Origin of the sequence: Mucilaginibacter sp. L196 (genome assembly GCF_009765905.1) — a bacterium.
In the GTDB taxonomy this organism is placed as follows: domain Bacteria; phylum Bacteroidota; class Bacteroidia; order Sphingobacteriales; family Sphingobacteriaceae; genus Mucilaginibacter.
This window is the reverse complement of sequence record NZ_LMUO01000006.1, coordinates 1-44,174: the sequence shown is the minus strand read 5'-3', so window position 1 is coordinate 44,174 and position 44,174 is coordinate 1. Positions and strand designations below refer to the sequence as shown.

Genomic DNA, 44,174 nt, shown 5'->3' with positions numbered 1-44,174 from the left:
TATATACCACCCAAAGCAATAATAGCAGCAAGTACGGTTTTGTAGATAACAACCCGGTGATAGGCAATAATATTTACCGTTTGGCACAAAATAACATCAATGGTAATATCACCTATTCATCGTTAATAACTATCGGGTACAATAATGTAACTTCAAATGGTTACTTTAGCGTTTACCCCAATCCTTCAAAAGATATTATAAATGTGCTGATAAATTCAACCACAGCCACAAGTGCTAATTATACGGCTGATATTTACAACACTTCTGGTATATCGATGGATCATCGTATATTGAACACCTATAGCTGGACAGAAGATATCAGTAGTTATAAAGAGGGGGTTTATATCATTGTGTTAAAAAGTATTAATGGTGATGTATTGGCCAAAGCAAAATTTATAAAAGTTAAATAGTAAGATTATCATGTTTATTAAACCGCGATCAAAAGCCTATCATAAAATTGTAGTAAGTATTTTTATTTTACTATTGATTTTATTGCCAGCTATATTACTGGCACAAGGTCCGGGTGACCCGGGGGGCCCCGGTACACCATGTGATGTTAATAGTGGGATAATTGGAAGTAGCCAAACCTGCCCGCTGGATACCGGGGTATGGATACTGGTTGTTGTTGTTGCAATATTGGGAGCTATAAAATTATATGCTCGTAAAAATGAGCAAAATCAATACAGCTAGTAAATTTAATAATCACAACGGATGTGTAATAACTAGTACTAATAGTTGGACACAAAACACTTTTTATTACAAAATAATGTCTGTTTTTTACAACTAAAAATGATATTATTTGTATGTAAGACTGCCTACGGTTAAGATAATTAAATTAATTATTAATCCGTTAATTTAGTTAAGTTGCTGATTGTAAGGAAATTGTAATTTATTTATTGTCATATTTCGTGTAGGTTAATGTTTTTTACAAACAAAACGGCATCTTATTTGTTACAAATGTTACAAATAGATGCAGCGTATGGAAGATCTTATAATATTTCGAATCTTTTTAACATTCCCCCTGGTAGGGTTGTTTGTTCCTAAGGCCGGTATTATTTTCGCCGGGGCTAAAGGGTATATTTCAGTTTCAGATGTTATTATCGCGATAACATTATTAACGAGTGTCCTGATTTGTTCACTAGGAATAATGTATCATAAGCGTAAGTTGGTTGGAACTATGAAATCAGACAAAACTGTTATAGTTACATAATCAGCCTTTTAATATTTAACCTGCTTTCTGATTTTTAGCAGGATATTCTACTCTCAACTCATTTAACTCAATTTCGTACGCACGCATTCTGGCATGCAAAATATCAACTTCTGTACGCAACATCTGGATCTCGGTAATTAGTTTGGCTGAATCCGGTTTGTTTATCATTTTTTCTCCTGTGCCAAGTATAAGCCATTCAGGAGAGTATTTTAGCTGGAAGCACAGCTTACGAATAAGGTAATAACTCATTTCTTGTTTTCGGTTAATTACCTTGCTTATAAAGCCTTGATCAACCCCAATTGTGTTGGCTAAGCCAAGTTGGCCTCCATGTTCCTTAACAATTACTTTTAAACGTTTTATTACTGCCTCGTCAGTCATACCGGTTGCAATAATAAACAAAGTAGGTATAAAACAAAAATTACTTATTTAAAGATTATATGATGCTGATTAATTGTTTATTTGTTCAAAGTTCAGGTACTTAACTTGATTAACAGTCTGAATCATTTCGCTAAGCTTACTATTGTAAGCTTTTAAACTTAATTCGCCTGAATTATAGTCGCTGGTCAGCCTACTTAGTTGTGAAGTCAGCATTTGTCTTGCGCCTTCATTAATATTAATTCTGCCACTGTGCGCGCCATTGGCTATTAAGGCTATATTACCATATAGTTGTGTGTTTAACTCCTTTAATTTTTGCTCTGTAGCACGCATCAGGAATAAAGGCTCAATATTATGAGTGTCTTTTAAAACCTTTTTTATTTTACGATTTTGTTTTGTATCAAATTTAAGAATCAAAAATAAGGCTGTTGGTGCAAGGATCAGAAGTAATAAAATGCTTTCCATAACTTTTAATTAAAATAAATTTATATAAAAGAGAAAAATTAGGGTAGGGCTGTAATGTACCTTTTCGCTATAATTCTATTTGTATTTATACGATAGCGGATGTATGAGGTTTCGCCTATATTTCTTTTGTAGAAAACTACTTAAATAAAAAAAGCGGCACCGGGCCAGGAATGGTCGGAAGAAATTCCGACCATTTTTTATGTCTTAAAAAAGAGGCCGGGATCTCCACCGCATTGTACGACAATCAAAGCAATAGCCAAGTCTCTAACCTCCATAGCAAAACGCCTTTTGGGTGTTTTATAGCCCTGATTGTTTCCCTTTTTATAGATTAGTATCAGCATGCTGGTTATCAGTGTCATGTATAACATTACTTGTAAGCCGTTCTTGTTAAGAGAAACCAAATGACTCATGTTGAGTTCTTGTTTAAGGAATCGGAAGAAAACCTCAATATCCCAACGTCGGCGGTAGGCCTGAGCAATCTCTTTGGCGGACAGGTGGAATTCATTGGTTAACAGCCAGTATTCTTTTTCTTCTTCCACTTTGCTTTTTACAATAACCAAGCGAAAAGGCTGGTCTACCAATTCCTGCCTGTAGTGTTTGTTTCCACGTTTGTTAGCTATGGGCATGCCTGTATAAAGACGGACTGTGCAATCCCGGAGCAGGATGGATTCTCCCATATCCATGTCCTGATCTTTGACAATCAGCGATTCCAGCAATTCAAACTTCCTGTTCTCCTTTGAACGGCAGATGAAAGTCACTTGCCCCTCACTAAAAGACTTCATCGTCCTGGTGGATTGAAGGCCCCTGTCCAGTATGTAGATGTTCCGATGGCTGGTTTCTTTCTTTACATGCGCCATGACAGCCTCCGGCAATGCAATATCTTCGCTGGCATAACCCGGGTCGGTGAATACCCCTGCATGTCCGGGCAAGATGCCATCAAAGGCAATGCTGTATTTGACTGCTTTCTTCCCGCTTTGGTTATCTATGCCTTCGGTGAGTTTACCTGCGGCTTCACTGATCATTGTACTGTCTACACGGATCAGGTTATATTGCTTTCGTTCTCTTAAAGCATACGATCCGGCAAACTGCTCATAAATGCATTCGTAGATCTGCCTGAAATAGTCCGGATCAACCTTCGATAATCTTTCAGAAATGGAGCTTCTGCGTACTTTTTCATCTTCATCAAGGTTGAAAAGTATCTTGAATTCCGAATCATTGAACGTATCCTCAAGACTTCGCTGGCTTAGTCTGTCATTGTCTAAAATTCCATAGAGCAGTAAATAAAACAGCTTATTACCATGCAGGACCTTTGCATAATAATCGATACGGGTAGTAACAGCCAAATTTGCTATCAGTGCCTCGGGAATGAAGCCTAAGAGCTGTTTCGCGGTAATTTTATGATCTTTAAATATTGCCATATCTCATTGATTTACAGCATTTAATACACCTAAAATCAACGAGAAAAGTAAATTAAATATCTGATAATCAAATAGTTAAATAAAAGTAATCAATGGCGTTAAATAAAAAAGGTCGGAAGAATATTCTTCCGACCACGACTGGCACCGGGCCGCTTTTTTTATTTAAGTAAAATGCTATTTCAGCTTTTTAATAAGGAATACACTTTTTTCTGAAGAACGGAATTTTGTATTTCGCCTTTTTCATAGCTGTTTACCAACGAGGATATTTTTTTGTCTACCAACTCGGGCTCATTATCCTTTATAGTATCCCCGCGGGTATGCTTATACTCTAGCGCGGTAATTGTAAGCAAGTGTTTTAAATTATTTGTATGCAGATTAACAGTAACCCTATCGCGTTCGCGTTTGTAAAACTCCAATATAATTATTGCTGCAATAATTATAACAATTGTATATAATGATGTTAAGTCCATTTATATAAATTTTTAGGTGCGCAATTGGTTGTATACGCTATTGGTTATTATATACTAATAACGTAAATAAATTGTTAACGATTTTAAAAAAAGACAATTATTGTAATTTTTAATAAAAATTATTTACTTACGCTTGAAAAATAGAAAATCTATATTCTAAGCCATTCTTTTTTAACAACTATTAAAAAAGAAATTAGATATTCGAAGCTTAAATGCTCATTTAAGAGCTGATTTTTAATTGGTCAAATAAAAATGGCCATTTTATGTGAATTTTTGATGCGAAAGTTATTAACAACTAAACATTTTTCCTCAAGAAATTCGTGGCATCTAATTAAATTAATTTCTCATAGCAATAGAACCTTAAATTGGGCCTAAAGGATAGGTTTATCTCGCCTGCAAATTCATAACCTAATTTGGGGAAAAGTAGGCGGGTTGCTTTATTATTACTATTGGTATCTATCCTTAAAATTTTAATGCCACGGCTTTGCGCTACAACCTCGGCTTGCTTTAATAAAGCTTCTGCAATACCCTGCCGGCGGTGATTCACGCTAACTGCAAGGCGATGGGTAACAATAGCTGTTTCGGTAACATCCCAGCCAACCGCTGTATATTCTGCATCCTGATCGGTGGTTATAGCCGTTATGCCACCAATCTCGCCATCAACATCTGCAACCCATAGTTGGTTTAATGCAATATCATTCTCAAAAACTTTGCTATTAGGGTAGGTGTTATCCCATTGGAAGTTGCCTGATGCCTGCATAACCGGCACAACAGCTGCTACCAATTGCGTAATGGCAGGAATATCCCCAAGTGTTGCAAGGCGTATGGTCATGATCAGAAATTATTCTTCATCGTCATCAACCCGTTCAATTCCCTCCGCGGCATCAAAGTAGTTTAGTACGGTTTTAAAAATATCCTGGTCCTTACCATCAACCCAACGAAGTGATATAAATACCTGTTTCCCAAAATCAGAATCGAACTTCAGTTCGAAAACCAGCATGGCTGTGCTGCGGCCCGGTCTAAGGCCTATATCCTCAATATCTTTCCAGTCCAGTATAATGTTGCGTATGTAGTCTTTTACACCGTTCTCGTCCAGCTCGAGGGCTACCTCGCCTTTAAATGCAGGAATAAGCCTGGTTACGATCATCAACCCCAACAAAAACAATATAAACAGAACGAATACGCCAAAAATGCTCGCCCCTAATATATCATGCACCAAATAGTTGGTAACTGCTGTTCTTAGCAAGAATGACATCAATATAAGTAACACGGCTAAGCCGGCATATCCTGATTTTTTGCTGTAGGGAATTTGAATGACTTCTGGGGGCATAAGATTGTTTATGTATCAGCTAAATATAGTAATTCTAATTGAAGGGATGTTTCGTCCGTTAATATTAAAATTAGTGGTTGTGTTTCTTATGAATATCCTTCACTAAGCAAAGCTTTTTAATATCATCAATCTTCACTACAAATGGCGCATATTTTAAGCGATTGCCAATCATTTCAGTCGTATTATCCGAGTGAGCGATAACCTCGTCCGGATGATCACCGGCAAGGAGACGTTTGTACATGCGATAATCGCCCCATTCAATATAATAGACCTCGCCTGGTAATATTTTTTTATTGTGGATGATCTTTAACGCTACCCAACAGCCGTTCTCCAGGTAAGGATACATGCTGTGGCCCCAAACAGGTAATGCAAAGTCGCATTCTTCAATGCCCGGGAAATTCATTCTACCCACGCTTTGGGTATCGTTAATGTCGTTATAAACCTCAACGCCTGATGCTGTTGCTATAATTTCGTACATAGGTATGCCGGGTTCGGCTGGTTGTAATACAGTATTCTCTGTGGATTTCTGTGGTGTTAAATAATCTTTATAAATTTCTTTAAAAATTTTAAGTTTTTCAGGGTCGATGTTTTGGCGACTTTTAACAATCTCAGTTATAGAGCTTGTTGAGTTAAATCCCAACGCCTCGGCCAATTGTGTGTTGCCAGAAAATGCCTTTCCTCTAAGCTGGTTATACAAAATAATGAACTCCAAAGTCTCCGGGCGTACTCTTTTTATCTTATTGGGTTTTGATTGATCTTCCATAGCGATTAAAATAAGTTTTCAACAATTCTTTATTTAAACAAAGAAATATCTTTATATTTGTATTATTAAACAATGCTAAATTATACTTAATAAATAAATAATACAAATGATTTATAAAGAAATTAAAGAAAAAATACAAATAAAGTGCTCGTTGCTTTATTATTACGCCACGCACCCCGGATAATAGGTTTAAATAATACCAAACAAGAGAAAGATAAGACGAAGAAAGAATATAATACAACCTGAACCATGTACATAGCCTACTCCGCGCTGCAAACTGCCAGCCAGCATAACGCGCCTATCCAAACCGAATCACAAAATAAAGAATTATTATTGCGCTATCAGGCTTACCAAAGCATCTGCCAAAAATATCATCACGAAATAACTGCCATACAGCAGTATCTACCCGGATGGACACCAGCGTTTAAATAATTTTCGCGTATCAAGTAGCTAGTATCAAGTATCAAGATTTTTTTCTTGGGTGGGTTCTTATGCTATTTACTTGTTATCAGATACTAAAATTCAATCAAATCAACCGCAATAAGTACTAGCTACTTTATACTAAAACTAAACACATGATAAAGATCACACAAAAACTAAAAAACCACTTATGGTGGCTAATTATAACGGTCGACTATGACTACAGCCGCATCTCTATTGCTGACCATGAAATAAATGGCGACACTTTAACCCTTTGGTTAGAGGATAAGCATGACTTTAAAAACTCACTCGATGATTGTTTGCAGGTAGATCTCACCTTAAGACAATTCGCCAAAACAATTGCAGTGGAAAACCTGAACAGTTATGAAGGCACCAAAATGCACCCAACTAAAAAGTTTGTTTATAAAGATCGCATCGAAATAAATAAACCCATCAAGTGGTATCTTGAAGATGCCAGCCCAACCGAACAACAATGGGCACGAGAAGCCATATTAAAAGCGCTGCTTACCCAATTGGTAGAAACAGAGGTATACGATGGTAATCAGGACGATGTCCTTTTTGTTTAATCAAGTATGCCATTTGGCATACTTTGGCGTGTTGGAATTTGTAACTAAAAGAGGAGGGCGGAGGGGCAATTAAACAAAAAAGGCCGAAAGATAACTTCCGGCCCCTTAAAAGTGTTTTTAGTAAAGCTTATGCACCTGTTAAAGCGGCTGCACCACTCACAATTTCTGTAAGCTCTGTGGTGATAGCTGCCTGGCGAGCCCGGTTATATGAAAGTTTAAGGGCTTTCAATAAGTCTCCGGCATTCTCAGTAGCTTTATCCATAGCCGTCATACGTGCGCCATGCTCTGATGCATGTGAATCTAACACGGCTTTGTAAACCTGAATTTTAATATTCTTTGGTATCAGTTGCTCAACAATTTCTTCCTGAGATGGCTCTAAAATATAATCAACCTGTGTCGCGCTGGCATTAGCAGGTTTCTCTGTTTTAGGAACCGGCAATAACTGCTCAGCAACTAAAATCTGCATAGCAGCATTGCGAAACTGGTTATAAACCAACTCAACCCTATCATATTGGCCTTTTAAAAAGCCATCCATAATGCTTTCAGTTATTTTTGAAACATTAAGGAAGTTAAGGTCTAAATAAACATCGTTATTGTTGCCAATAACTTTGTAATTACGCTTTTGGTAAAATTCCTGGGCTTTTTTACCAATTGCAACTATTGATACATTACCGGCACGTAGCTGCTTGCTGTATTTTTCAGCAATAAGGTTATTAGCAGTTTTAATAGCATTCATGTTGAACGCGCCAGCTAAACCACGGTTTGAGTTAACCACAATTACAAGTACTTTGTTAGGCTCGCGTTCCTCCAAAAAAGGAGAACAGCCTTCTTCTAAACTTGCAGATAGGTTTGCCAGTAGTTCATTAAGCTTGGTTGCGTATGGGCGTAACGCTACTATGGCATTAGTGGCACGCTTTAACTTAGCAGCCGAAACCATTTTCATGGCCTTGGTGATCTGCTGCGTTGAGCTTACCGATGCTATCCTGTTTCTTACTTCTTTTAAATTAGCCATTCTTTTTTGAGTATCAAGTATTTAGTATCAAGTATCAGGATCTGACGCTATCTGCTATTTACCTTACTAATTCTTTTAATTATGAAGAAGCTGTATCAAGTAGTTTTTTGTCTTGCTACCTGATACTAGCTACTAAGTACTAATTAATATTTCCCTGCCAGTTCTTTAGCTACTGTTTCCAGTACGCTGGTAACAGAGTCATCAAGTTTACCTGCTTTTAGTGCAGCTAATACTTCTGGGTGACGCTCTTCTAACTGATCAGTATATTCTTTTTCAAATGTACGTATGTCTTTTACAGGCACGCTACGCATTAAATTCTTAGTTCCTAAGTAAATAACGGCAACCTGTTTTTCAACTGTTACAGGTGAAAATTGTCCTTGTTTAAGTATCTCAACGTTACGCGCACCTTTATCAAGTACGTTTTTGGTTGATGCATCAAGGTCAGATCCGAATTTTGAGAATGCCTCAAGCTCGCGGTATTGCGCCTGGTCAAGCTTTAAAGTACCTGCAACTTTCTTCATTGATTTGATCTGCGCGTTACCACCTACACGTGATACCGAAATACCTACGTTAATAGCCGGACGAACACCCGCGTTGAATAGGTTTGATTCCAGGAATATCTGGCCATCGGTGATCGAGATCACGTTGGTTGGGATATAAGCTGATACGTCGCCTGCTTGTGTTTCGATAATTGGCAATGCGGTTAATGAACCACCACCTTTTACAACTTCTTTTAATGATTCAGGTAAATCGTTCATTTCTGCAGCGATCGAATCATTTTGGTTGATTTTAGCGGCACGCTCTAATAAACGGCTGTGCAGGTAAAACACGTCACCAGGATAAGCCTCGCGGCCCGGTGGGCGACGTAATAACAATGATACCTCACGATAAGCAACCGCTTGTTTTGAAAGATCATCATAAACGATCAAAGCAGGGCGTCCGGTATCGCGGAAAAACTCACCGATAGCAGCACCTGCAAACGGCGCGAAGAACTGCATAGCAGCAGGGTCGGCGGCGGTTGCAGCAACCACTACTGTGTAAGCCATAGCGCCATTTTCTTCCAGAGTACGAACGATGTTCGCAACAGTCGAAGCTTTTTGGCCACAAGCTACATATATACAATAAACCGGTTTACCGGCTGCATAAAATTCTTTTTGGTTGATGATGGTATCAATACAAACCGCAGTTTTACCTGTCTGGCGGTCACCAATAACCAACTCACGTTGTCCGCGACCGATAGGGATCATCGCGTCAATCGCTTTAATACCTGTTTGTAAAGGCTCCGTTACCGGCTGACGGTAAATTACACCCGGAGCTTTACGCTCGATAGGCATTTCGTAAGTTTTACCTGTGATTGGTCCTTTACCGTCGATAGGCTCGCCTAATGTGGTAACAACACGGCCAAGCATGCCTTCGCCAACGTTAATTGAAGCGATTTTTTTGGTACGTGATACTGTGTCGCCTTCTTTTATGCTATCCGACTGACCTAGTAATACAACACCTACGTTGTCTTCTTCAAGGTTAAGCACAATGGCTTGCAGGCCATCAGCAAATTCAACTAACTCGCCTGATTGTACTTTAGTTAAGCCGTATACACGGGCAATACCGTCACCCACCTGGAGCACGGTACCTACTTCTTCTAATTCAGATTCTGACTTGAAGCCTGACAATTGCTGGCGCAATATTGCTGATACTTCATCTGGTCTTACCTCTACCATTTTTTAAATTTTATTTAGAGTTTTGATTTTTTACTTAATTAAACTGCAGCCTGCGAAAATTCTTTTTTCAACTTAGTTAAGCTGCTTGATATACTGGTATCAACCTGTATGTCGCCTACTGTTAAAATAAAGCCGCCAATTAATGCGGGGTCTACCTTAGCGGTAAGTTTAACAATTCCTTTGGTTGATGCTTCAATCTCAGCTACAATTGTTTTTTTGTTGGCTTCTGATAATTCAGCAGCCGAAACAACTGTTGCTTTGGTAATGTTATTGATAATATCATACTGGTTGATGAATTCCTGCGCTGCAGGATATAAAACTTCAGCACGGTTTTTATTTACCATCAGTTTAAAAAACGCGATGGTAACCGGGCTTACTTTGCCGCCAAAAATGGCATCAAGTATTTGAACCTTTTTATCATGATAAATGATAGGGTTCACCAAAACCGCGTTAAGCTCCGAATTTGCTTTTATAGTACGTACAAAGAATTCCATGTCAGCATTTACCGCTTCTAAGGATTTTTGTTCTACTGCAAGGTCAATAAGTGATTTGGCGTACCGTATTGCTACCGTTATTTCTGACATATTTTTTGAGTTGAAAGTTGAAGGTTGAAAGTTGAAAGTGAGGAGATGAACCTTAAACTTTTAACTTTCTACTTTTAACTTTTTACAATTTCACTTCTTTTAATAATTCTGTTACCAACGCATCTTGTTTGCTGGCATCTTCGAATTGTTTGCGCAATACTTTTTCGGCAATTTCTAATGAAAGCGAAGCTACCTGGTTTTTAACATCAGCAATAGCTAAAGCTTTTTGCATGTTAATTTCCAATCTTGCTTTTTCAATCATTTTAGCGCCTTCTTCCTGTGCAGCTTCTCTTGCATCACCAACAATCTTATCTTTAAGTTTGCGGGCTTCCTGCAAAATAATGTCACGCTCGGCGCGGGCATCTCTAAGTAAAGATTCATTCTCGCTGGTTAAGCGGGCCATTTCTTCCTTAGCAGCTTCTGCCTTCATTAAAGCGTTCTCAATAGATATTTCACGCTCGTTTATCGCGGCTAATATTGGTTTCCAGGCAAATTTGCCCAGTATGAACAAGAATATCAGGAATGATATGGTGGTCCAGAATACTAAACCTATTTCGGGTGTAACTAACTCCATAATGGATATATACTTATGTTAGATTTTATTTTTTAATAATTTCTTTTCAAAAAACATTTCCGGAGCCAATCGCTCCGGAATGTTTTTTTGATTTTTTTAGCCAATCATGGCAACAACCACCGCAAATAACGCAACACCTTCAACAAGGGCCGCAGCGATGATCATGTTTGTTTGGATTTTAGAAGCAGCTTCTGGCTGGCGGGCAATACCTTCAACGGCTTTACCACCAATTTGACCAATACCGATACCTGCACCGATAACAGCTAAACCTGCACCTAATGTTCCAATTTTACCTGTTACTCCTGCTACTGCTGCAGCTTGAGCCAGGGTTCCGATCATTCCAATCATTTGTTTAAATATTAATATATGTGTATGTAAAAAAATTAAATTTCATGCTGCTCACCGTGATGCTCCTGAACAGCCATCCCGATAAACAAGGCAGTTAACATGGTGAAAATGTATGCCTGTAAAAATGCAACCAGTAACTCAATAGTATCCATAAATACTACGAATACAACCGATGCAGGCGATACAGCCAATGAGTTAAAAATAAATATTAGTGATATTAAGCTTAGTACGATAATGTGTCCCGCGGTAATGTTCGCGAACAAACGTATCATCAATGCGAAGGGCTTTGAAATAATACCGATCAACTCCACAGGAACCATGATGATGTATAACCAAAGTGGGATTTCAGGGGTGAAGATGTGTTTCCAGTAATATTTGTTACCGCTAAAGTTTATTACCAATAACACGATAAACGATAATGATAAAGTTACCGCTATATTACCTGTGAGGTTAAAACCTCCCGGGAAAATTGGTATTAAGCCCAGTAAGTTATTTATCAATATAAAAAAGAATAGGGTAAGCAGTAAGGTCATGTATTTGCTATGCTTAACACCAATGTTGGGGATAGCAACATCGTCACGCACAAATACTACCAGCGGTTCCATAAATGATTGTAAGCCTTTTGGCGCTTTGCCAACACGTTTCTTATATGATGAGGATACGCTTCCGAAAATAATAAATAATATTATCATACCTAACCACATACTCGCAACATTGCGGGTGATCGAGAAATCATATACTTTTTTAGTAGCGTCGACATTACCGGTTTCATCGGCTATTTTAATTTTATCCTTTACCAGAACATAATCATTTTTGCCGTGATAAACTTCGTCTTCATGTAAATTTGAAGAGCTGAATATTTCAATTCCTTTATCTGTATATAGTATTACAGGCAACGGTATTGCGAAGGGTTTAACCAGCGGAAGGCTAACATGCCATGAGTGCGCGTCGCCAATATGTTCGAAAATTGCAACCTTAGGATCGTAGGGTTTATTACCATCCGAAGCAGCCTTTTCCTGCGAAAATGCCATGACCGGAATTGCCCACAATGCTATAAAAAGAGCACAAATACGTGAAAGCTTTAAAATTTTTGAGTTCAGAATCAACCTTTTTTCCATTTAAAATGAACTTTTTTACCTTGAATTTTGGTTGCGCAAGTTACGCAACAAACCGTAAATTTCAAAGACCATATTCAAGAAATATAAATACATGAAATCTACCACGAAAACTATCTTTTCAGGCTTGGTTTCTTTTATGAAAATGAGCACAAAAACCAGGCAGGCTAAAAGCTTAAAAGTGGTAGCTCCTAAAAATGCCTGCGCATACATTTCACTGTTTTTTTGTTGAACGATAAGCACCGCTAAAACGGTGATAAGGGTTAGCGCCGATACAAAAACAAAGATGCCCCAAAAGTCGGGTATTAACCAATATCCGTTATCAACGTATGTTAAAATAATCGGGGGCACTGCCAGCAGGGCGCTAAATATTATAAATTGCAGTAATACTTTATATAATTTCAATTTTTAAGGGATTTAAATACGGTATAAAAAGAAATAAATACGCCAATAAGTGAAAGCATAGCTGTAACCCATTGCGTTTGGTGATTTTCGGCCTTGTCAATACGGTAGCCAATATAAGTAAACGCACCTATAATAGCGATCATTTGGAAGGCAAGCCCGGTGAATTTCAAATAGTTATTAGGCCCGGTGGAATCTTCGGGTTCAATTTTAGGCTCATTTTTTGGCATCTGCAAATTTATTAAACCTATTGCATACTATTTAGTATTTTAGCAAAGCTTTTTATAAACGAATATACTTTGAGGCGAGTTTTTAAACCTTCTTTATCAAAACCAATTAAATTTTTGCTTTTGATCCTGTTTATTATCGGGATATTTTTTGTGGGTTGCTCTACAGAAAAACATACCGGTTTTAACCGTACTATGCAAAACTTAACTGCGCATTATAATATCCTTTTTGATGCCAATTTAATATTGGATCAAAAGCAGGCCGATTATGATCTGACGTTTGTTGACTCCTACAACGAGATACTGAATGTTTACCAGGACACTACTACCGGCCCCAAATCATACACATTGGATAAGAACCTGCAAAGCGCGGTAGATAAAGCCAACAAGATTATCGGTTATAAAGATCAGAGCCATTATATAGGCGATGCGTACCTGGTGTTAGGTAAAGCCAATTTTTTAGGAGGACAATACTTTAATGCCGGCGAATATTTTAACTATGTAACTGAAGAATTCGGTACTGAAAAGAATTTAGTAGAAGAGGCTTATACTTGGAAGGCACGTACCTTAATGTATTTAAACAAGCTGCCGGATGCTAAACTGGTGTTGGATACCGCCTTGCAAAACATCAATCCTAAAAAAAATACTACGGCTGATGTTTATGCCACCAAGTTACAATACGATATTAATATACAGGACTATGTTGATGGCGAGGCCATGGCCAAATTAGCTATCCAATATTGCCGTACTAACAATCAGCGCCTGCGCTGGATGTTTATTTTAGGGCAATTACAGGAATTGAATAACCATACTGCCGACGCTTATGCCAACTATACCAAAATTGCTAAGAGCAATGCTGTGTTTGAGATGTCGTTTAATGCCGATTTAAATCGTATACGTATTGAAGATGCGCAAAATGGTATAAAATTGACCCGGATTCAAAAACTGAGCAGCTTGCTGAAAAACCCTAATAATAAAGAGTTTAAGGATCAGATATATTATCAGATAGCGCAGTTATATTTTTCTGATAAGGACATCACCAATGCCATAAAGAACTACAAGCTGTCAATCAGTTCAAGTATAAAAAATCAGAATCAAAAAGGAATATCATATCTGCGTATTGCTGATATCAATTTCAGTATTAAGGCCGATTATGTAACCGCTAAAAAATACTATGATAGCACCTTAACTACACTATCGCCTAATTACCCTGGTTACCTGATCATCCAAAAGAAAACCAATAACCTGCAACTACTTACCGATCGCCTGAAGATAATATCACGCGAAGACACCTTACAAATGCTGGCAAGTCTTGATGAAAAAACTCGTCGTGGCAAAATTGATACCATGGTTTTGGCTCATACCGCGCAAATGGAGGCTGACGCTAATAATGCACTCGCGGCAATTAAATCAAACGGTAATACAAGTGGGGGTAATTTGTATAATACTCCTGGTGGTAGTAACAGCACATTTTATTTTTACAATTCAAATGCGGTAAGTCAGGGTTATCAGGAATTTCAGCGTTTGTGGGGTAGCCGTAAACTGGAAGATGATTGGCGCAGAAGCAATCGTTCTTCAACAGTTGGGGCAAATACTGCGGTTAGCCCAACCCAGGGTACTTTGGCAACTGCCGGTCCTGCCACAAAATCAGGTGAATCGGTAGCCGCGGCAAATTATCGGCAGCAAATTGTATTAAATTTACCAACAACGCCTGATCTGCTGGTCCAATCAAATCTGCGTATTTATAATGCGCTATTTGATATTGCTAATTTTTACCGTGATATTTTGGATGATAAAAGAGAAGCGATCAATACATATGAAAATATATTAAAACGCTTCCCGAATAACCCCAATAAACCTGCAATTGATTATAGCTTGTACCGCCTCTATTCCGAGCTTAATGATCCTAAGGCAGATGCTTACAAAAATGATCTGTTAAAAAATTACCCCGAAACGGCTTTTGCCAAAGTCATCCTCGACCCTGAATACAGCAAAAAATTAGATGATAAAGAAGCCGAATTTAAAGCGCTTTACAATCAAATCTATGACCTGTACGCCAGCAGAAAATACACTGATGTAATAAGTAGGGTTGATGAGGTAATGAAGCAATATCCAAATAACTCGTTGGCTGCGCAGTTGTATTATCTGCGTGCGGTATCTGCAGCGCATAACGAACCGGTTGCTGCTTTCGTGAATGATTTGCAGCAGATAGTTAAAAACTATCCGAATGACCGGCTGATTACGCCATTAGTTAAGCAGCATATTAACTACATAAATGCCAACCTGGTTGATATGTCGGCCAGGCATAACGCATTATTATACAGTGATACTACAGCGGTACCGTTTGCTCCATTGGTTGAAAATAAAAAGGAAACGCCATACCGCGTTCCGGGCAGGCATTTTGATTTTGATAACCAGGTTGCTGATGTTCGTAAGCCGATAAAAAAGTTGGATACAGCGAAAAAGGTTGATTCTGTAAAAAGAGCTCCGACACAGATGGCTATTCTTACACCAGAGCAAAAACAGCCGTATAATTCCAAACTGTTTTCAAAGCGCGATAGTACCAACTACTATTTTATAATAAATATTAGTAACGATAATACTAACCCGGCATCTTCACGTTTTAGTATAGGTCAGTTTAACCGTACCAATTATGATGGTAGGGGGATAACGCATCAATTGATGCAGGTTGGCGATAATAACCGGTTGATTTATGTAGGCAGATTTTATAGCCTCGAAGAAGTAAAAGCGTATGCAAGGGCGATTGTGCCACTGTTAGGCGAGATTATGAAGATACCAAAGGATAAATACAGTTTTTTTATAGTTACCAAGGAAAATCTGGATAAATTAGCCGACAAAAAAACATTGGATAGTTATTTCGATTACTATCAAAACAATTATTAGTATGCAAAAAAAGGAAGTTAAATTATCACCACAAGAAATAAAAAGATATAACTGGCTGATATGGAAGATTGCCATAGGCTTTGTGGTGCTTTTTGCTTTGTTGATAACAGTTACGGCTTTTGGTTTATTTGGCACGCTACCGCCATTCCGCGATTTAGAAAACCCTAAAAGCAACCAGGCATCTGAGATCATATCGTCCGATAAAAAAGTTTTGGGCACCTATTATGTTCAAAATAGGTCAAGTGTGACTTATAAGGATTTGTCGCCTTACCTGGTGAACGCCTTAGTAGCAACAGAGGATAACCGCTTTTACCAGCACTCAGGTATCGATTTTCAACGCTCATTCAGTATTATATTTTACAATTTAATAGGTAAGCCACAGGGAGGGAGTACAATCACCCAGCAATTGGCTAAAAACTTATATAATGGCGGTGGTAGTCACAATCCATTTGTGCGTATCACCCAAAAATTAAAGGAGCTGATCATTTCTGTTCAATTAGAAAGACATTATACCAAGCAGGAAATTTTAACCATGTACTTAAATACGGTTGATTTTGGTGCTTACAATACCTATGGCATAAAATCGGCCACACGTACTTACTTTAATACAACGCCTGATAAAGTAAGTCCCGATCAGGCTGCTTTATTAGTAGGGATGCTAAATGCACCGGGTTTATATTCACCTATCAGGCATCCGCAGAATGCGATCGGACGCCGTAACCTGGTATTGGAGCGTATGGGTAAGGAAGGCTATTTGACCTCGGGACAGGTGGATGAATTCAAACAGAAACCATTAGACCTTGAGTTTACCCGGATTGATCATAATGAAGGATTAGCTCAGTATTTCAGGGCGGTGCTTAAAAAGGAAATACAAAAGATATTGATTGACAAATCTATCACCAAACCCGATGGTACACCTTACGACCTTGACCGTGACGGCCTGAAAATATATACTACTATAGATGCTACAATGCAGGAATATGCAGAAGAATCGCAACGCGAATACATGCGTGGCCTGCAGGCACAGTTTAATGATCACTGGAAGGGGCACAGCCTTTGGAAGGAGATCAAAAACTATAAGCTTTTGCTTGATCAGGGCATGCGCAGGAGTGATAGGTATAAAGAACTAGTTTCAGAAGGAAAATCAGACGACGAGATCAGGGAAAATTTTAATACACCCGATTCTATAAACCTGTTTACCTGGAGAGGGGATATAGATACGGTAATGAAACCTATAGACTCGATTGTTTATTGCAAGATGCTTCTGCGAAATTCACTAATGAGTATGGATCCTACAACAGGCTACATTAAAGCCTGGGTTGGTGGTATAAACTTTGAGCATTTTAAATACGATCAGGTTAAGGATGGCGCCCGCCAGGTTGGTTCAACAGCCAAACCCTTTACTTACGCCGTTGCTGTTCAACAGAGTTATTCACCTTGTATGGAGTTTAATAATGTGCCGGATACAATTGATTATGATGGTCAAAAGTGGTGTCCGCGTTCAGGAAAAACAGAAACTATACCCGGTATGTTAACGATGAGGGAAGCCCTGGCGCATTCACAAAACTGGATAACCGCTCACATCATGAAGGAGATCACCCCTCCGCCTGTTGTTGAATTGGCTAAAAGAATGGGTATAACTACTGATGTCCCACCTTATCCATCCATTTGCCTGGGTAGTTTTGATGCTTCCGTTTTTGATATGACCGGTGCTTATGGCGTATTTGCCAACCACGGTGTATGGACACAACCAACATTTTTATTACGGATTGAGGATAAAAATGGTAATGTATTATATACAAACCATACACAGATTAAGCAAGCAATGGATGAGCAAACCGCTTATGTAATGACTTATATGCTTAAAGCTGTTGTAACGGATGGCACAGGTGCAAGGATGGGCTTTAAATATCACCTAACTAACCCAATAGCTGGTAAAACAGGTACTCCGAATGATAACTCCGACGGATGGTTCGTTGGGTATACACCACAATTGGTGACTGGTGTTTGGACAGGCTGTGAAGACCGTGATATACACTTCCGTACTGAAAGGCTTGGCGAGGGTGCTAATACCGCATTACCTATATTTGCACTTTATATGCAAAAACTATATGCAAATACATCGCTCGGCTATAAGAAAAATATTGACTTTGATCTACCAAAAGGTGGGCTCAGTATAACGCTGGATTGTGGAGCTTATGACCAGCAGCAAAAAGGGACTAGCCCGGTGGATAAGAAGTTGGAATTTTAGATTGATAATTATTCATAACGTCATTGCGAGGAACGAGCAATCTCTACTTAGATACTTCGCCCTGTATAGTTTAGAGATTGCTTCGCTCCTCGCAATGACGTGCGAAAAGTTGAGTTAGAATAAGTGAATTAATGGCTGAGAAATTCGATTACCGGGCAGCGCTGAAGAATGTGCCTCACAAACCCGGTGTATATCAGTATTGGGATAGCGAGAAGGAACTGATATATATTGGTAAGGCCAAGGATTTACGCAACAGGGTATCCTCATATTTTAATAATCCCAACGTAAATGCTAAAACAAGGGTTTTAGTTTCCAAAATACGCGATATAACTTTTACCATTGTTGATACCGAAATTGATGCCTGGCTGCTGGAGAACAGCCTGATCAAAAAGCATCAGCCACGCTACAACGTAATGCTAAAGGATGATAAAACATATCCCTGGATCATTATTAAAAACGAGAATTATCCCCGTATCTTCTGGACGAGGAGGATTGTGCGGGATGGGTCAAAATACCTGGGCCCATATGCATCTGTAAGCATGATGCATAATATTTTAGGGTTGATAAAGGAAACGTATCCACTACGTACCTGTAACCTTGCGCTTACCCGCCAAAATATTGAGAAAGGTAAGTTTAAAGTTTGTCTGGAATATCAGCTAGGGAACTGCAAGGGGCCATGCCAGGATTATCAAACCGAAAGTGATTATGATCATAACATCGGCGAGATAACCGATATTTTGAATGGTAAGATAGGAGCGGTGTTGCGCGGCTTGCGTGCCGATATGGAAGAGGCAATCAGCTCTATGAATTATGAGTATGCCCATAAGCTGAAAAGAAAATTTGAATTGCTCGAGAATTACCAGAGTAAATCAACCGTAGTAAATTCATCTATTACCGATATTGATGTGTTCAGCATCGCATCCGAAGAGAAATATGCCTTTGTTAACTTTTTAAAGATAATGAACGGCACCATCATCCAAACTCAAACCATCGAACTTAAAAAGCGATTGGATGAGAGTGATGAGGAATTGCTTACGCTGGCTATCTCCGAGTTTAGGACACGCTATAATAGCCATTCTAAAGAGATCATAGTGCCTTTTAGGGTAGATGTTGAAGATAGCTCATCCATTAAGTTTACCGTGCCTAAATTAGGCGAGAAACGCAAGCTGCTTGATCTGTCGCAAAAGAATGTGCAGTTCTTTAAGAAGGAACGCATCGATCAATACGAAAAACTAAATCCGGAGATACGTACTGAACGTTTGTTAACGCAGATGATGAAAGATTTGCGAATGAACCAATTGCCGCGACATATTGAATGTTTTGATAACTCCAACTTCCAGGGTAAATACCCCGTATCGGCAATTGTGGTTTTTAAGGATGGCAGGCCATCAAAAAAAGACTACCGGCATTTTAATGTGAAAACAGTTGTTGGTCCGGATGATTTCGCGACGATGGAAGAAGCTGTACAACGTCGTTACCGCCGCATGCTGGATGAAGGAACTGAATTACCCCAATTGATTATTATTGATGGGGGCAAGGGGCAATTATCATCTGCCATGAAAAGCCTTAAACTGTTAGGCATCGAAAAGCAAGTTACTATTATCGGTATAGCTAAACGCTTAGAAGAATTATATTATCCGGGCGATCAGTATCCTTTATACCTGGACAAGAAATCTGAAACTTTAAAAGTAATACAACAGTTAAGAGATGAGGCCCACCGCTTCGGCATTACTTTCCACCGAAAGAAACGCGATCAGGGTACCTTAGTTACCGAGCTCGACCTGATTGATGGTATAGGTAAAACAACATCAGGTAAGCTGTTGACGTACTTTAAATCAGTTAAAAAAATAAGAGAAGCTAGCGAAGCTGAATTGCTGGAAGTGGTGAACACTAAACAAGCCAAAGCAATTATTAGTTATTTCAGCGCTAAGGTTGTTGAATAGTAAGCGATTCTAATTTGACTAAAACAAAAAAAGGAGCGTAAAACGCTCCTTTCCTAATTTCGATCAAATCACTAATCTTAATACTGCCATAAGTTAAGTTCCCAGTCCATAAGGGATTTCTTCACTTTTTCGGCTTCGTATAACTTATCTATACCTTGTGCGTAGTCTTTTATACGTTCGTCTTTATCGTTAGATACTTTTACAATGTAGCTATCAAATAAGCGTTTCATAAATACATCATCAAAGCTTAAACCGGTAGCATCACTGTGATGATTCACTACCTCTTTAACGGCTAATACCTGGCGTGCATCCGGGAAATAGATCCAGAAAGCGGGTTGGTAATCAATATCAACACTACCTGCTTTAGGCTTAATCATAGGAGCTATACCGATGATACGTGGCTCGAAAATTCCACGCTGCCTGTCAAAAATCCAGTCTTCTTTTATGCGGAATTTCACAACGCTGTCAGGGTTAAACTCACCTGCAACTATTGTTGATCCCAGTTTATTACCGTCTTTATCAAATTTATCAACTACAGAGCTATCGGCCATTCTGCTTTTTGCTTGCTCTGGAGTTAAAGGGTGGTAAAAGCTATCACCATCCGGATCATTTTTAGGATCAGGGGTAGCATCATAAGCAGTAAGTTCACCGTCGGCTATCGCATTCATTAAAACATCAATCAACCTTGATTTAGGCGAAGCCAGGTAAGTATTCATCTTCATACGAAGATCAATCTCGCGCCAGATACGTTTCGCGTAAGCAACATCAGCCTCGCGTAAGCTTGGGTATGGCGTTACTTTGGCGCTCAGGATATTGGTTTTTTTGTAATAGCCATCTAATGGTCTATCAAAAGGTTTTAATGGGGCAGCTGTTGCAGATGGAGCTGCAGACTGAGCCTGTAGAGCTGTATTTTGTGGAGCAGGCGCTACTTGTTTTGCAGCAACCGTTTTCTTTTTAACAGTCTTCTTTTTTCTTTGCGCGAAGGTAGCAGTGCATGCTAAGCAAAGTACAATAAGTAAAATGTTCTTTTTCATATCTTTTTAATTTGCACTAAATGTAATAGGGTCAAGTCCACGCTGCGTACCATCAGGGCCAACAGCAACAATATCTTTAAACACAACAGTAGTTCCGGGGGTAACCGAAGCCATTGCAGTACGCATACTGCCTGTTATTTCACTGCCGGTAGTTGATAATATAATCGCATCCTGGCGTGGTTTTATTATTACAACGGTAAAGCGGGTTACATTAAACTTTGCATCAAATTCAAAATTATCAAGCTTGGCGAAAATTCTGTCCTGACTGCGGATGTTAGCAGCACTGGTGTTGCCACCACTTTTGCCGGCAAACTCAGGCTTTGGGTCAGGTATACGTTTTACACGGAATAAAGTTGAGCCTAATACGGTAGTTTTGCCCGGGCTAACATCAGCTGATATTGTAACAGTGGTAGTGCCGGGTGTTGTAACATTGCCTATAAAGTTTCCTTTTGAGCCGCTTATAGATCCGCTACTCATGCTCACATGTAATTTCTCTAATGGTACTCCCGGTGCTGATACGGCAAGAGGGTTTGGTAAACCGATGTATAAAACATTCATTTTTGTAGGCGATACAACTGCAGATGGTTTTGCTACCTGGTAAGTTTGTGGCCCTGTAGAATAAGTTTTGTAAGTACCATCGTTTTGTTTTACCCTAATTGTACCTATCCATGTTTTAATGCCTTCCGAGCTGGTGTTGCCAGTGTAAACACCTTTACCTCCTTGTACAGAAAGCTTGCTGCCATCAACACTAATATCTGGATTTGACTTTGAATCAGAGGCTGTTAAGAACACCTGTGCAGTATAAGGTTGTCCTTGCAGTACATAGCTCGAACTTGCTACAGCCACAGCCGAGAATTGATCAAGATTTACAACTGCCTGATCAACCTCACCTAAAATCTTTTTAACAACTTCGTTTTCAGCGTTTTTTGTATCTGATTGAATTTTGATCAGTGCAGTCATCGCTGCTGCCATTGGTATACCTTCACCAAAATTGGCATTTTCCCAATCTTTATCAGGGAAACCATTTCTGTGTTGAGGGGCAGTAGCATCTAAAGAAAGATTTACACCTTCTCTTTCCTGCGGGTTTAATAATTCTAACAGGCCATTCTTTGTATCGTCAATCTTTTTATGCAATTCGTAAGCATATTTTTGATCGTTGATCATCATACGTACAGAAACGTCAAGATCTTCGCGGCCTTTGTAATCGTTTGTTGCAGGGTCTACATCACCTGTTTCAGATAAAAATTTAGCTTTAATGGTTTCTATATATTCGTTCAGATCGTCAGACAATTGTTTTGCCTTTAACGCTTTATTAAGTATCGGTTGTGCCCTTTGTGGTTGATCCTTTAATTTAGTCGCTTCAAAGGTTCTGAAGGTTTGATCAATACCTGTTTGTACGTTTGTTTTAGAAACCGTTAAGCTATCGCTGATATGTTTAAATGCATCCAGCAAACTATCGGGTACATCAAGCGCTATCAGGCCCAAAAGAACCAGATAGAGGATACCCATCATTCGCTGTCTTGGGGTTTGTTTACCTCCAGCCATTTGCTTTAAATATTATTTTTAGTTTATAAAAAACTGTTATTATCAATTATATGTATTAAGCGCGTGGTTGGTTCATTGCCGATAGCATGTTACCATAAACCGCGTTTAATGAAGATAGGCTTTTGGCTAACTGGTTTACTTCAGTTTTAAACTGTTGTGATCCGTCAACCGATTCTGTAAAGTTTTGCATGGTAACTTCCATGTCTTTATAGAATTTGTTCATTGATTTTAAATGATTGCTTGAATCCTGAAGCTCCAGTTCATAAACCGCATTTAAAGCCGAAAGGTTTTTTGCCATTGTGACTACCTGCTCATGGTAAGTTTTTGAATCTATTTCAGAACCGGCCATTTCAGTAAGATTTGCTGATGCTTTGTCAAAGGCAACGCTTAGTTTATCATAACTTTCACTCGCTGTTTTAATTTTCTCTGTAAATACAGTAGTAGCATTACCCGCGTCAGTTACACGTGATATAGCTGCTACTTTATCGCCAAAAGTTCTTAAGCCATCACCTAAGCTACGGATCAGCTCCGGGCCGATATTGGCATCTTGCATCATCTTATCTAAAGCCGCGGTTTCTGAAAAACTACTTACTGAACCAATAGCGCCTCTTGGGGCAGATAATTCTCCTTTGTAATCTTCTGATAATTCAGGGTAAGCTCTTGTCCAGTCAAGTTCAGTAGTATCCCTTTGAAAACCCAGTATGGCGAATAAAAATGCCTCCATACCTAATCCCAGTGAAATAAAGAAACCACCATACGGCCAGTGCTGTATTTTAAACAGCAAACCGATGATAACTATTGTAGCACCCCATGATACAATATTGTTTATTCCGTAAGGTTGTTTTTTCCCAGCCATAGCTTTATGTAGAATATTTATTTTTTATTAAATGCTAATTTAGTGTTTATCCTTAATATCGCGACCAAGGAAGTGTGTTACACAACGGAAACCGATATATGATTTCGCGGTATCCTGATATTCGTAAGTACGGGTTGAATTTTGCAGGAAGTAGCCTACATCTTTCCATGATCCGCCTTTTACTACTTTACGTTTCAACACTTCAGGATCGCTTGCTTTTGCATTATACTCAAAAGTAGGAGCTAAATCATGAACAAATGTTGATGCAGACTCATTGAATGCTGATGATGTCCATTCAGCAACGTTACCCGCCATGTTGTATAAACCGAAATCATTCGGGAAGTAAGATTTTACGTTTACAGTGTAAGCGCCGCCGTCATCGGTGTAGTTACCACGGCCCGGTTTAAAGTTTGCCAATAAGCAGCCTTTCGCATTTTTAATGTAAGGGCCACCCCAAGGGTAATCGGTGCCAATTCTTCCGCCACGTGCAGCGTATTCAAACTCAGCCTCGGTAGGTAAATCATAACGTAAACGGTGTGGTAAGTGGCGTTTATCTTTGGCAGCGTCGTTTAAACGGCTACGCCATATGGTAAAGGCCGTTGCCTGGCGCCAGGTAACCCCAACAACGGGATAATTTTTGAATGCAGGGTGAGAGAAGTAACCTTCAACCATTGGTTCGTTGGCAGCGTATGAGAAATCGCTTAACCAAACCAATGTATCAGGATAAACCTCAACAGTATCTCGGAAAATGAAGTCAGAACGTTTTTTTGTTTTATCGCCTCTGTGGTTAGCCGCATCGCGAAGCTCCATGATAGAGTATTGATATTTTAACAAGTGAACGTCAATTTCGTTTTTATCAAACACACGGTCATCACCCTGGTAGTACATGCCATCAAGTTTTGAAGCATTTGCTGCACCAGACTTGCTGTGCGCGTTCCAGATAGGGTTTTTGCTTACGTACGCCCAGTTGATGTATTTTTTGCCACTTGTATTGGTGGTTGCACCTTTACGTGGGGTTAAATAATATTTCTGATCATTTAAGTAGTTGGTGATGGCGATTGAATCACGTACCCAGAATACAAATTGTTTGTATTGGCTGTTGGTGATTTCGGTTTGATCCATAAAAAATGGCGGTATTGTTACCTGTTTTGTTTGGGCGATTTGCGAAAAGGTAACATCCTGATCGGTTTGGCCCATTAAAAACGAGCCACCTGGTATGTAAACCATACCATACGGCACCTCAGCACGGAAATTCCGTTGCGGTACGCCTGTTAATTCACCTTCACCTCCGTTGCGGCAACCGCTGAAAATGACTGCAAAAACAATTACAACTACTAAAGAGTATATCTGTCTCATATAAAATTCAAAAATTTAGCTATATAAATATAACATAAATGAAATGCCCGAATATATTAAATATTGATGAAGCAAATGCTTAAATAAAACATTTTTATCATCGGTTTGCAACAAAACGTTTAAAGTGCGTGTTAATTACCCCGAAACTTTGATATAACCTAAAATTTAAAGTGTTATATGTTAGTTACTTACAAAATTGGGTAATTAACAAGCATTGTTACGTAAAATCAATAAGAAAAGTTGCAATCCGGTTAATAATTTATACTTAAAATTATTTATTTACCTGTTTAACATACTGTTCTATTGCCATAGTCATGGATGGAGCTTGTGGAGTAGGTGCCGGAATATCCAAAATTAATCCCGATTCAAGCACGGCTTTGTGGGTTGTTGCCCCAAAAGCAGCTATACGGGTATTGTTTTGTTTAAAGTCAGGGAAGTTTTTGTATAAAGATTGTATGCTTGATGGACTGAAAAAAGCAATCACGTCATAAAACACTTCAGCCAGGTCGGAAAGGTCACTACACACTGTGCGGAAAAGCACAGCAGGAGTAAAGTTGTATCCGTTTTCCAGCAAAAACTTTTGTGTTTCTTCGGCAGCTACATCTGAACAAGGGTATAGGAATTTTTCGCCAGAGTGTTTTTTCAGTACTTCAGCCAAATCTGCAGCGGTTTGTTTGCCGAAGAATATTTTGCGTTTGCGATACTGTATATACTTTTGCAAATACAGCGCGATAGTTTCTGAAAGACAGAAGTATTTCATATCAACCGGTACTTCAAAGCGCATTTCTTCACATATTCTAAAGAAATGATCGGCTGAGTTGCGACTGGTAAATATTACAGCGGTAAAATCAACAAGGTTGATTTTTTCTTTGCGGAAATCCTTAGCCGGAACACCTTCAACATGTATAAATGCTCTGAAGTCAATCTTCAGGTTATGTTTCTTGGCCAGCTCGGCATAGGGGTTCTTATCGTTCTCGGGTTTTGGTAAAGTAACCAAAATACTTTTTACCTTTTTCTTTCTATCTTCCAAAATCAATTTTATAAAGCCTGATTGCTATAGGTTAAGTACTTTTATCAATATCAAAATGGGGCAAATTTCGAGGGCACAAAGATAGATAAATAAATAAAACTTATGAAATCGAATGTTCGAAATAATGTTAACACTGCTGCGAAGGTATATCCAAATGAAAATTACCACTATCAATATAAGCGCTACAGCTAATAAATAAGGGATTAATTGGGCCGCTATTAAACTAAAGCAAACCGCCACCGGTAAAAAAACAAAGGCTATATTAAAGTAGGTTAAATACAATGTGGTAATGTATTCGCCAACAATGCGGTCAATATCAAAAAGAAACCCTATGATTTTTAGTAAAAGAAACTTAAATGCAAAAAGTGATATAATAATGAGCGACAGGGCAATAAAAAGTTGCATGCCACTTATACTATAGTAAACACTGTTATAGCTTGCCAGTTGATATAAGAATAAGCCAAATGTTAAGCCAAATAACAGGAATAGACCGATAAAAGCCCATAAGTTTATTCCTCTATCTTCCTTATCCATCATAGACCCGCGCTTACTGTAAAACGACTGAAATATGCTTTTAATTTCGGTACCGAGCGTTAAATTAAGTAATGCTGTATATAATAAAAGGCCAATAATAATGGCTATTATCCATGGGTCGCGGTTTTGGCGGTTATGCCCATACCCGAAATTTCGTTTTGACGCAAAAGGGATATCTAAAAAAGTGCGCCCTGTATATAACTCATGAGCCATTACATAAGCAGTAAACTGGTTTACCCGGTTTGAGTCGGGGATGATAAACATGTTTGTTACAGAATCCTCTACAAATTGTTGCCTTGAAGCAGTGGCCTGCGCAACAGAATCCAAAAAAGCCATGTGATGCGGCTTAGCCCGGGCAGAATCTACGTAATGTTGCGGTGTGGCGGTTGAGGATTGGTCAGCTGTTTGCACGGAATCCTGAGCAAATGCTCCCCGGCAGGCTATCAGCAAAAAAAGAAAACTCAGGGCGAAAAAACGCATTAATAAACCGGGCTTAATTATAAGCTGCAAAATTACCGTATTATTTGATTGTTTTATAGGCTGATGATAATTTAATGAACCGTTAACTTAATTTAACAGTACAATAAATTGGTTTGAGATTGTTATATTTTTTTTGCTTCATATTAATATGTTAACTGGTATCATTTTTATTAAGAAAATTGAACTGAAACGGCATTGTTATTAATTTAAAATAAATTTTTTTACGTTAGAAATACTATAAAGTTAATAATGGAGTTACTTTGCAAATAGTGGACAAATGGATTTATAAAAATTTTTACTCGATATAAATGATAATTTGATTTACATTTGCGGATTATTAGCTATCGGGTTATAGTTGTTAGCTTCGATATTTTTTACGTATGAATAAAATTAACCTTAGCGCAATACTACTTATCCTCCTGATTTTTTGCGGATCGATTAAAACGGTTTCGGCTCAAAGTAATCTTCAATCCATGTCTTCAGTAAATGTCGATGATCTTTCAGACCAGCAAGTGATTCAACTGATGCAACAAGGTCAAAATGCAGGATTAAGTGATGCGGAAATAATACAACAAGCTCAAGCCAAGGGAATGTCTGCCGATCAGGTACAAAAATTGCAAACTCGTATTAAATACCTGCGTAGCAAAAGTGGCACATCAACCTCAAGTGCGGCTGATACCAATACGGTTGGCAGGCGCCTTAATTATACACCTGCAAGTACCGATACTTCCAATATAGTAAATAATTTGTTCGATAGCTTGAACCCCAAAGTTTTTGGTGCAGATATTTTCAAGAATAAAAATAGTTCATTCGAGCCAAATTTGAAATTGGCTACCCCTCTAAATTATATAGTTGGCCCCAATGATGAGCTTGATATTAACGTTTATGGTAATTCATTAATAAATTGGAAATTAACGGTTTCGCCCGATGGCAATATAAATATACCCGGCATTGGGGTTTTAAATGTTAGCGGTAAAACCATTGAACAAGCAACAGCACAAATAAAAAGCAAGCTGGCCGCTAATAACTATGCCATAGGCCACGGCACAAATGTTAACGTAACACTTGGCAATATACGCAGCATACAAGTAATTATTATTGGCCAGGTTGTAAAGCCAGGTACATATACGCTACCCTCACTTGCAACAGTTTTTAATGCGCTTTATGTAGCCGGAGGGCCTAATTATAACGGTAGCTTAAGGCAGATTGAAGTAATCAGAAATAACCGTATAATAAAACATTTGGATGTTTATGATTTTTTGGTGAAAGGCGATCAAAAAGATAACATTACACTACAGGATCAGGACATAGTGCGTGTTCCTACTTATAGAACCAGGGTAGAGCTCGCTGGCCAGGTCAAAATCCCTGCGTTGTTTGAGGTTTTACCCGGAGAAACATTGCAGAATATATTAACCTATGCAGGTGGCTTTACTGATAGTGCCTACACCGCGCGTATCAAGGTTTCACAAATAAATGATCAGCAAAGAAAAATTACAGATGTTCTTGAGGCTGATTATAATGATTATATTCCTTTAAGAGGGGATAAATTTACGGTGGGATCTATTATTAACAGGTACGAGAACAGGGTTACAATTACAGGAGCGGTTTTTAAACCCGGAGAATATGAACTGCAAAAGGGATTAACATTGTATCAGCTAATTGCAAATGCCGCAGGTTTAAAGGAAGATGCTTTTACCGAACGTGGTACAATTACAAGATTAAACCCTGATAATACAACTGCGATAATAAGTTTTAATTTAAAAGATGTTGAAAACAAGGTGGTTGACGTACCGCTGCAACGTGAGGATGTTGTTAGTATATCTTCCATATTTGATTTACGTGACAAGTATACGGTGACTATTAATGGTGAAGTTAGAAAACCGGGTAAATTTGCTTTTGGTGATAATATGAAGGTAGAAGACTTGATATTAAAAGCAGGTGGATTTGCCGAAGGTGCCAGTACTAAACGTATTGAGGTAGCCCGACGGGTATCCGACTCCAATCCAGAATCAAAAAGCAGTACGGTAGCCCAGGTTTTTAGTGTTGATGTTGATAATCAAATAACACCCGGAACGGCTAATTTTGTGCTACAACCCTTTGATATCGTTTCGGTATACAGTTTACCAGGATACGAGAAACAAAAAGTTGTAAAAGTTGAAGGCGAAGTTTTATATCCCGGGTCATATACTATTAAGAATAAGAACGAAAAAATATCAGATTTGGTTAAACGTGCCGGCGGATTAACAGTGTTTGCTGATGTTGAAGGCGGATCATTAAAGCGAAACAATATTGCCATTTTAGGCCTTGATAAAAGCAAAACAGACTCCACTGCTTTAGCACTTGAACAAACAACAAAATCTAATAGACTGAAACAAGCCTATAAAGATTCAACCAGCAATGATGACCAACAGCAACGTAATGATTTTGTTGGTATTGATCTGAAAAATATATTGAAAAAACCAGGAACGAAAATAGACTTGTTACTGGAAGACGGCGACGAACTAAGAATTCCAAAAGAACAGCAGATTGTACGGGTAAACGGGCAGGTTTTATATCCAAGTGCTGTGGTATACGATAATTCAAAATCATTTAATGATTTTGTTTCTAATGCGGGGGGATATGCTCCTCGGGCACTAAAATCAGGTGCATATGTCGTATATCCGAACGGGACCGTGAAGGGTACACGTAAGTTTTTGTTTTTTAACATCCACCCAGGTGTAAAACCCGGGAGCCAGATATACGTGCCGTTAAAACCGGCACCAGTTGGAAATTCATTGCAAACTATATTAGGGCTTACCACTGGTTTAGCTTCAATAGGGGCGATAATTTTGGGTATTTTGAGTTTAAATAGATAATCGCTTAATTTTTCCCAACTATTAATCTATGAATCCGAAAGAGAACGAAAAGATAGCTATTGACTCTGATGAGATATCAGTTAAAGATGTTTTAATAAAAATTAACACGACAATAAAGTATTTAAAGACCAAATGGCTAACCTTTTGCATAGTTGGATTTATAGGCGGCGTTATTGGATTAGGGTACGCTAAATTAAAGAAACCAATTTACGTCGCTAATTGCACTTTTGTATTGGACGAAGGCAGTAAAGGCGGTGGACTAAGTCAATATGCCGGATTGGCATCATTAGCTGGTATTGATATGGGGGGCGGAGGTAATACCGGTTTATTTCAGGGCGATAATATTATTGAGCTGTATAAATCCCGATTGATGATTGCAATGGCATTATTAAATAAGTCAAATTTCGATGGAAAAGATGAATTATTAATTGATAGATATATCGATTTTAATAAACTACGTACTAAATGGAGTGAAAAAGATCATATAAATAATATCTCATTTAATGGTGATCCTGCAAAGTTCAACCGAACGCAAGATAGTATAGTTAATGATTTAGTTGAAACATTTAATAAAAAGATATTAAGTGTTTCAAAACCCGACAAAAAATTAGGTATTATAGATGTACAAGTTTCTACAGGCGATGAACTATTTTCCAAGGAATTTACAAACGTATTAGTACAAACGGTAAATAACTTTTACATACAAACCAAAACAAAGAAAGCTTCTCAGGATGTACAAACTTTACAAAAGCAGGCCGATAGTGTACGAGTGGTTTTAAATTCATCAATCTCGGGAGTCGCATCAGCCTCTGATGCCTCGCCAAATGCCAACCCGCTGTTGGTATCACTTAGAGTTCCTTCCCAAAAAAAGCAGATTGATGTGCAGGCAAGCAGCGAGATATATAGTGAGATTGTGAAAAATCTGGAAGTTTCAAAAATGATGTTACGGCAGGAAACACCGTTAATCCAAGTTATTGATGCTCCTATATTACCGCTGAAAGTAAATAAAATCGGGAAATCAATCAGTACGATTATAGGTGTAATATTAGCTTCATTTATTACAATGTCATGGTTGCTCATCAGGAAATCACTGCGCAAGATTTATAATTAAACGTATTAATCAAGAATGATAAAATTATTAGTAAGGAAGTTTAAAGGTTTTTTTTTAGTTGGGCACGAGCGAACTTTACTTGCAAAAAAAAATATTGCTTTTTCTTTAGCTATTAAAGGTGCAGCAATCTCAATAAGTTTACTGTTGGTTCCAATTACAATTAGTTATGTAAATCCTCTACAATATGGTATTTGGCTCACACTAAGTTCAATTATTGGATGGTTTGGTTTTTTTGATATTGGGTTAGGTAACGGGCTGAAAAATAAGCTGGCAGAATCAAATGCGCTGAATGAAACGGTAAACTCCAAAACATACATTAGTACAACTTATGCTATGATATCATTAATTGCATTATTGCTTTTTTTGATTTTCTTGATTTCAAATATCTTCCTTAATTGGAACAAAATACTTAATACCCCAACAATTAATGGGTTAAATTTAAATCTTTTAGCCTTAATAGTTTTTGGTTCGTTTTGTTTACAACTTATTTCGCAAACACTTAATAGTGTGTTGCTTGCTTTTCATTCGGTATCTAAGGTTTCACTAATTAACCTGGTAGGGCAGTTTGGATGTTTAGTATGTTTAATTGTATTGAAAAATGTGTCATCCGAATCATTATTATACCTTGTATTGGCTTTAGCCGGGTTGCCATTATTAGTACAAATAGGGGCAAATATTTGGTACTTTAGAAAAGAGTATTCCTTGGTTTCACCAAGTTTTAAAATGGTTAATTTTAAGTATGCTAAAAGTTTGTTAAGTGTTGGAGGGCTATTCTTCTTTATTCAAATTGGTGCATTGCTTTTGTTTCAAACCGATAATATTGTGGTTACACAACTTTTTGGGCCGCGAGAGGTTACCGTTTACAATATATCTTATAAATTATTTGCGGTAATATTTTCAGTTTTCTCAATAATAATGACACCTTTTTGGGCAGCCTTTACTGATGCTTATTCCAAAAAGGATTATTTGTGGATCAAGGATATATTCAGAAAAATGTATAAATATTTGATTATAGTGGCTGTGCTAACCTTTATCATAGTTATATTATCGCCCTTTATAATTAAAATTTGGCTAGGCGATAGTATAAAAGTGCCGTTTATCCTGTCTTTTGTAATGGGTATATATGTTATTACGTGGTGCTGGCAATTAATGCACTGTTATCTTATAAATGGAATCGGTAAAATACGAATGCAATTTTATTTATTTATTATAAGCACTATTATTAACATCCCTATAGCATTTTTTTTAGGAAAATGGATCGGTGTTGTTGGAGTTACGATTTCCAATATCATTATTTTATTATTTCAGGATATTGTATTATATATTCAATGCAATAAACTTTTGAATGGAACGGCAAAAGGTATTTGGTATAAATAACACGATCATCTACAAAAAACCAATTATAAAATGGATGTTGTAATTATTTTTAATGGCTTAGGCAATCAAATGTCGCAATATGCATTATACCTGCAAAAGAAAAAAAATAACAGTTCTACACGCTTCATAACAATCGGTAAAGCACATAATGGATTTGAGTTAAATAAAGTTTTTAAGATTGATTATTCGGTAACACCTTTAAAAAAAGCGCTTATTTTTTTATTCAGAATATTACGCATAGAAAAGATCAAGGCGATAAGCACACCGTTAAAGAACTTATTAAAATTATTTAATTGCCGAATAGTTGGCGAGAATTTCGATTATACGTTTAAAGAAGAATATTTATTGCCCTCAAGCGGGGTCACATTTTACTATGGCGGCTGGCATTCTGAAAAATATTTTTCAGGTGCAAAAAATGAAATTAATAAAGCATTTGAATTCGGAACGCTAACAGATGATGTGAATGTTAATTATATAAACGATATAATTAACAGTAATAGTGTTTCAATCCATGTAAGGCGCGGGGATTATTTAAATGCAGAGAATTATAATCTTTTTGGAGACGTTTGTAATAAGGCATACTTTCAAAAAGCAATTGATCTGATTGAAAAAAGCGTCAACAACCCCCGGTTTTTTGTTTTTTCAAATGATTTTCCTTGGATAAAGGATAATTTAACTATGAAAAACGTTGCCTATGTTGATTGTAATGTCAAAGAGAATTCATGGAAAGATATGTATATGATGACATTATGCAAGCATAATATTATCTCCAATAGTTCATTTAGCTGGTGGGGGGCGTGGCTGAATAAAAACCCCGATAAATTAGTTATTTCTCCAACTCGGTTTTTAAGGAACGATATAAGTACTGATATATATCCGGATTCATGGATTAAATTGTCTGATTATTGAAAAATTTAAAGGTATATAATCTTTAGGCTAAAAAATAATAATGAAAAATGCAATTTTTACTATTTGTGCAAAGAACTATCTGGCACATGCTAAAACACTTGGCGATACTATAAAACAGTTTCATCCTGAGTGTGACTTCACTATTCTATTGTCCGACGAGATTGATGGAGAAGACATTAAGTGTGACTATAAAATAATAGAGTCGAAAAACATTGGTATTGTTGAGTTTGAAAAAATGTCATTTCAATATGATGTAATTGAATTTAGCACGTCGGTTAAGCCATTTTTCATTAAAAAACTTTTTAATGAAGGTTTTGAAAAGGTTTTATATATCGATCCTGATATGGTTGTATACAGTAGCCTTGATTTTCTTTTTTATCACCTTGATACTTATCATGCCATTTTAACCCCTCATCTGTTAAAGCCATATGTAAATTACACAGGTGCCACAACCGAAGAGGAGTTACTGTTTGTTGGAATATATAATTTAGGATTCTTTGGCATTAAGAATTCGGCTGTTGGGATAAATATTGCTGATTGGTGGATGCAAAAATTATCTAACCAATGCTATGCTGACAAAGAGGATGCTTTACATGTAGACCAAAAATGGATGGATTTTCTTCCGTCATTATATACAAATGAAGTTTTAATATTAAGGCATCCCGGCATGAACCTGGCTTTTTGGAACTTCCATGAAAGGGCATTGTTTAAGCAAAACAATACATTTTATGTTGATGATACCAGCTATCCGTTAACTATAATGCACTTTTCGGGTTTAGATGCTGATAATGCAGAAGCTGTTTGCAGGAAACAAACAAAATATACCTTATCTATAATTCCTGAATACCGTGAAATATTTGAGGATTATGTAATTAACCTGTATAAAAATGACTTAGAGCGGTTAAGTATAATGCCTTATAAATACAATTATTTTGATGACGGAGCGGGGATATTAAAATACCATAGAAGGCTATACCGGGGTTTAGTAAATGAGGGAGAGAAATTTGACAACCTTTTTTCAACAAACGCCGGCTCGTACTATTCTTTTCTTGAAAAAAACAACGCCATGTTAATTGATAACGACGGTAAATACAAGGCTTTAAAGAAAACATACGGAAAAGAACCTGCGATATTTAAGAAAGTGTTTAAAGCATTATTGCTATTTAAAGCAGTGTTTGGTATTAAACGGTACTACTTAATGATGCGTTTTTTTGCAATATATAATAGGTTTGAGAAGCAAACATTTTTAGTGAAAAAATAATTAAAAAGCTTTATGAAGATTGCAATAGATGGCAGGCCATTGCAAGGCCAGTTAAGCGGCGTTGGAAAGTACGTGTTAAAATTGGTGCTAAGTTTAGCTGAACGCATGCCTGATGCTGCAATTGTAATTTTTACAAACAAACCTTTAGATATTAGTTTTACATCATCCAATATTGTTGTTAAACAGGATTCAAAGTTTGAAAAAATTAAACCTTTGATTTGGAGTAAGTTTTTCCTTGGAAGACTATTAAGAAGGGAAAAATTTGACTATCAACTTTTCGGGGGGACATTTACACCCTTGCAAAAATCAGCGGGTAAAAAGATTGTGGTTGTGCACGATCTTAATCATATTTATGCCAGGGAAACTATGAGTAAATTACATCTGCTAACACATATCCTTTTTTTTAAAAATGATATAAAAAATGCCGATTATGTAATTTCCAACTCACATGGAACTGCTAAAAAATTAGAAAAAGAATATAATATTGAGGCAAATTATATTCTGCACCCGCCGATTGATGCTAGCTATAAAGTTATTGCTGAGGCTAATATTAAGGCGGTATTGTTAAACCTCAATATTAAATACCCATATGTTTTGACAGTGGCTACCCAAGAACCAAGAAAAAACCTTGTAAAAACTGTCGAAGTGTTTTTGCAATTAAAAAAAGACAATCGTATTAACGGGCATAAATTGGTACTTGCGGGAAGCAAAGGCTGGAAAAACACCAATTTGCAGCGATTAATAAATCAGGATGATGATATCATACAATTAGGCTATGTTGCCGAAGAGCACCTGCCTTATATTTATAATGGTGCTTCGTGCTTTGTGTTCCCCTCAAAATATGAAGGATACGGTATGCCTGCAAGCGAAGCCGTGCTGTGTGGACTAAAACCGGTTGTAACAGACATAACAGAGCTACATGAAGCAGTTGCTGAGTACGCTTATTTTATTGACCCGGAAAATAAAAGTCAATACATTGACAGTATAATAAATTGCATTGCAAGCCAGCAACATTTTAATACATCAGCAGCAAATAAATTACGCAAGAGTTATGAAGTAGAGTTTACTGGCTTTGTAAAAAAACTTAAGTTGATTTAAAAAGCAGGCTCAATGAAAAAAATAATTCCGAATCTTTTTTTTCTGTTTTTAACAGCTCCTATACTGTCACCATTTGTAGGCGGGGTAACAATTTATTTGTCTTCAATAATCTTGTTTTTTGATGTGTCTTTTCTTTTATGGGCCATAAATAAATTTAGCAGAGATACTATTATTATAACATTGGCCTTATCTTTTTTAACAGCCTTATCTTGCTTAAATGTTGTTGTTTTCGTTAAAATACTGATGCTTCTTTCTTCAGTGGTATATATGTTTTACTGCTATGAAAAAGAATATTTTTATTTATACAGATGGGCCGTAGTTAATGTAATTGTTGCAGTTGCGCAGTTTGTCTTGATTTTTATTGATCCGGCTGTGGCGTATTTAATAGGCCCAACAAATATTGCAAACGTAATATGGGGGCCTTTTGCCGGGCCGACATTTACAAACTTTTATGCTATTTCAATTTTGCCAAGGGTAAGTGGATTATCACGAGAAGGGGGCTTTTTTGCGTCGTTATTGGGTGTGGTTTTTTTTGTTATCATTAACGATCCGAAAGTAAATAAGAAAAAGAAAAAAATCTATCTGTCATTTATAATTATAGGAATTATAATTTCGATTTCAAAAACCACAACTATATTATTAATAGTTCCTGTTATTTTATTATTAAAGAAGTACATTAATATAATTGAGGGCTATGTGGTAGCAATTTTATATGCGATTGTTTTAATCTTTTTTTTTAATTACATTTTACTTCATACTAGCTTTTTTTACGATGAACTAAATATTTCACTAATACAAAGATTCTCTGGTTACGCATTAACTCCCTACGCTGGTATATCAGATTATATTAGAGGTACCAATATTACCAGTTTAATGCTCAATTCACGAACTGGGTTAGAAGCTATAGTGGCAGAACTAAAAGATGAGAGTTTAATAGACTTCTGCGGTTTACCAGCGTTATATTTAGGTTATGGAATAATTACGTTTGCATTTTTCTTGTTATTTACTAAATTTTTGAAGTTAAGGGGTGCAGGATTGGCTATCATTATTATCTTAACAACCAACGTGGTTCCCATCACGAATGATGGTTTTGTTGTTATATCTTGGTTTTTTGGATGTTTTATTAGTTATAATTATTCAAAAAAAGCTATTTCGGATACTCATCAATTGACAATTTAATATAAGATACTCTAATTACACTAATTTGAGAAATACACAATCCATTATTATAAATGCCAGATTCCTAACGCAAAAGCTAACCGGTGTTCAGCGTTTTGCTGTGGAGATATGTAAACTTTTGAAGGAAAAGATGCCGGGCATTACTTTTGTTGCCCCCAACAATATTATAGATATTGAATTAGCAAAAATACTAGATGTTAAAGTCATCGGTAGCCATACAGGTGTATTATGGGAACAATATGATCTCCCCGTTTATTTATACCGAAATAAGCAACCTCTTTTAATAAACTTTTGCAACGTTGCGCCTCTAATCTATAAAAACCAAATAATTACCATACATGATGTTGCCTTTATGGTTAATCCAAGTTGGTTTAATAAAAAATTTGTTATATTTTATAAATTTTTGATACCAAGAATAGCTAAAAAGGCGAAGATGATATTAACCGTGAGTGATTTTTCAAAACGGGAAATAGTCAATTATCTGAATGTTCCATCCAATAAAATTAATGTAGTATATAATGGGATTTCAAACTTAGCAATACAACAATTTGAACCCAATAAATATGGGAGTTATATTTTAATTGTTGGATCAATTGACCAAAGAAAAAATATTCATCGGCTGATACAAGCGTTTAATAAAGTGAATAACAATAATATTAAGCTTTTGATTGCTGGTGATATAAGCCCAATATTTAACAATAAAAATAATAACTCATTAAAAAGCAATGAAAAAATCATATTTTTGGGCCGTGTAAATGATGAGTATCTTGCTACGCTTTATACAAATGCTTTACTTTTTGTTTATCCAAGTTTATATGAGGGTTTCGGTATTCCACCGCTTGAGGCAATGTATTACAATTGCCCAACAATAGTTGCCGATATTGAAAGTTTGAAGGAGATATGCGGCGAAGCAAGTTTGTTTGTTAACCCTTATAATATTGATGACATCGCGGAAAAAATTGAATTCTTAACGTCCGACGAACGCTTAAGAAATAATTTAATTGAAAAAGGAAAAGAAAATATCAAAAAATATAGTTGGGAAAACTCGGCGAATATTGTTGCATATATTATTAAAAATCTAAACCAATAGCATTTGAAAATAGCACTTATACATGATTGGCTCACCGTAATAGGGGGCGCTGAAAAAGTTTTTAAAGAGATAGCATCACTTTATCCGGATGCTGATATTTATACACTTGTGGCGAGGGAAGAGACTATAAAATCATTAAATCTTTCAAGACACAAGGTAACAACTTCTTTTATTCAAAACCTTCCCTTTTCTGAAAAACGGTATAGATCTTATTTACCCTTATTTTCGTTAGCAATTGAGCAATTTGATCTATCAGGTTATGACCTTGTTATATCTTCATCGCACGCAGTGGCCAAAGGGGTTTTAACAAATTCTAACCAAATTCATATTTGCTATTGTCATACGCCGGTTAGGTATGCCTGGGATTTATACCATCAATATTTGAATGAAGCAGGATTAAATAAAGGTATAAAAGGATTCATTGTTAAATATTTTTTACACAGGCTTAGGCAATGGGACATCATAAGCACTAACCGTGTTGATTATTTTATTGCTAATTCACAATATATAAGTAATAGGATAAAGAAAATTTATGGCCGGGAAAGTAAAGTAATTTATCCTAACGTTGCTGTAGAAGACTTCATACCAACAGAAATAAAAAAGGACTATTATGTCACCTGTTCAAGGTTTGTTCCATATAAAAAAATTGACCTCATTGTAAGCGCTTTTGCTAAAATGCCCGATAAAAAGTTATATATAATAGGAGATGGGCCAGACTTGAAAAAGATAAGCAAATTAGCAAAATCAAATACAGTAATTCTAGGGTATTTGCCGTTCAATGAGTTAAAGCAATACCTGGCAGAAGCAAAAGCCTTTGTTTTTGCGGCCGAAGAAGATTTTGGAATATTACCGGTAGAAGCCCAAGCTTGTGGAACGCCGGTTATTGCTTATAAAAAAGGCGGAGCGTTAGAAAGTATCCTTGAAAATAAAACAGGAGTTTTTTTTAATAAGCAATCTGCAGAATCAATAATATCAGCCATAAATACATTTGAACGTACAAATACACTTTTTGATTATAACGAAATAGCCGAGCATGCTTCCTGTTTTTCAACAGACAGATTTAAAAATGAATTTTCTGCCTTCGTCGATGAAAAAACCATGGCCCGAATTAATGAGTTAGCATAATTCATTGCATTAATATTATTGTCAATAATAGCGAGGTGTTGATGAAATTATTGATGTTTTTTGACCAATGGAAGTTAACAGTCTTTAAAAGAATAATATTAACTTCAGTATTGCTAGTTGATGAAATATCAAAATTGCTTTCGTTTTTCATTTTTGTCTACACAACTGAAATAGCCATATAAACTGGTTTTATTAAGATAACCTAATACCATCTTTGTCCCTTTATTGGTTTTGAAAGTTTCCTATTTGTAAGCATGGCAGTACATCGGGCTAGTACTGAAATATAGGCTTATAAACAATCTTTATTGAGATAAGTATTCACAGATGCTCTTAATTGCGCTTACCTTTGGTCCTATCTAATTAAAATAGCTCTATGGCCGGTATCTATCTTCATATTCCTTTTTGTAAACAGGCTTGCCATTATTGCGATTTTCATTTCAGCACATCCTTAAAATACAAAGGCGAGCTTGTAGAAGCTTTAATTAAAGAAATACAGCTGCAAAAAAAATATTTAAATGGTGAAAATATTGATACCATTTATTTTGGTGGTGGAACTCCATCATTATTAAATGAAGCCGAGATAAGCTTATTGATTAATACTATTACTGGTTTACATTCCGTTGCGTCCGATGCGGAAATAACTTTGGAAGCCAATCCTGATGATTTGGATAAAACCAAATTGCAGGCGTTAAGACAAACACCCATAAACCGCTTCAGTATAGGCATACAATCCTTTTTTGATGAAGATTTGCAGTGGATGAATCGTGTACATCGCGCTGATGAGGCAGAATCAGCAGTAAAAAGGGCACAGGATATGGGCTTTGAGAATATTACTGTCGATCTAATCTACGGCTATCCTTTACTTACCGATCAAAAGTGGAAGTTTAATACCGATAAAGTTTTTGAGCTGGGTGTTCCACATGTATCAGCTTATTCTATGACTGTTGAGCCACGCACAGCGCTGGCATCCTTTATCAAACAAAAAAAACAATCCGCCATGAGCGACGAGCAAAGCGCCGCGCAGTTTACTTTTTTGATGGAGGACATGCAGAAAAAAGGTTTTGAGCAATACGAAATATCAAACTTTTGCAAGCCGGGCTTCTACTCGCGGCATAATTCTAACTACTGGAAAGGTGTAAAATATTTGGGTATTGGTCCATCTGCACATTCTTATAATGGCGAAACCCGCCAGTGGAATGTAGCTAATAATACTAAATATATGCAAGGCCTGGGTTCGGGACTAATAGATGCCGAAACTGAAATACTGTCGGATATAGACAAGTTGAACGAATACATCATGACCTCGTTACGCACCAGTTGGGGGCTTGATCTGGATAAATTAAACGGCATTGCTTCTGCATCAGCCGGTCATCTGCAAAAGGTTGCAATTGATTTTTTTGACAAAGGATGGTTGTCTCAACAAAATAAAATAATATACTTAACACAAACTGGCAAGCTTTATGCTGATCATATAGCCTCGGAGCTGTTTTTTAGCAAAGAGGATAATTACTAGCTTTGCCGGCCATGAAAATTAAAGTCGTTTTATGTTTATTACCGTTTATCATCGGGTTGGTAAGCTGTCAGGCAATCACCGATGACATGTTTCCGGGTAAATACGCTTTGAATGTTGATAAAAAGGATTCCATTATTTTAAATGATGATTATACCTACGAGCATACATATGTTGACTCCTTAAATAAAATGCATAAATGCATTGGTAAATGGGACCTGAATTTTAACAAGACCATTTTATCCTTACATAATTTTGATTCTTTTAACTCGCACGGTGTTAACTTTAAGGGGACCTGGAAATCATACCTTGGTATGGATGATGACTCTGTAAGGATATTATATACAAGCTACACAGTAGATGACGAAGATGTAGAATTGCATTACGGCATGAAAATTACAGATAATTAATAGCGCCTTATAAAGGCTGTATCTACGAATAAAACCCCTACCTGGTTTAAAAAAATATATAGCCCTAAGCTCTTAACAGTTGGAAGCTGTTTGAAAACCGCTAAGCATATTGCGCCGTATCTTATTTCATATTACCTAAAGAAACAATATGAAAAAATTAATTATCTCGGCCTTTGCTTTAGCAGCTATCGCATTTGCGCCAAACACTTTCGCACAAACCAAAATGGTTGGTGGCGCAGAAATGTACCCTACAAAAAACATTATTGAAAATGCAGTAAACTCAAAAGATCATACCACACTTGTTGCCGCTGTTAAAGCCGCAGGTTTGGTTGAAACTTTAGAAGGCCCGGGCCCATTCACCGTATTTGCACCAACTAACGAAGCATTTGATAAATTACCTGCCGGCACAGTTGATTTTTTGGTTAAACCAGAAAACAAAGCAACACTAACTAAAATTTTAACGTACCATGTTGTTGCAGGCCGTTTAAGTGCTGCCGATTTAATGGCTAAAGTTAAAATGGGTGGCGGCTCTGCTACCTTAACAACTGTTGAAGGTGGTAAACTAACCGTTATGGAAAAAGGTAAAAAATTATACCTTGTTGATGAAAAAGGCGGTAAATCATGGATCACCATTGCCGATGTATTTCAAAGCAATGGCGTAATACATGTAGTAAATAGTGTATTAATGCCTAACTAATTATTTGCGGTTTTTACAGGCAGTTTGTAGGTGATAGGTGTTGATGTACAAACTGCCACCGCAAATGCTTAAAATATTTTTCTGCCTATAAAATGAGATGCCCGGTTGCAAAAGCGCCGGGCTTTTTTGTGTTATGTTTTCTGCAAGTTGTTTTATCTATCCTCCTTGTCATTCTGAGCGGAGCGAAGAATCTGTACGGTGTAAACTACTTTACAGATTCTTCGCTCCGCTCAGAATGACAAAGGGGACATGAATATTGCTCTTCGCAATGAAGGTAGTTTATTGTCAAAAAAATATCAAAAAACAATTTTACTTTTTTCAGGTTTGTCTGTTTAACTACTTTTGGCTGTTAATTAATTGTAAATATGGGTATTATTTTAAGTCCGATAGATAGAGTTGATAGCATTAGTCGGGAGGATTTCGTTAACAATTATTTAAAGCCGCGTAAGCCGCTTATCATCCGTAAAGCCACCAAAAGCTGGCCTGCACTACAGAAATGGACCTTCGATTATTTAAAAGAAACTGTTGGCGATGTAGTTGTGCCGCTTTACGATAGCTCTAAGGCCGACCCATCAAAACCTATTAATGCTTCTGCAGCCGAAATGAAATTCGGCGATTATATTGACCTTATACAAAAAGAACCTACCGACTTACGGATATTTTTATTCGACCCAATAAAATACGCACCGAAACTGCTGGATGATTACCGTGCTCCCACTGATTTACTAGGGGGCTTTTTGGATAAATACCCTAACATGTTCTTCGGTGGTAAAGGCTCAGTTACTTTTTTGCATTACGATATTGACCTTGCACATATATTTCATACCCATTTTAACGGGCGTAAGCATGTGGTTTTGTTTGATAATAAATGGAGCGAACGACTGTATTGTATCCCTTTTGCTACCTATGCTTTAGAAGATTACGATATTGAAAAACCAGATTTTACTAAATTTCCAGCATTAAATGGGGTAGAAGGCCACGAAGCGATATTGGAACACGGCGACACTTTATTTATGCCTACCGGTTTTTGGCACTGGATGAAATACCTGGATGGTTCATTCTCTATTTCACTACGTGCCTGGGATAAATCATGGGGTATTAAAGCCAAAAGTTTGTATAACCTGACAGTACAACGCAAGTTTGATGACATCATGAAAAAGAATTTCAAAAAGCGTTATATGGATTGGAAAGAGGAGTTGGCTATTGAAAGGGCTAATAAAGCTTTGGCTGAGGGACAACCACGATAACAACCGTTGCGTCATTTTTAATGTTGTCTTAATACATCCAATTAAATATTTACGTTACTTTGCTGAACTTCGGTGTTATGGCTTGCCTTTGGGTGAATTGTTGATCCGACAAAACATCAAAGTATGAGCTTCATCCTCCGTCCGATTGACACTGTCGAATCGATTAGCCCTTCCGATTTTAAAAAGAATTATTTAGATAAGCGTAAGCCATTAATCATTAAAGGCCTCACCAAGAGTTGGCCTGCCCGCGAAAAATGGACTGCTGAATACTTGAAAGAAGTAGTAGGTAAAAAAGTGGTTCCGCTTTATGATAACTCTAAAGCCGATCCATCAAAACCCATCAATTCATCAGCAGCCGAAATGCCTTTTGATGAGTATATCGATTTGATCAAATCTACACCAACCGAGCTTCGGATTTTCTTCTTCAATATATTTAAACAAGCACCGCAATTGCTGGATGACGTTGTTTTACCCAAGGATTTAATGGGTGGCTTTTTAGAAAGCATGCCTGCCATGTTTTTTGGCGGATCAAACTCGGTAACTTTTTTGCATTACGATATTGATTTGCCGCACATATTCCATACTCACTTTGGCGGTCGGAAGCACATCATCCTGTTCGAAAATAAATGGAAGAACCGTTTATACTGCATCCCTAATGCTACCTATGCCCTAGAGGATTATGATGTAGCCAACCCGGATATAACAAAATTCCCGGCATTGGATGGGGTAGAGGGCTTTGAAACCTTTTTAGAGCACGGAGATACCCTGTTTATGCCAACCGGTTACTGGCATTGGATGAAGTACCTTGACGGCTCTTTCTCATTAAGCCTGCGCGCCTGGGATGCTTCACCGATACGTAAAGCAGCCAGTTTATATAACCTCGCTATAAAAGGAGGCTTGGATAGTTTGCTTAAAATGACTTTTAAAGCTAACTATGCTAAACGCCGTGAAAAAATAGCAATAAAAAGAGCAGATAGGGCGTTAGCTGCGGGGCGGCCCTATTAATTATTTAGGCTAAAGCCGGGATTTTCCTGATTTTAATCCGTTGACTAAAGTCAACGGCAATGAAAAATAAAAGATTGGCTTTAGCCCAATTTACGAAGTATGATCACAAACAATCTTCCACTCCCCATTAATTTTCTTGAACCACAGGGTGAAGTAGCCGCCCAATGCACCGGCATCACGGGTTAAATGCCAACCGCCGAGCATAAAGGCATTGTTTTTATCTAATACATCCAGCTTAATTATGGTAAAAGCCAATTGTGGATATTCCGCTGAAATTGACCAGTGATTCATAGGTAAAGGGTAAAGTGATTCCGCTGGAAATTGACCAGGCATTCCGGGGCAAACTGAC

Annotated in this window: 42 protein-coding genes and 1 pseudogene; 21 read left to right on the top strand and 22 right to left on the bottom strand. The window is 37.3% G+C overall.

The window, feature by feature from the left end:
• Together GSQ74_RS22640 and GSQ74_RS01380 are read left to right on the top strand one after the other, a co-directional pair.
• The coding region (locus tag GSQ74_RS22640) for a T9SS type A sorting domain-containing protein (protein ID WP_216846656.1) at window positions 1-410 on the top strand (410 nt) is incomplete at its 5' end.
• A gap of 10 nt (window positions 411-420) precedes the next feature.
• Window positions 421-690, top strand: a complete 270-nt coding sequence (locus tag GSQ74_RS01380; protein ID WP_158989300.1) for a hypothetical protein — start codon at window positions 421-423, stop codon at window positions 688-690.
• A gap of 535 nt (window positions 691-1,225) precedes the next feature.
• Here GSQ74_RS01380 and GSQ74_RS01375 read toward each other — a convergent pair.
• The 7 genes from GSQ74_RS01375 to GSQ74_RS01345 all read right to left on the bottom strand — a co-directional run bounded on the left by GSQ74_RS01375 (window position 1,226) and on the right by GSQ74_RS01345 (window position 6,031).
• Window positions 1,226-1,588 carry a helix-turn-helix transcriptional regulator gene (locus GSQ74_RS01375; RefSeq protein ID WP_158989298.1) on the bottom strand — a complete coding sequence of 121 codons (363 nt, stop codon included), beginning with the start codon at window positions 1,586-1,588 and terminating at the stop codon, window positions 1,226-1,228.
• 69 nt (window positions 1,589-1,657) lie between these two features.
• Window positions 1,658-2,050, bottom strand: coding sequence for a hypothetical protein (locus GSQ74_RS01370; RefSeq protein ID WP_158989296.1), 393 nt, complete (start codon window positions 2,048-2,050; stop codon window positions 1,658-1,660).
• 197 nt (window positions 2,051-2,247) lie between these two features.
• The gene (locus tag GSQ74_RS01365; protein ID WP_158989294.1) at window positions 2,248-3,468 is read right to left on the bottom strand and encodes an IS4 family transposase; all 1,221 of its coding nucleotides are present in this window, start codon (window positions 3,466-3,468) and stop codon (window positions 2,248-2,250) included.
• Between the two features lie 179 nt (window positions 3,469-3,647).
• Complete coding sequence (locus GSQ74_RS01360; RefSeq protein WP_158989292.1) at window positions 3,648-3,938, bottom strand: hypothetical protein; 291 nt, start codon at window positions 3,936-3,938, stop codon at window positions 3,648-3,650.
• A gap of 331 nt (window positions 3,939-4,269) precedes the next feature.
• Window positions 4,270-4,770 (bottom strand): GNAT family N-acetyltransferase, encoded by a 501-nt coding sequence (locus tag GSQ74_RS01355; protein ID WP_158989290.1) that lies wholly within the window; start codon window positions 4,768-4,770, stop codon window positions 4,270-4,272.
• 9 nt (window positions 4,771-4,779) lie between these two features.
• The gene (locus GSQ74_RS01350; protein WP_158989288.1) at window positions 4,780-5,268 is read right to left on the bottom strand and encodes a hypothetical protein; all 489 of its coding nucleotides are present in this window, start codon (window positions 5,266-5,268) and stop codon (window positions 4,780-4,782) included.
• Window positions 5,269-5,338: 70 nt separating this feature from the next.
• On the bottom strand, window positions 5,339-6,031 hold the full coding sequence (locus tag GSQ74_RS01345) for a S24 family peptidase (protein WP_158989286.1): 693 nt from the start codon (window positions 6,029-6,031) through the stop codon (window positions 5,339-5,341).
• A gap of 249 nt (window positions 6,032-6,280) precedes the next feature.
• Between GSQ74_RS01345 and GSQ74_RS01340 the strand changes: the two genes are divergently transcribed.
• Window positions 6,281-6,463, top strand: coding sequence for a hypothetical protein (locus GSQ74_RS01340; protein ID WP_158989284.1), 183 nt, complete (start codon window positions 6,281-6,283; stop codon window positions 6,461-6,463).
• A gap of 143 nt (window positions 6,464-6,606) precedes the next feature.
• Entirely contained in the window at window positions 6,607-7,038 is a 432-nt protein-coding gene (locus GSQ74_RS01335) for a hypothetical protein (RefSeq protein WP_158989282.1), read from the top strand.
• A gap of 127 nt (window positions 7,039-7,165) precedes the next feature.
• Here the strand turns inward: GSQ74_RS01335 and atpG are convergent, their stop codons facing one another.
• From atpG to GSQ74_RS01295, 8 genes are all read right to left on the bottom strand, one after another.
• A complete protein-coding gene (gene atpG / locus GSQ74_RS01330) occupies window positions 7,166-8,050 on the bottom strand; it encodes an ATP synthase F1 subunit gamma (protein WP_158989280.1) in 885 nt (294 codons plus the stop codon).
• A gap of 143 nt (window positions 8,051-8,193) precedes the next feature.
• Window positions 8,194-9,768 (bottom strand): F0F1 ATP synthase subunit alpha, encoded by a 1,575-nt coding sequence (atpA, locus tag GSQ74_RS01325; protein ID WP_158989278.1) that lies wholly within the window; start codon window positions 9,766-9,768, stop codon window positions 8,194-8,196.
• Window positions 9,769-9,806: 38 nt separating this feature from the next.
• Window positions 9,807-10,352, bottom strand: a complete 546-nt coding sequence (atpH, locus tag GSQ74_RS01320; protein WP_158989276.1) for an ATP synthase F1 subunit delta — start codon at window positions 10,350-10,352, stop codon at window positions 9,807-9,809.
• Window positions 10,353-10,434: 82 nt separating this feature from the next.
• Window positions 10,435-10,926: a F0F1 ATP synthase subunit B gene (locus tag GSQ74_RS01315; RefSeq protein WP_158989274.1), complete on the bottom strand. Its 492-nt coding sequence runs from the start codon at window positions 10,924-10,926 to the stop codon at window positions 10,435-10,437.
• A gap of 96 nt (window positions 10,927-11,022) precedes the next feature.
• On the bottom strand, window positions 11,023-11,265 hold the full coding sequence (atpE, locus tag GSQ74_RS01310; protein ID WP_158989898.1) for an ATP synthase F0 subunit C: 243 nt from the start codon (window positions 11,263-11,265) through the stop codon (window positions 11,023-11,025).
• A gap of 44 nt (window positions 11,266-11,309) precedes the next feature.
• Complete coding sequence (gene atpB / locus GSQ74_RS01305) at window positions 11,310-12,305, bottom strand: F0F1 ATP synthase subunit A (protein ID WP_254060783.1); 996 nt, start codon at window positions 12,303-12,305, stop codon at window positions 11,310-11,312.
• A 102-nt stretch (window positions 12,306-12,407) separates the two neighbouring features.
• Window positions 12,408-12,794, bottom strand: a complete 387-nt coding sequence (locus GSQ74_RS01300) for a hypothetical protein (RefSeq protein WP_158989270.1) — start codon at window positions 12,792-12,794, stop codon at window positions 12,408-12,410.
• Window positions 12,791-13,021 (bottom strand): AtpZ/AtpI family protein, encoded by a 231-nt coding sequence (locus tag GSQ74_RS01295; protein WP_158989268.1) that lies wholly within the window; start codon window positions 13,019-13,021, stop codon window positions 12,791-12,793. Before GSQ74_RS01295 ends, GSQ74_RS01300 begins: the two co-directional genes overlap by 4 nt.
• Before the next feature lie 192 nt (window positions 13,022-13,213).
• Here GSQ74_RS01295 and GSQ74_RS01290 point away from each other — a divergent pair, with 192 nt between their 5' ends.
• The 3 genes from GSQ74_RS01290 (at window position 13,214) to uvrC (ending at window position 20,116) form a co-directional block, all read left to right on the top strand.
• Window positions 13,214-15,922, top strand: coding sequence for a tetratricopeptide repeat protein (locus tag GSQ74_RS01290; protein ID WP_158989266.1), 2,709 nt, complete (start codon window positions 13,214-13,216; stop codon window positions 15,920-15,922).
• A 1-nt stretch (window position 15,923) separates the two neighbouring features.
• The gene (locus GSQ74_RS01285; protein WP_158989264.1) at window positions 15,924-18,173 is read left to right on the top strand and encodes a transglycosylase domain-containing protein; all 2,250 of its coding nucleotides are present in this window, start codon (window positions 15,924-15,926) and stop codon (window positions 18,171-18,173) included.
• A gap of 131 nt (window positions 18,174-18,304) precedes the next feature.
• On the top strand, window positions 18,305-20,116 hold the full coding sequence (gene uvrC, locus GSQ74_RS01280; protein ID WP_158989262.1) for an excinuclease ABC subunit UvrC: 1,812 nt from the start codon (window positions 18,305-18,307) through the stop codon (window positions 20,114-20,116).
• Window positions 20,117-20,193: 77 nt separating this feature from the next.
• Here uvrC and gldN read toward each other — a convergent pair whose 3' ends face one another.
• From gldN to GSQ74_RS01250, 6 genes are all read right to left on the bottom strand, one after another.
• Entirely contained in the window at window positions 20,194-21,150 is a 957-nt protein-coding gene (gene gldN, locus GSQ74_RS01275; protein ID WP_158989260.1) for a gliding motility protein GldN, read from the bottom strand.
• Between the two features lie 6 nt (window positions 21,151-21,156).
• Entirely contained in the window at window positions 21,157-22,695 is a 1,539-nt protein-coding gene (gene gldM / locus GSQ74_RS01270; protein ID WP_158989258.1) for a gliding motility protein GldM, read from the bottom strand.
• Window positions 22,696-22,750: 55 nt separating this feature from the next.
• Window positions 22,751-23,551 (bottom strand): gliding motility protein GldL, encoded by an 801-nt coding sequence (gene gldL / locus GSQ74_RS01265; RefSeq protein ID WP_158989256.1) that lies wholly within the window; start codon window positions 23,549-23,551, stop codon window positions 22,751-22,753.
• A gap of 39 nt (window positions 23,552-23,590) precedes the next feature.
• Window positions 23,591-24,907 (bottom strand): SUMF1/EgtB/PvdO family nonheme iron enzyme, encoded by a 1,317-nt coding sequence (locus GSQ74_RS01260; RefSeq protein ID WP_158989254.1) that lies wholly within the window; start codon window positions 24,905-24,907, stop codon window positions 23,591-23,593.
• Window positions 24,908-25,178: 271 nt separating this feature from the next.
• Window positions 25,179-25,937 carry a uroporphyrinogen-III synthase gene (locus tag GSQ74_RS01255; RefSeq protein WP_371724280.1) on the bottom strand — a complete coding sequence of 253 codons (759 nt, stop codon included), beginning with the start codon at window positions 25,935-25,937 and terminating at the stop codon, window positions 25,179-25,181.
• 24 nt (window positions 25,938-25,961) lie between these two features.
• On the bottom strand, window positions 25,962-26,981 hold the full coding sequence (locus GSQ74_RS01250) for a DUF4271 domain-containing protein (protein WP_216846655.1): 1,020 nt from the start codon (window positions 26,979-26,981) through the stop codon (window positions 25,962-25,964).
• Between the two features lie 350 nt (window positions 26,982-27,331).
• On the opposite strand from GSQ74_RS01250, the gene GSQ74_RS01245 reads away from it, so the two are divergent.
• The 14 genes from GSQ74_RS01245 to GSQ74_RS01180 all read left to right on the top strand — a co-directional run bounded on the left by GSQ74_RS01245 (window position 27,332) and on the right by GSQ74_RS01180 (window position 43,825).
• Window positions 27,332-29,806, top strand: a complete 2,475-nt coding sequence (locus tag GSQ74_RS01245) for an SLBB domain-containing protein (protein WP_158989250.1) — start codon at window positions 27,332-27,334, stop codon at window positions 29,804-29,806.
• A gap of 28 nt (window positions 29,807-29,834) precedes the next feature.
• Entirely contained in the window at window positions 29,835-30,917 is a 1,083-nt protein-coding gene (locus tag GSQ74_RS01240) for a lipopolysaccharide biosynthesis protein (RefSeq protein WP_158989248.1), read from the top strand.
• A 15-nt stretch (window positions 30,918-30,932) separates the two neighbouring features.
• Window positions 30,933-32,294, top strand: a complete 1,362-nt coding sequence (locus GSQ74_RS01235; RefSeq protein ID WP_158989246.1) for a lipopolysaccharide biosynthesis protein — start codon at window positions 30,933-30,935, stop codon at window positions 32,292-32,294.
• A gap of 30 nt (window positions 32,295-32,324) precedes the next feature.
• Window positions 32,325-33,203 (top strand): alpha-1,2-fucosyltransferase, encoded by an 879-nt coding sequence (locus tag GSQ74_RS01230; protein WP_158989244.1) that lies wholly within the window; start codon window positions 32,325-32,327, stop codon window positions 33,201-33,203.
• Window positions 33,204-33,243: 40 nt separating this feature from the next.
• Entirely contained in the window at window positions 33,244-34,464 is a 1,221-nt protein-coding gene (locus GSQ74_RS01225; protein WP_158989242.1) for a hypothetical protein, read from the top strand.
• 12 nt (window positions 34,465-34,476) lie between these two features.
• Window positions 34,477-35,562: a glycosyltransferase family 1 protein gene (locus tag GSQ74_RS01220; RefSeq protein ID WP_158989240.1), complete on the top strand. Its 1,086-nt coding sequence runs from the start codon at window positions 34,477-34,479 to the stop codon at window positions 35,560-35,562.
• 12 nt (window positions 35,563-35,574) lie between these two features.
• Window positions 35,575-36,741: a hypothetical protein gene (locus GSQ74_RS01215; RefSeq protein ID WP_158989238.1), complete on the top strand. Its 1,167-nt coding sequence runs from the start codon at window positions 35,575-35,577 to the stop codon at window positions 36,739-36,741.
• Window positions 36,742-36,871: 130 nt separating this feature from the next.
• Window positions 36,872-37,831 carry a glycosyltransferase family 1 protein gene (locus tag GSQ74_RS01210; RefSeq protein WP_158989236.1) on the top strand — a complete coding sequence of 320 codons (960 nt, stop codon included), beginning with the start codon at window positions 36,872-36,874 and terminating at the stop codon, window positions 37,829-37,831.
• A gap of 3 nt (window positions 37,832-37,834) precedes the next feature.
• Window positions 37,835-38,956, top strand: a complete 1,122-nt coding sequence (locus GSQ74_RS01205) for a glycosyltransferase family 4 protein (protein ID WP_158989234.1) — start codon at window positions 37,835-37,837, stop codon at window positions 38,954-38,956.
• Between the two features lie 373 nt (window positions 38,957-39,329).
• The gene (hemW, locus tag GSQ74_RS01200; RefSeq protein WP_158989232.1) at window positions 39,330-40,469 is read left to right on the top strand and encodes a radical SAM family heme chaperone HemW; all 1,140 of its coding nucleotides are present in this window, start codon (window positions 39,330-39,332) and stop codon (window positions 40,467-40,469) included.
• Window positions 40,470-40,480: 11 nt separating this feature from the next.
• Entirely contained in the window at window positions 40,481-40,876 is a 396-nt protein-coding gene (locus GSQ74_RS01195) for a hypothetical protein (RefSeq protein ID WP_158989230.1), read from the top strand.
• Window positions 40,877-41,024: 148 nt separating this feature from the next.
• Window positions 41,025-41,573: a fasciclin domain-containing protein gene (locus GSQ74_RS01190; protein WP_158989228.1), complete on the top strand. Its 549-nt coding sequence runs from the start codon at window positions 41,025-41,027 to the stop codon at window positions 41,571-41,573.
• 365 nt (window positions 41,574-41,938) lie between these two features.
• A complete protein-coding gene (locus tag GSQ74_RS01185) occupies window positions 41,939-42,820 on the top strand; it encodes a cupin-like domain-containing protein (protein ID WP_158989226.1) in 882 nt (293 codons plus the stop codon).
• 123 nt (window positions 42,821-42,943) lie between these two features.
• Entirely contained in the window at window positions 42,944-43,825 is an 882-nt protein-coding gene (locus GSQ74_RS01180) for a cupin-like domain-containing protein (protein WP_158989224.1), read from the top strand.
• Between the two features lie 90 nt (window positions 43,826-43,915).
• On the opposite strand, the pseudogene GSQ74_RS01175 reads toward GSQ74_RS01180, so the two are convergent.
• Window positions 43,916-44,174 (bottom strand): annotated as a pseudogene (locus GSQ74_RS01175) (hypothetical protein); the annotation flags it as partial.

What these genes read in the sequence shown, in the direction of transcription:
- GSQ74_RS01380 (WP_158989300.1), top strand. Translation starts at nt 421, where the DNA reads ATGTTTATTAAACCGCGATCAAAAGCCTATCATAAAATTGTAGTAAGT.
- GSQ74_RS01375 (WP_158989298.1), bottom strand. Translation starts at nt 1,588, where the DNA reads ATGACTGACGAGGCAGTAATAAAACGTTTAAAAGTAATTGTTAAGGAA.
- GSQ74_RS01370 (WP_158989296.1), bottom strand. Translation starts at nt 2,050, where the DNA reads ATGGAAAGCATTTTATTACTTCTGATCCTTGCACCAACAGCCTTATTT.
- GSQ74_RS01365 (WP_158989294.1), bottom strand. Translation starts at nt 3,468, where the DNA reads ATGGCAATATTTAAAGATCATAAAATTACCGCGAAACAGCTCTTAGGC.
- GSQ74_RS01360 (WP_158989292.1), bottom strand. Translation starts at nt 3,938, where the DNA reads ATGGACTTAACATCATTATATACAATTGTTATAATTATTGCAGCAATA.
- GSQ74_RS01355 (WP_158989290.1), bottom strand. Translation starts at nt 4,770, where the DNA reads ATGACCATACGCCTTGCAACACTTGGGGATATTCCTGCCATTACGCAA.
- GSQ74_RS01350 (WP_158989288.1), bottom strand. Translation starts at nt 5,268, where the DNA reads ATGCCCCCAGAAGTCATTCAAATTCCCTACAGCAAAAAATCAGGATAT.
- GSQ74_RS01345 (WP_158989286.1), bottom strand. Translation starts at nt 6,031, where the DNA reads ATGGAAGATCAATCAAAACCCAATAAGATAAAAAGAGTACGCCCGGAG.
- GSQ74_RS01340 (WP_158989284.1), top strand. Translation starts at nt 6,281, where the DNA reads ATGTACATAGCCTACTCCGCGCTGCAAACTGCCAGCCAGCATAACGCG.
- GSQ74_RS01335 (WP_158989282.1), top strand. Translation starts at nt 6,607, where the DNA reads ATGATAAAGATCACACAAAAACTAAAAAACCACTTATGGTGGCTAATT.
- atpG (WP_158989280.1), bottom strand. Translation starts at nt 8,050, where the DNA reads ATGGCTAATTTAAAAGAAGTAAGAAACAGGATAGCATCGGTAAGCTCA.
- atpA (WP_158989278.1), bottom strand. Translation starts at nt 9,768, where the DNA reads ATGGTAGAGGTAAGACCAGATGAAGTATCAGCAATATTGCGCCAGCAA.
- atpH (WP_158989276.1), bottom strand. Translation starts at nt 10,352, where the DNA reads ATGTCAGAAATAACGGTAGCAATACGGTACGCCAAATCACTTATTGAC.
- GSQ74_RS01315 (WP_158989274.1), bottom strand. Translation starts at nt 10,926, where the DNA reads ATGGAGTTAGTTACACCCGAAATAGGTTTAGTATTCTGGACCACCATA.
- atpE (WP_158989898.1), bottom strand. Translation starts at nt 11,265, where the DNA reads ATGATCGGAACCCTGGCTCAAGCTGCAGCAGTAGCAGGAGTAACAGGT.
- atpB (WP_254060783.1), bottom strand. Translation starts at nt 12,305, where the DNA reads ATGGCATTTTCGCAGGAAAAGGCTGCTTCGGATGGTAATAAACCCTAC.
- GSQ74_RS01295 (WP_158989268.1), bottom strand. Translation starts at nt 13,021, where the DNA reads ATGCCAAAAAATGAGCCTAAAATTGAACCCGAAGATTCCACCGGGCCT.
- GSQ74_RS01290 (WP_158989266.1), top strand. Translation starts at nt 13,214, where the DNA reads ATGCAAAACTTAACTGCGCATTATAATATCCTTTTTGATGCCAATTTA.
- GSQ74_RS01285 (WP_158989264.1), top strand. Translation starts at nt 15,924, where the DNA reads ATGCAAAAAAAGGAAGTTAAATTATCACCACAAGAAATAAAAAGATAT.
- uvrC (WP_158989262.1), top strand. Translation starts at nt 18,305, where the DNA reads ATGGCTGAGAAATTCGATTACCGGGCAGCGCTGAAGAATGTGCCTCAC.
- gldN (WP_158989260.1), bottom strand. Translation starts at nt 21,150, where the DNA reads ATGAAAAAGAACATTTTACTTATTGTACTTTGCTTAGCATGCACTGCT.
- gldM (WP_158989258.1), bottom strand. Translation starts at nt 22,695, where the DNA reads ATGGCTGGAGGTAAACAAACCCCAAGACAGCGAATGATGGGTATCCTC.
- gldL (WP_158989256.1), bottom strand. Translation starts at nt 23,551, where the DNA reads ATGGCTGGGAAAAAACAACCTTACGGAATAAACAATATTGTATCATGG.
- GSQ74_RS01260 (WP_158989254.1), bottom strand. Translation starts at nt 24,907, where the DNA reads ATGAGACAGATATACTCTTTAGTAGTTGTAATTGTTTTTGCAGTCATT.
- GSQ74_RS01245 (WP_158989250.1), top strand. Translation starts at nt 27,332, where the DNA reads ATGAATAAAATTAACCTTAGCGCAATACTACTTATCCTCCTGATTTTT.
- GSQ74_RS01240 (WP_158989248.1), top strand. Translation starts at nt 29,835, where the DNA reads ATGAATCCGAAAGAGAACGAAAAGATAGCTATTGACTCTGATGAGATA.
- GSQ74_RS01235 (WP_158989246.1), top strand. Translation starts at nt 30,933, where the DNA reads ATGATAAAATTATTAGTAAGGAAGTTTAAAGGTTTTTTTTTAGTTGGG.
- GSQ74_RS01230 (WP_158989244.1), top strand. Translation starts at nt 32,325, where the DNA reads ATGGATGTTGTAATTATTTTTAATGGCTTAGGCAATCAAATGTCGCAA.
- GSQ74_RS01225 (WP_158989242.1), top strand. Translation starts at nt 33,244, where the DNA reads ATGAAAAATGCAATTTTTACTATTTGTGCAAAGAACTATCTGGCACAT.
- GSQ74_RS01220 (WP_158989240.1), top strand. Translation starts at nt 34,477, where the DNA reads ATGAAGATTGCAATAGATGGCAGGCCATTGCAAGGCCAGTTAAGCGGC.
- GSQ74_RS01215 (WP_158989238.1), top strand. Translation starts at nt 35,575, where the DNA reads ATGAAAAAAATAATTCCGAATCTTTTTTTTCTGTTTTTAACAGCTCCT.
- GSQ74_RS01210 (WP_158989236.1), top strand. Translation starts at nt 36,872, where the DNA reads ATGCCGGGCATTACTTTTGTTGCCCCCAACAATATTATAGATATTGAA.
- hemW (WP_158989232.1), top strand. Translation starts at nt 39,330, where the DNA reads ATGGCCGGTATCTATCTTCATATTCCTTTTTGTAAACAGGCTTGCCAT.
- GSQ74_RS01195 (WP_158989230.1), top strand. Translation starts at nt 40,481, where the DNA reads ATGAAAATTAAAGTCGTTTTATGTTTATTACCGTTTATCATCGGGTTG.
- GSQ74_RS01190 (WP_158989228.1), top strand. Translation starts at nt 41,025, where the DNA reads ATGAAAAAATTAATTATCTCGGCCTTTGCTTTAGCAGCTATCGCATTT.
- GSQ74_RS01185 (WP_158989226.1), top strand. Translation starts at nt 41,939, where the DNA reads ATGGGTATTATTTTAAGTCCGATAGATAGAGTTGATAGCATTAGTCGG.
- GSQ74_RS01180 (WP_158989224.1), top strand. Translation starts at nt 42,944, where the DNA reads ATGAGCTTCATCCTCCGTCCGATTGACACTGTCGAATCGATTAGCCCT.